Origin of the sequence: Amycolatopsis sp. NBRC 101858 (assembly GCF_030269325.1) — a bacterium.
GTDB classification, from domain to species: Bacteria; Actinomycetota; Actinomycetes; order Mycobacteriales; family Pseudonocardiaceae; genus Amycolatopsis; species Amycolatopsis ponsaeliensis.
This window is the reverse complement of sequence record NZ_BSTD01000004.1, coordinates 149966-205731: the sequence shown is the minus strand read 5'-3', so window position 1 is coordinate 205731 and position 55766 is coordinate 149966. Positions and strand designations below refer to the sequence as shown.

Annotated in this window: 54 protein-coding genes (2 of these 54 running past the window's edge); 21 read left to right on the top strand and 33 right to left on the bottom strand. The window is 72.8% G+C overall.

Features of this window, described 5'->3' with window-relative positions:
• On the bottom strand, positions 1-472 hold the 5' end (the start) of the coding sequence (locus QSK39_RS29655; protein ID WP_285481129.1) for an ABC transporter substrate-binding protein. 773 nt of this gene lie to the left of the window's left edge; only the first 472 of its 1245 coding nucleotides appear in the window; it begins with the start codon at positions 470-472; its stop codon lies beyond the left edge, outside the window.
• A 245-nt stretch (positions 473-717) separates the two neighbouring features.
• Between QSK39_RS29655 and QSK39_RS29650 the strand changes: the two genes are divergently transcribed.
• The 5 genes from QSK39_RS29650 to QSK39_RS29630 all read left to right on the top strand — a co-directional run bounded on the left by QSK39_RS29650 (position 718) and on the right by QSK39_RS29630 (position 6280).
• Positions 718-1905: a CaiB/BaiF CoA transferase family protein gene (locus QSK39_RS29650; RefSeq protein ID WP_285481128.1), complete on the top strand. Its 1188-nt coding sequence runs from the start codon at positions 718-720 to the stop codon at positions 1903-1905.
• Complete coding sequence (locus QSK39_RS29645) at positions 1902-2717, top strand: HpcH/HpaI aldolase/citrate lyase family protein (protein WP_285481127.1); 816 nt, start codon at positions 1902-1904, stop codon at positions 2715-2717. The genes QSK39_RS29650 and QSK39_RS29645 overlap by 4 nt, the downstream gene beginning before the upstream one ends.
• The gene (locus QSK39_RS29640) at positions 2714-3535 is read left to right on the top strand and encodes a cyclase family protein (protein ID WP_285481126.1); all 822 of its coding nucleotides are present in this window, start codon (positions 2714-2716) and stop codon (positions 3533-3535) included. The genes QSK39_RS29645 and QSK39_RS29640 overlap by 4 nt, the downstream gene beginning before the upstream one ends.
• On the top strand, positions 3532-4935 hold the full coding sequence (locus tag QSK39_RS29635) for an MmgE/PrpD family protein (protein ID WP_285481125.1): 1404 nt from the start codon (positions 3532-3534) through the stop codon (positions 4933-4935). The genes QSK39_RS29640 and QSK39_RS29635 overlap by 4 nt, the downstream gene beginning before the upstream one ends.
• A 409-nt stretch (positions 4936-5344) precedes the next feature.
• On the top strand, positions 5345-6280 hold the full coding sequence (locus QSK39_RS29630; protein ID WP_285481124.1) for an acyl-ACP desaturase: 936 nt from the start codon (positions 5345-5347) through the stop codon (positions 6278-6280).
• On the opposite strand, the gene QSK39_RS29625 is transcribed toward QSK39_RS29630, so the two are convergent.
• Positions 6267-6713, bottom strand: a complete 447-nt coding sequence (locus tag QSK39_RS29625; RefSeq protein ID WP_285481123.1) for a MarR family winged helix-turn-helix transcriptional regulator — start codon at positions 6711-6713, stop codon at positions 6267-6269. The two genes, QSK39_RS29630 and QSK39_RS29625, sit on opposite strands and share 14 nt — an antisense overlap.
• A gap of 63 nt (positions 6714-6776) precedes the next feature.
• Here QSK39_RS29625 and QSK39_RS29620 point away from each other — a divergent pair, with 63 nt between their 5' ends.
• A complete protein-coding gene (locus QSK39_RS29620) occupies positions 6777-7511 on the top strand; it encodes an SDR family NAD(P)-dependent oxidoreductase (RefSeq protein ID WP_285481122.1) in 735 nt (244 codons plus the stop codon).
• 177 nt (positions 7512-7688) lie between these two features.
• Positions 7689-8438 carry an ATP-binding protein gene (locus QSK39_RS29615; protein ID WP_285481121.1) on the top strand — a complete coding sequence of 250 codons (750 nt, stop codon included), beginning with the start codon at positions 7689-7691 and terminating at the stop codon, positions 8436-8438.
• Positions 8439-8637: 199 nt separating this feature from the next.
• Here QSK39_RS29615 and QSK39_RS29610 read toward each other — a convergent pair whose 3' ends face one another.
• The 3 genes from QSK39_RS29610 to QSK39_RS29600 form a co-directional block, all read right to left on the bottom strand.
• Entirely contained in the window at positions 8638-9084 is a 447-nt protein-coding gene (locus QSK39_RS29610; RefSeq protein WP_285481120.1) for an ATP-binding protein, read from the bottom strand.
• Positions 9085-9105: 21 nt separating this feature from the next.
• Complete coding sequence (locus tag QSK39_RS29605) at positions 9106-9477, bottom strand: STAS domain-containing protein (RefSeq protein WP_285481119.1); 372 nt, start codon at positions 9475-9477, stop codon at positions 9106-9108.
• A gap of 163 nt (positions 9478-9640) precedes the next feature.
• Positions 9641-10600, bottom strand: coding sequence for a GlxA family transcriptional regulator (locus QSK39_RS29600; RefSeq protein WP_285481118.1), 960 nt, complete (start codon positions 10598-10600; stop codon positions 9641-9643).
• Between the two features lie 71 nt (positions 10601-10671).
• Between QSK39_RS29600 and QSK39_RS29595 the strand changes: the two genes are divergently transcribed.
• Positions 10672-11307 carry an HD domain-containing protein gene (locus QSK39_RS29595; protein ID WP_285481117.1) on the top strand — a complete coding sequence of 212 codons (636 nt, stop codon included), beginning with the start codon at positions 10672-10674 and terminating at the stop codon, positions 11305-11307.
• Here QSK39_RS29595 and QSK39_RS29590 read toward each other — a convergent pair.
• From QSK39_RS29590 to QSK39_RS29555, 8 genes are all read right to left on the bottom strand, one after another.
• Complete coding sequence (locus QSK39_RS29590; RefSeq protein ID WP_285481116.1) at positions 11214-12089, bottom strand: helix-turn-helix domain-containing protein; 876 nt, start codon at positions 12087-12089, stop codon at positions 11214-11216. The two genes, QSK39_RS29595 and QSK39_RS29590, sit on opposite strands and share 94 nt — an antisense overlap.
• Positions 12082-12639, bottom strand: coding sequence for a carboxymuconolactone decarboxylase family protein (locus QSK39_RS29585; protein ID WP_285481115.1), 558 nt, complete (start codon positions 12637-12639; stop codon positions 12082-12084). The genes QSK39_RS29590 and QSK39_RS29585 overlap by 8 nt, the downstream gene beginning before the upstream one ends.
• A gap of 56 nt (positions 12640-12695) precedes the next feature.
• Positions 12696-14414, bottom strand: coding sequence for an ABC transporter ATP-binding protein (locus QSK39_RS29580; protein ID WP_285481114.1), 1719 nt, complete (start codon positions 14412-14414; stop codon positions 12696-12698).
• Entirely contained in the window at positions 14411-16087 is a 1677-nt protein-coding gene (locus tag QSK39_RS29575) for an ABC transporter substrate-binding protein (protein WP_285481113.1), read from the bottom strand. Before QSK39_RS29575 ends, QSK39_RS29580 begins: the two co-directional genes overlap by 4 nt.
• Before the next feature lie 10 nt (positions 16088-16097).
• Positions 16098-17093, bottom strand: coding sequence for an ABC transporter permease (locus QSK39_RS29570; protein ID WP_285481112.1), 996 nt, complete (start codon positions 17091-17093; stop codon positions 16098-16100).
• The gene (locus QSK39_RS29565; protein ID WP_285481111.1) at positions 17093-18016 is read right to left on the bottom strand and encodes an ABC transporter permease; all 924 of its coding nucleotides are present in this window, start codon (positions 18014-18016) and stop codon (positions 17093-17095) included. Before QSK39_RS29565 ends, QSK39_RS29570 begins: the two co-directional genes overlap by 1 nt.
• A 151-nt stretch (positions 18017-18167) precedes the next feature.
• Positions 18168-20447 (bottom strand): heavy metal translocating P-type ATPase, encoded by a 2280-nt coding sequence (locus QSK39_RS29560; protein WP_353051093.1) that lies wholly within the window; start codon positions 20445-20447, stop codon positions 18168-18170.
• Positions 20444-20650 carry a heavy-metal-associated domain-containing protein gene (locus QSK39_RS29555; RefSeq protein ID WP_285481110.1) on the bottom strand — a complete coding sequence of 69 codons (207 nt, stop codon included), beginning with the start codon at positions 20648-20650 and terminating at the stop codon, positions 20444-20446. The genes QSK39_RS29560 and QSK39_RS29555 overlap by 4 nt, the downstream gene beginning before the upstream one ends.
• 143 nt (positions 20651-20793) lie before the next feature.
• Here QSK39_RS29555 and QSK39_RS29550 point away from each other — a divergent pair, with 143 nt between their 5' ends.
• The 3 genes from QSK39_RS29550 to QSK39_RS29540 all read left to right on the top strand — a co-directional run bounded on the left by QSK39_RS29550 (position 20794) and on the right by QSK39_RS29540 (position 22689).
• Complete coding sequence (locus tag QSK39_RS29550; protein ID WP_285481109.1) at positions 20794-21369, top strand: sigma-70 family RNA polymerase sigma factor; 576 nt, start codon at positions 20794-20796, stop codon at positions 21367-21369.
• Positions 21370-21410: 41 nt separating this feature from the next.
• Entirely contained in the window at positions 21411-22127 is a 717-nt protein-coding gene (locus QSK39_RS29545; RefSeq protein ID WP_285481108.1) for a zf-HC2 domain-containing protein, read from the top strand.
• Positions 22128-22476: 349 nt separating this feature from the next.
• Positions 22477-22689, top strand: coding sequence for a hypothetical protein (locus QSK39_RS29540; RefSeq protein WP_285481107.1), 213 nt, complete (start codon positions 22477-22479; stop codon positions 22687-22689).
• Between the two features lie 55 nt (positions 22690-22744).
• Here the strand turns inward: QSK39_RS29540 and QSK39_RS29535 are convergent, their stop codons facing one another.
• Positions 22745-23338, bottom strand: coding sequence for a DUF5134 domain-containing protein (locus tag QSK39_RS29535; RefSeq protein WP_285481106.1), 594 nt, complete (start codon positions 23336-23338; stop codon positions 22745-22747).
• Positions 23335-24657, bottom strand: a complete 1323-nt coding sequence (locus QSK39_RS29530; RefSeq protein ID WP_285481105.1) for a PepSY-associated TM helix domain-containing protein — start codon at positions 24655-24657, stop codon at positions 23335-23337. Before QSK39_RS29530 ends, QSK39_RS29535 begins: the two co-directional genes overlap by 4 nt.
• Before the next feature lie 158 nt (positions 24658-24815).
• Here QSK39_RS29530 and QSK39_RS29525 point away from each other — a divergent pair, with 158 nt between their 5' ends.
• Positions 24816-25280, top strand: coding sequence for a winged helix-turn-helix domain-containing protein (locus QSK39_RS29525; protein ID WP_285481104.1), 465 nt, complete (start codon positions 24816-24818; stop codon positions 25278-25280).
• On the opposite strand, the gene QSK39_RS29520 is transcribed toward QSK39_RS29525, so the two are convergent.
• The 7 genes from QSK39_RS29520 to QSK39_RS29490 are packed head-to-tail and all read right to left on the bottom strand — an operon-like array spanning position 25241 to position 34439.
• Positions 25241-26467, bottom strand: coding sequence for an MFS transporter (locus QSK39_RS29520; protein WP_285481103.1), 1227 nt, complete (start codon positions 26465-26467; stop codon positions 25241-25243). The genes QSK39_RS29525 and QSK39_RS29520 overlap by 40 nt on opposite strands.
• 13 nt (positions 26468-26480) lie before the next feature.
• Positions 26481-27515, bottom strand: a complete 1035-nt coding sequence (locus QSK39_RS29515) for a 3-oxoacyl-ACP synthase III family protein (protein ID WP_285481102.1) — start codon at positions 27513-27515, stop codon at positions 26481-26483.
• A 12-nt stretch (positions 27516-27527) separates the two neighbouring features.
• Positions 27528-28787, bottom strand: coding sequence for an ATP-grasp domain-containing protein (locus QSK39_RS29510; protein ID WP_285481101.1), 1260 nt, complete (start codon positions 28785-28787; stop codon positions 27528-27530).
• Entirely contained in the window at positions 28780-30750 is a 1971-nt protein-coding gene (locus QSK39_RS29505; protein WP_285481100.1) for an acetyl/propionyl/methylcrotonyl-CoA carboxylase subunit alpha, read from the bottom strand. The genes QSK39_RS29510 and QSK39_RS29505 overlap by 8 nt, the downstream gene beginning before the upstream one ends.
• 7 nt (positions 30751-30757) lie before the next feature.
• Positions 30758-32362 (bottom strand): carboxyl transferase domain-containing protein, encoded by a 1605-nt coding sequence (locus QSK39_RS29500; protein ID WP_285481099.1) that lies wholly within the window; start codon positions 32360-32362, stop codon positions 30758-30760.
• Positions 32359-33564 carry an 8-amino-7-oxononanoate synthase family protein gene (locus QSK39_RS29495; RefSeq protein WP_285481098.1) on the bottom strand — a complete coding sequence of 402 codons (1206 nt, stop codon included), beginning with the start codon at positions 33562-33564 and terminating at the stop codon, positions 32359-32361. Before QSK39_RS29495 ends, QSK39_RS29500 begins: the two co-directional genes overlap by 4 nt.
• Before the next feature lie 14 nt (positions 33565-33578).
• On the bottom strand, positions 33579-34439 hold the full coding sequence (locus QSK39_RS29490; RefSeq protein WP_285481097.1) for a 3-hydroxybutyryl-CoA dehydrogenase: 861 nt from the start codon (positions 34437-34439) through the stop codon (positions 33579-33581).
• A 631-nt stretch (positions 34440-35070) separates the two neighbouring features.
• On the opposite strand from QSK39_RS29490, the gene QSK39_RS29485 reads away from it, so the two are divergent.
• Positions 35071-38049, top strand: coding sequence for a helix-turn-helix transcriptional regulator (locus QSK39_RS29485; RefSeq protein WP_285481096.1), 2979 nt, complete (start codon positions 35071-35073; stop codon positions 38047-38049).
• Between the two features lie 13 nt (positions 38050-38062).
• Here QSK39_RS29485 and QSK39_RS29480 read toward each other — a convergent pair whose 3' ends face one another.
• Positions 38063-38230 carry a hypothetical protein gene (locus QSK39_RS29480; RefSeq protein ID WP_285481095.1) on the bottom strand — a complete coding sequence of 56 codons (168 nt, stop codon included), beginning with the start codon at positions 38228-38230 and terminating at the stop codon, positions 38063-38065.
• 122 nt (positions 38231-38352) lie between these two features.
• On the opposite strand from QSK39_RS29480, the gene QSK39_RS29475 reads away from it, so the two are divergent.
• The gene (locus tag QSK39_RS29475) at positions 38353-39324 is read left to right on the top strand and encodes an LLM class flavin-dependent oxidoreductase (protein ID WP_285481094.1); all 972 of its coding nucleotides are present in this window, start codon (positions 38353-38355) and stop codon (positions 39322-39324) included.
• On the top strand, positions 39321-40592 hold the full coding sequence (locus QSK39_RS29470; protein ID WP_285481093.1) for an LLM class flavin-dependent oxidoreductase: 1272 nt from the start codon (positions 39321-39323) through the stop codon (positions 40590-40592). Before QSK39_RS29475 ends, QSK39_RS29470 begins: the two co-directional genes overlap by 4 nt.
• Before the next feature lie 2 nt (positions 40593-40594).
• Here the strand turns inward: QSK39_RS29470 and QSK39_RS29465 are convergent, their stop codons facing one another.
• From QSK39_RS29465 to QSK39_RS29450, 4 genes are all read right to left on the bottom strand, one after another.
• Complete coding sequence (locus QSK39_RS29465) at positions 40595-40936, bottom strand: VOC family protein (protein ID WP_285481092.1); 342 nt, start codon at positions 40934-40936, stop codon at positions 40595-40597.
• 91 nt (positions 40937-41027) lie between these two features.
• Positions 41028-41375, bottom strand: a complete 348-nt coding sequence (locus tag QSK39_RS29460; protein WP_285481091.1) for a DUF3253 domain-containing protein — start codon at positions 41373-41375, stop codon at positions 41028-41030.
• Between the two features lie 23 nt (positions 41376-41398).
• Positions 41399-42193, bottom strand: a complete 795-nt coding sequence (locus QSK39_RS29455; RefSeq protein ID WP_285481090.1) for an SDR family NAD(P)-dependent oxidoreductase — start codon at positions 42191-42193, stop codon at positions 41399-41401.
• Positions 42194-42197: 4 nt separating this feature from the next.
• Positions 42198-42998, bottom strand: coding sequence for an alpha/beta hydrolase (locus QSK39_RS29450; RefSeq protein ID WP_285481089.1), 801 nt, complete (start codon positions 42996-42998; stop codon positions 42198-42200).
• Between the two features lie 274 nt (positions 42999-43272).
• On the opposite strand from QSK39_RS29450, the gene QSK39_RS29445 reads away from it, so the two are divergent.
• Positions 43273-43749 (top strand): hypothetical protein, encoded by a 477-nt coding sequence (locus QSK39_RS29445; RefSeq protein WP_285481088.1) that lies wholly within the window; start codon positions 43273-43275, stop codon positions 43747-43749.
• A 28-nt stretch (positions 43750-43777) separates the two neighbouring features.
• On the opposite strand, the gene QSK39_RS29440 is transcribed toward QSK39_RS29445, so the two are convergent.
• Positions 43778-44185, bottom strand: a complete 408-nt coding sequence (locus QSK39_RS29440) for a hypothetical protein (protein ID WP_285481087.1) — start codon at positions 44183-44185, stop codon at positions 43778-43780.
• Between the two features lie 976 nt (positions 44186-45161).
• Here QSK39_RS29440 and QSK39_RS29435 point away from each other — a divergent pair.
• Complete coding sequence (locus tag QSK39_RS29435) at positions 45162-46088, top strand: LysR family transcriptional regulator (protein ID WP_502873318.1); 927 nt, start codon at positions 45162-45164, stop codon at positions 46086-46088.
• Between the two features lie 91 nt (positions 46089-46179).
• Entirely contained in the window at positions 46180-48447 is a 2268-nt protein-coding gene (locus QSK39_RS29430; RefSeq protein WP_285481085.1) for a HelD family protein, read from the top strand.
• A 657-nt stretch (positions 48448-49104) separates the two neighbouring features.
• On the opposite strand, the gene QSK39_RS29425 is transcribed toward QSK39_RS29430, so the two are convergent.
• From QSK39_RS29425 to QSK39_RS29410, 4 genes are all read right to left on the bottom strand, one after another.
• Positions 49105-49677 (bottom strand): LutC/YkgG family protein, encoded by a 573-nt coding sequence (locus tag QSK39_RS29425; RefSeq protein ID WP_285481084.1) that lies wholly within the window; start codon positions 49675-49677, stop codon positions 49105-49107.
• Positions 49674-51116: a lactate utilization protein B gene (locus QSK39_RS29420; protein ID WP_285481925.1), complete on the bottom strand. Its 1443-nt coding sequence runs from the start codon at positions 51114-51116 to the stop codon at positions 49674-49676. The genes QSK39_RS29425 and QSK39_RS29420 overlap by 4 nt, the downstream gene beginning before the upstream one ends.
• A 17-nt stretch (positions 51117-51133) precedes the next feature.
• Complete coding sequence (locus tag QSK39_RS29415) at positions 51134-51859, bottom strand: (Fe-S)-binding protein (RefSeq protein WP_285481083.1); 726 nt, start codon at positions 51857-51859, stop codon at positions 51134-51136.
• A gap of 83 nt (positions 51860-51942) precedes the next feature.
• A complete protein-coding gene (locus QSK39_RS29410; RefSeq protein ID WP_285481082.1) occupies positions 51943-52458 on the bottom strand; it encodes a DUF6630 family protein in 516 nt (171 codons plus the stop codon).
• Positions 52459-52669: 211 nt separating this feature from the next.
• Between QSK39_RS29410 and QSK39_RS29405 the strand changes: the two genes are divergently transcribed.
• Complete coding sequence (locus QSK39_RS29405) at positions 52670-53710, top strand: glycoside hydrolase family 43 protein (protein ID WP_285481081.1); 1041 nt, start codon at positions 52670-52672, stop codon at positions 53708-53710.
• Here the strand turns inward: QSK39_RS29405 and QSK39_RS29400 are convergent.
• Positions 53694-54251, bottom strand: a complete 558-nt coding sequence (locus tag QSK39_RS29400; protein ID WP_285481080.1) for a TetR/AcrR family transcriptional regulator — start codon at positions 54249-54251, stop codon at positions 53694-53696. The genes QSK39_RS29405 and QSK39_RS29400 overlap by 17 nt on opposite strands.
• 114 nt (positions 54252-54365) lie before the next feature.
• On the opposite strand from QSK39_RS29400, the gene QSK39_RS29395 reads away from it, so the two are divergent.
• The gene (locus tag QSK39_RS29395) at positions 54366-55388 is read left to right on the top strand and encodes an SDR family oxidoreductase (RefSeq protein WP_285481079.1); all 1023 of its coding nucleotides are present in this window, start codon (positions 54366-54368) and stop codon (positions 55386-55388) included.
• A gap of 47 nt (positions 55389-55435) precedes the next feature.
• On the top strand, positions 55436-55766 hold the start of the coding sequence (locus tag QSK39_RS29390; protein WP_285481078.1) for a phosphatase PAP2 family protein. 440 nt of this gene lie beyond the right edge of the window; 331 of the gene's 771 nt are visible here — the first part of the coding sequence; the start codon lies at positions 55436-55438; its stop codon lies off the right edge, out of view.

Genomic DNA, 55766 nt, shown 5'->3' with positions numbered 1-55766 from the left:
GGACGCGGAAGGAGTACTTGTAGCCGTGCGAGAAGATCGCGTCGGACGCGGTCACGTCCATCACGAACGGGACCCGGTTGCGCTCGGCCACCACGGCGACGTTGGTGCTCACCGCGCTCTGGTAGGTGCCGACCAGGCTCACCGCGCCGGCCGAGATCAGCCGTTGGGCCTCGCTCTGCCCGATGTCGGCCTTGCCCTGGGTGTCGCCGGTGACCAGCTCGACCTTGCGGCCGCCGAGCGACTTGATGCCGCCGGCGGCGTTGATCGCGTCGACCGCCAACTGCGCGCCGCGGCGCATCTGCAGGCCGTCGACCGCGTTCGACCCGCTGACCGGGTGCAGTGCCCCGATCTTCACCGGGCCCTCGTCCCGCCCCGCGGCGGCGCCCCCGGCGCCCATCGGCGCCGATCCCCCGCACCCGGTCACGAGCAGGGCCACGGCCCCGAGTCCCGCGACGAGCATTCGTGCGGACATGTCACCTCTTCCCACTGGAAGGGCTGTCGTTCCGCCTAGCGAAACGCCAGATTCGTTGCCGGTTATCGTGACACCCGCCCCGACTTCAGGTCAACATCTGCGCATAACTTGACGGACCCGTGCGATCAGTGCGAACTTGGGAAACACGGAGAGACGTCGCTACGAAACACGGACGTCATCAGCGTTCCCCCCGGCGAAACGGTGCTCCGGCCCGGACCGCCGGACGAGAAAGGCAGGTAAGCCCCATGACGGGCGCTTTGTCCGGGATCCGGGTGCTCGACACCGCCACCCTGTTCGCCGGCCCTCTGGCCGCGACACTGCTGGGCGACTTCGGCGCCGAGGTGATCAAGATCGAGCACCCGAACGGCGACCCGGTCCGCAGCCACGGTGCGCAGCGCGACGGCGTCGGCCTCTGGTGGAAGATGCTCGGCCGCGGCAAGAAGGCGATCACCCTCTACCTCGGCTCCCCCGAAGGCCAGGAGATCTTCAAGAAGCTGGTGGCCGACGCCGACGTCGTCGTCGAGAACTTCCGCCCCGGCACCCTCGAACGCTGGGGGCTCGGCTACGACGAGCTGCGCGAGATCAACCCCGGCCTGGTGCTCACGCGCGTGACCGGCTTCGGGCAGATCGGCCCGTACGCCAAGCGGCCCGGCTTCGGCACGCTCGCCGAGGCGATGAGCGGGTTCGCCGCGATCACCGGCGAACCGGACGGCCCGCCGACGCTGCCGCCGTTCGGCCTCGCCGACGGCATCGCCGCGCTGACCACCGCCTACGCCGTGATGACCGCGCTGCGAGCGCGGGACCAGACCGGCCGCGGCCAGGTCGTCGACCTCGCCATCATCGAGCCGATCCTGACGCTGCTCGGGCCGCAGATCATCGCCTACGACCAGCTCGGCACGCTGCAGCCGCGCACCGGCAACCGCTCCACGAACAACGCGCCGCGCAACACCTACCGCACCCGCGACGGCAGCTGGGTGGCCATCTCCACCAGCGCCCAGTCCATCGCCGAACGCGTGATGCGGCTGGTCGGGCGCCCCGAGCTGATCGACGAGCCGTGGTTCGCCAGCGGCGCCGAGCGCGCGCAGCACGCCGACCTGCTCGACGACGCCGTCGGCTCGTGGATCGCCGACCGCGACCGCGACGACGTCGTGAAGGCGTTCGAGGAGGCCCAGGCCGCGGTCGCGCCGATCTACACCGCCGCCGACGTCATGACCGACCCGCAGTTCGCCGCGCTGAACAGCATCACGACGGTCGACGACGACGAGCTCGGGCTGGTGAAGATGCAAAACGTGCTGTTCCGGCTGTCCGAAACCCCCGGGCGGATCACCTCGGCCGGGGCGCCGGTCGGCGCGCACACCGCCGAAGTGCTCGGCCGCTACGGCCTGGGCGAGCCGGAACTGGTCGCCCTGCGCGAAAAAGGCGTGATCAGGTGAGCGAGGTCCTGCGCAGCTGGCTCTACGTGCCCGGCGACCGGCCGGACCGGATCGCGAAGGCGCTGTCCGGCCCGGCCGACGCCGTGATCATCGACCTCGAGGACGCGGTCGCCGCGGCGGCGAAGGACGAGGCCAGGCAGAACACACTGTCCGCTTTGGACAACGGTGCGCCGGCCTTCGTCCGGATCAACGCGCCGGGCACCGACGCCGGCGATGCCGACATCAAGGCATTGCGCGGGGCCGCGGGCGTCCGGGTCCCGAAGTGCGAGGACCCGGGTGAGCTGCGGCGGGTCGCCGACGCGCTCGGCGTGCCGGTGTACCCGGTGCTGGAATCGGCGCTGGGCGTGGAAAACGCCCTCGCGATCGCCACCGCGCACCCGCTCGTCGCCGGGATCTCCCTCGGCGAGGCCGACCTCGCCGCGGACCTGCGCGTGACCGGCGGGGACGCGCTGACCTGGCCGCGCTCCCGGGTCGTCGTCGCCGCGCGGGCGGCCGGGCTGCCGAGCCCGGTGCAGAGCGTCTGGACCGCCGTGCGCGACCTCGACGGCCTGCGCACGAGCACCGAAGCCGGGCGGGCGGCCGGGTTCTTCGGCCGGTCGGTGATCCACCCCGCCCAGATCCCCGTGGTGCACGAGGCGTGCGCCCCCGATCCGGCCGAGACCGCCTGGGCGAGCGACCTGCTCGACCGCCTCGAAGCGACCGGGTCGGCGGCCTGGATCGACCACCACGGACAGTTCGTCGACGCCGCGATCGTGGCGCGCGCCCGCTGGGTGCTCGCGCTCGCGGGAGAAAGGGAAGGCCAGCACTCATGACACGTCCCCAGGATCCGCTGCTGTCGGCGATCGCCGGCGGGGTCCGGCTGATCGAGCTCGGGCAGCCGTTCTTCACCGGCATGCCCTGCTCGCCGAACCACCCCGGGTTCCGGATGACCCTGATCCGCCGCCACGGCGACATGCGCCGCCCGGACGGCGGGTCGGCCGCCAACGAGATCATCGTGACCGGCGGGCACGTCGGCACCCACATCGACGCGCTCTCGCACGTCAGCCACAACGGCAAGCTGCACGGCGACGTCGATGCCGCCGAGGCCCAGCAGGGCGGTGTGTTCCGCACGCACGGCGCCGAGAACCTGCCCGGACTGCTGCGGCGCGCGGTGCTCCTGGACGTGGCCGCGGTGCACGACGTCCCGACGCTGGAGCCGGGCTACGGCGTCACGGCCGACGACCTGGACGCGGCGGCGAAGCTGGCCGGCACCGAGCCCGGCGAAGGCGACGTCGCACTGATCCGCACCGGCTGGGCGCGCAACTTCGACGACGGCGTGAAGTACATGGGCAAGGAGACCGGCGTCCCCGGGGCGACGACGTCGGCGGCGGAGTGGCTGGCGGCGCGAGAGGTCGTCGCCACCGGTGCCGACACGACGGCCTACGAGCAGATCCCCGCCGGGGCCGGGCACGCCGTGCTGCCGGTGCACCGGATCCTGCTCGTCGAGTCGGGCATCTTCATCCTGGAGCACCTGAACCTCGAAGCCGTCGCGGCCGAAGGTGTGCACGAGTTCGCGTTCGTGCTGGCGCCGCTGCGGATCGTCGGCGGCACCGGCTCCCCCGTGCGTCCCCTCGCGGCGGTGAGCGCATGACCGCCACGATCGTGCAGCAGCTGGCCGCGTTCGCCACCTCGGTGCGCGCGAAGGGACTGCCGCCGGAACTGCGGGACGACGCCGCCCGGCGCGTCCTGGACGTGCTCGGCAACAGCCTGGCCGCGACCGCCGAACGGCCCGCCGCGGCCGTCGGGGCACTGGTCCGGGAGTGGGGCGGCACCGGCCGCGCGACGGCGATCGGCACCGGCGACCGGCTGCCCGAGCCGAGCGCGGCCCTGCTCAACGGCACCCTCGCGCATTCGCTCGACTTCGACGACACGCACCTGCCGTCGGTGCTGCACCCGTCGGCGTCGGTGGTGCCCGCCGCGCTGGCCGTCGCGGAGTCCCGCGGCGCGACCGGGGCCCAGCTCCTGGATGCGATCGGCGTCGGCGTCGAGATCACCGTGCGGCTCGGGATGGCCGGCTACGACGAGGAACTCGGCAACTCGGTGTTCTTCGAACGCGGCCTGCACGCGACGGCGATCTGCGGCGCCCTCGGCGCGGCGGCGGCCGCGGCCATGCTGTCCGATGTGGACTCCGAAGGCGTCGCCGACGCGATCGGCATCGCGGCCAGCATGGGCTCGGGGCTGCTGGAGGCCAACCGCACGGGCGGCACGGTGAAGCGGATCCACTGCGGCTGGGCGGCCCACGCGGCGGTGACGGCGGCGGGCATGGCGCGGCACGGCATCACCGGCCCGCCCACGGTCCTGGAGGGCCGGTTCGGGCTGCTGCAGGCGTTCTGCGGCGACCAGTCCGATGTGGACGCGATCGTCGACGGCCTCGGCGAGCGCTGGGAGCTGCCGGGGATCTTCTTCAAGCCGTACCCCTGCAACCACTTCACCCACGCCGGCATCGACGCGGCCCGGCGGCTGCGTGCCCGAGGGGTCGACCCGGCGGAGATCTCCGAGCTGGAGCTGGGCGCGCCGACGTCGGTGCTGCGCACGATCGCGGAGCCGCGCGAGGACAAGATCCACCCGAAGTCGGGTTACCACGCGGCGTTCTCCGGCCCCTACACGGTCGCGGCCGGCCTGCTGGGCGGCGGCGGGCTCGGCGTCTTCCACGACGACTTCACCGACGAAGCCGCCGCGGACCCTGCCCGCCTGGCGCTGGCGGCGAAGGTGCGCTGTGTCCCGGACGCCCGCTGCGACGAGATCTTCCCCCACCAGTTCCCGGCGGTCCTGCGCGCGCGGCTGAAGGACGGCCGCGAGCTGGAGGAACGCGTCGACGTCAACCGGGGCGGGCCGGAAAACCCGCTCTCGGCGGACGAGCTGGCGACGAAGTTCCGCCTGAACGCGGCCCGCGTCCTCCCGGCCGAGGTCAGCGCGCGGATCACGGAGCTGACCTACGGCCTGGCCGAGCTGGGTGATCTCGCGGAGCTGACCGACCTGCTGCGCGTGTGACGGATAGGGTTTCGCGGTGCGCCGGCCTCCGGACCGGCGCACCGCAGGCCCACCAGGTGGTCGCGCAGCCTCGTCGCCGAATCCTCACCGGCGGTGGACCAGCTCGCGCCTCGCTCGGAGCTGAGCAGCCTGCTGCGCGCGTGACCGTCGGGTTTCGCGAGTACGCCGGTCTCCGGGCCGACCCACGTGGGCAAGCCCGGCCGTGAGCCGCGATCGGCAACAAAACGCGCGCCGACGCGGCCTCATCCTCGCGCCTCTCCGAGCCGACCGGCCTGCCGCGCGTGTGACGAGACCGGGGGCCTCGCGAGGGTGACCGCCGCCACGAACGGGAACCACTGCGCCCCCACGTCCGTTTACGCTACCTACGGCACCGTAAGTTACGGTCGCGTAGGTACGGAAGGACGTCCCCATGCCGGTTCCGGAAAGCACGCGCCTGTTGTACGAGCTGGAAGGGACGGTCGAAGACAACCTCAACCGGCACCTCGCCGCCGCGCAGGAGTGGATGCCGCACGAGTACGTCCCGTGGAGCCAGGGGCGGGACTTCGCCGAGCTCGGCGGGGAGGCGTGGGATCCCGAGCAGTCGCGGGTCACCCCGATCGCGCGGACGGCGCTGGAGGTCAACCTCCTCACCGAGGACAACCTGCCCAGCTACCACCGCGAGATCGAGCGCGCGTTCGGCCGCGACGGGGCGTGGGGCACCTGGGTGCACCGCTGGACGGCCGAGGAGGGCCGGCACGGCATCTGCATCCGCGACTACCTGCTGGTCACCCGCGCCGTCGACCCCGTCGAGCTGGAGCGCATGCGGATGGAGACCATGCAGGCCGGCTACGAAACCGGCGACAAGCCGCTGCTCCACGTCTGCGCGTACGTCTCGTTCCAGGAGCTGGCGACCCGGATCTCGCACCGCAACACCGGCCGCTACACCCAGGACCCGCTGGCCGAGCGGCTGCTGGCCCGCGTCTCCACGGACGAGAACCTGCACATGGTGTTCTACCGGAACCTGGTCAAGGCCTCGCTGGAGATCTCCCCCGACGCCATGATGCGCGCGATCACCGACGAGGTCGTGTCGTTCGCGATGCCGGGCGCGGTGATCCCGAGCTTCGCCCGGAAGGCGGCCCTGATCGCCAAGGCGGGCATCTACGACCTGCGCATCCACCACGACGACGTCGTCCTGCCGCTGCTGCGCTACTGGAAGATCTTCGACCTGACCGGTCTCGGCCCCGAGGGCGAAGCCGCGCGTGACGAGCTGGCGGCGTTCCTCAAGACCCTCGACGCCCAGGCGGCCCGCTTCGAAGAGCGCCGTGACGCCGCGGCCGCGCGCCGGGACAAGCTCAAGAACGGCTGACGGGCGGCTCTCCGAAAGCCTTGAGCAGCAAGCGGTGCAGGGTCTCCTGCTCGCTGGGGCTCAGCTCGGAGAGCAGTTCGCCGGTGACCGCGGCCGAGACTTCCTCGACCTTCGCGACCGCGGCCCGGCCGGCCTCGGTCAGGGTGAGGACGTGGCGGCGCCGGTCCTCGGTGTCGCGTTCCCGGAGCACCCAGCCGGCGGCCTCGTGGCGGTCGAGCACCTTCACCAGGTCGCTGCGGTCCAGGCCGAGCCGGTCGGCGACGCGCTGCTGGGCCAGCGGGCCGAACTCGCCGACGCAGACCAGGACGTAGTAGTCGCGCAGGGCCAGGCCGGTCCCGGCCAGCGCCTTGTCGATCCGGCCGACCCCGCTGCGGTGCAGGTTCCCCATCACGTAGGTGGGCCAGCGCAGCAACGCCCGGGGTCGGTCGGTCATGTCACGACCCTACTCCGAAAAAGCGGGTTGGCACAATTGTAGGAGATCCCTACAGTAGGTCTCATGAACGAACACAAGGTTGCCCTCGTGACCGGCGCGAGCCGTCCACAGGGCCTCGGTTTCGCCGTCGCACGGGAGCTCGCCACCCGCGGTCACCACACCGTCCTCGCCGGCCGGGACCTCGACCGGACGCGCACGCTCGCCGGGCAGCTCGTCGCCGAAGGACTCTCCGCGGAAGCGGTGCGGCTCGACATCACGGACCCGGCCGACGTCACGGCCTGCGCCGAGCACGTCCGGTCGACCGCCGGCCGGCTCGACGTGCTGGTCAACAACGCCGCCTCGATGCCCGACTTCACCGCGACGTCGCTGTTCGACGCCGACCTGTCCGAAGCCCGCACTTCGTACACGGTCGTCGTCCTCGGCGCCTGGGCCCTCGTCCAGGCCTGCCTGCCGCTGCTGCGCGCCGCCCCCGCGGCCCGGATCGTCAACGTCTCCAGCGGCGCCGCCACGCAGATCGCCGCGGGAGCCGGGCTCACCCAGGGCGTCCGGTCGCCCGGCTACGCGCTGGCCAAGTACGCCCTCAACGCGCTCACCGCTTCGCTGGCCGCCGAACTGCGCGACACGGGCATCCTCGTCAACGCCGTCGACCCCGGTTCGGTCGCCACCCACCCCGAGCGCGGCGACGACGCCGACGACCGCTCGCCCGCGGAGGCCGCCCTCGGCGTCGTCTGGGCGGCGACCCTGCCCGCCGACGGACCGACCGGCGGTTTGTTCCTGGACGGCCGGCCCGTGGGGTGACCGTGACGTCCGCATCGTCGGCCGGAGAGGAACCCTCGTGGATCAGACCACGCTTCCGGACGACCCGATCGGCCCGCCGGTGCCGGGCACGCGGGTGGCGGGCCTACCGATTCGGGCGCCGTGGTCCTAGCGTGGAGCGTGCCGGGATGGCACTGCTGCTCGCCTTGAGGAGAGACGATGCTGGGCACGCTCGACCTCGAGGTGGTGCCACAGCCGCTCTACACGTTGGTCACCGTGACCGGCGGCCTGCACCTCGGCAGCTACCGGCGCCTGCGCGACGGGCTCCTGGAGGTCGCGGCGGACGAGCCGGAAGCCGTGATCGCCGGCATCGACGGCCTCGATCTCGACGCCGTCGCGCCGGTCGGGGTGTTCGGGCTGGTCGCCCGGCGGCTCGGGACCTGGCCGGGGATCCCGTTCGCGCTGGCCGGCACCGCGAGCCGGACCCGGGCGCTGCGGGAGCAGGGGATCCACCGCCAGGTCGCGATCGGCGAAGACGTCGGCAGTGCCGAGCGCGCGCTGTGCAAACCTTCGCGGCAGCAGACCGAACTGGTCCTCCCGCGCGGTCTCGAAGCGTCGGCGATGGCGCGGGCCGCGGTGCGGGAAGCGTGCGCGCGGTGGGAGGTCCCGCAGTTCGTCTACGACGGCATCCTCGTCGCCGGCGAGCTCGCGGCCAACGCGGCCCAGCACACCACTTCCGAGGCGACGCTGCGGCTGGACCTGCGGCGCGGGCGGCTGACGATCGCGGTCCTGGACGACGATCCCCACCCGGCAGTCCTGCACCCCCGGCCCCGGCCGGGCGCAGCCGGGCTGGGCCTGCACATCGTGGCGCGCTCGGCGGACGCGTGGGGCTGCAGTTCCCGGTGGTCCGGCGGCAAGGTCGTGTGGGCGGTCCTCACCAGCGAGCGCCCCGCCGGCGACCCGGGTTAGCGCGTTTCCGGCGATCCCCCGAACCTGCCGACAAGCTCGCGAGCCGAGGTAGCGCGTTTCCGGCGAACCCCTGAACCTCCCGGCAAGCTCGCGAGCCGGGCCAGCGCGTTTCCGGCGATCCCCCGAACCTCCCGGCAAGCAGGGCATCGCGGATCCCACGAGCCGGGCCAGCGCGTTTCCGCGGATCCCGCGAGCCGGGCTAGCAGGGCTCCGGGTCCATCTCGATCGGCTCGGCGCGCAGCGCGCAGGCGGCGAGCGTCCCCGTGCCGCAATCCACGCGCGCCCACACCGTCTTGCCGGTGTCCCCGGTGCGCACACCCCACTCCCCGGCGAGGTCGCCGACCAGCACCAAGCCCCGGCCGCGGGCGGTGAGCGGGTGCGGGAAACCCGCCACCGGCGGGGCTTCGCCGTCGTCGTGGACCTCCAGCAGGGCCGAGCACGGCCGGAACGTGGCGGACACCGTGACCGTCACCGGGCCCGCGCCGTGTTCGTACGCGTTCGTGGCCAGCTCGGTGACCACCAGCTGCACCGCCCAGAGGTGATCGGCCTCGAGCCGCGGCAGTGCCTGGGCGATCCATCGCCGGAGTTCGCTGAGCGGCGGGAGCGTGTCCCGCCCCAGCGTGAACACGAGTCCCGGGGGCGTCATGGGACCAGTGTGCTCCGGCCGTCAGCCCGGGTTCGCCCGCAGCGCCTCGGCCAGCGTGGGGTACAGGAAAACGCGGTCGTCGCACCAGAACGTCAGCAGCACGACCGACACCGGGTGAGGCGGGGTGACGAGGCACAGCCGCCGCCGCACGGCGTGGGCGCGCAGCGCCGCCCGGCCCAGCGTCCGCAGGCCCGCCGCGCCGAGGAACGTCACCCGGGACAGGTCCACCACGGTGACCGCGGCCAGGTCGTGCCACGCCGCGCGCTGCAGCAGCCGGACGGAGAGAGCATCGATCTCCCCGGCGACGCTGATGACCAGCAGCCCCGGGCGCAGCTCTTCCCGCGCGACCGAAAGGATCTTCGCCGCCGCCTGCCACGTGCTCTTCGAGGACACGGCGCCGTCCTCCCGTCCCGAGCCGGCCCGCCGCACGGGCGCGCGCGACGGAGCCGGCCCGACTCCCCCAAAGTGAAGCAGGCCGGACGCCGCCCCCGACAGCGCCGGTCACCCATGCCACGGGGTGTGCCGCGTTGCAAACCGGGCGAGCCCCGAGCCGGCTTCATCCCGATGCGGGCGTGACGTCCGCGTCGCTCCGGTGGCGGAACAGCGCCCGGTAGTCCCGGGGTGACGTGCCGAGGTGGCGGTGGAACGCCGCCCGCACGGTCGCGGCGCTGCCCAGTCCCGTATGCCGGCCGAGGTGCTCCACCGGGATGTCGGTGGTCTCCAGCAGCTCCCGTGCCCGGTCCAGGCGCGCGCTGGTGAGCCAGGCGATCGGGGATGTCCCGGTCTCCTCGCGGAACCGCCGCAGGAACGTGCGGCGCGACAGGTGGACGCGCGCGGCGAGCGTGTCGACGTCGAGCTGCCGCGCGAGGTCGCCGAGCATCCACTCGCGCAGCGCGCCGAGCTCCTCGCCCGATGCTTCCGGGCGGAGCCGCTCGATGTACTGCGCCTGGCCGCCCGCGCGCCGGGGCGGGGCGACCAGCTCACGGGCCCGGGTGTTCGCCGCGGCGGCGCCTTCGTCGGTGCGGATCAGGTGCAGGCACAGGTCGATCCCCGCGGTCACGCCGGCCGAGGTCAGGATGTCGCCGTCGTCGACGTAGAGCCGGTTGGGCAGCACGCGCACGCGCGGATGCCGCGCACGCAGGTCGGCGGCGCGCTGCCAGTGCGTGGTCGCTGGCCGCCCGTCGAGCAGGCCGGCGGCGGCGAGCGCGAACGCGCCCGTGCAGATCGAAACCATCCTCGCGCCGCCGGCATGGGCGGCCCGCAAGGCCGCGACGACCTCGGCGGACGGCGGCGCGCCGACGTCGTCGTAGCCCGGGACGATCACGGTGCCGGCGCCGTCGAGGGCCTCGAGCCCGGCGTCCGGGGTGATCGTCAGGCCACCGCCCGCCACCGGCACCGGGCGCCGGTCCGCGCACACCGTCAGCTCGTAGTGCGGGTCCGAGCCGAAGACCTGCACCGGGATCCCGACGTCCAGGGCGAGCACGCCCGGGAGAGCCAGCACCGTGACGCTCTTCATGGCACGATCCTAGCGATGAGCGGCCCTCGGGCCACTGTCGCTCGCGGTGTCCGGCTCCTAACGTCGGCACCGTGACCGACTTCCTCGCCCTGCCGGCCGGACCGCTCGCCGACACGATCCTCGCCACGGTGCGAGGCTCGGAAAGCCCTTCGGTGGCCAACCACAGCATCCGCAGCTTCCTGTTCGCCCGGCTGCTCGCCGAGCACGAAGGCTGCCTGGACGACCCGGCCTACGACGCCGGGCTGCTCTTCGCCGCCACCGTCCTGCACGACCTCGGCGTCGGCACGCTGGCGCCGGGCCGGGCGCGCTTCGAGGTCGAGGGCGCCGACCTCGCCGCCGAACTCCTGACGGGCCAAGGCGTCGCGGCGCCCGACGTCGACCGGGTCTGGGAGGCGATCGCACTGCACACTTCGCCGGGCATCGCCGAACGCCGCGGCCTGCTGACCTACTTGACCCGCGAAGGCGTGGGCATCGACTTCGGCCGCAACGCCCACGTCGTCGCCGGCCGGCACGAGCGGATCCACGAGGAGCATCCCCGCCTGTCCATGGTCGAGTCCCTCGTCGACGCCATCGTCGAGCACGCGACCCGCGCGGAAGGGGCGGCGGCGCCGCGTTATTCGATCGCGGGCGAGCTCGTGCGCGAGCGCCGGGAGGCCGGGGTCACCGAACTGGAACGTGCCACCGCCGGCTCGCCCTGGGCGAGCTGACTCCGGACGTTCTCCCGCGTCTCGTCGTCCATCGGGTGGAAGCACTCGATGCGCAGTTCCTGGAGCGTCACGTCCTGGGGTGTGCCCAGCGTCGTCACCGTCGAGAAGAAGCCGAACCGCAGGCCGTCGCGGGTGTAGCGGATCGGGACGATCGGCAGCGACGGCCGGGTCGCATCCAGGGTTCGCAGGGTCGCCGGCACCCCGGGGTAGTGCAGCACCTCGTCCAGGATCCGCTGGGCGCGCTCGTCGGTCACGCCGCCGAGCGCTTCCCGGCGCACGCGGGCGACCAGGGCCTCGGCCACCTCCGGCCAGTTCGTCACGTGCGGCCGGACGCCGTCCGGGTGGAACATCCGGCGGAGCACGTTCGGCGGCCCGGGCGGTTCCGTGTCGTGTCCACTGTGGAGGAACGCGAAGAAGCGGCGGGCGGCGCCGTTGGCGTGCCGGATGTCCCAGCTCCGGTCCATCACCAGTGCCGGGTACGGTTCCTGCTGCCCGAGGATGGCTTCGAGCGCGTCACGCACGGCCGCCAGCGCCGGAGCGTCCAATGCGGACTCCTCGTACTCGGGTGAGAACCCCGCGCTCAGCAACAGCGTGTTGCGGTCCCGCAGGGGCACGTCGAGCACGCCGGCGAGCTTCAGCACCATCGCCCGGCTGGGTTTCGCGCGCCCGGTCTCGAGAAAGCTGAGGTGCCGCAGGGAGACGGCCGCCTCGGCGGCGAGCGCCACCTGGCTCAGCCGCCGGGCGGCGCGCCAGTGCTTCAGCAGCGGACCGACGTCAGGCAACGGCAGTCCACGCGTGCGGCTCGACCGCCGGCTCGAGCGGCGGCCGGGCGACGTTCGCGGCGTAGTTCGTCATCGCCGAGATGGCCACGCCGGTGATCACCTCGAGGAGCCGGCTCTCGTCGAACCCGGCCGCGGTGAAGGCCTTGACGTCCGGCTCGTCGAGGTGACCGCGCTTCTCGATGAAGGCGGTCGTCAGGCCGGACAGCGCCGCCATCCGCGGATCGCCGGGCAGCTCTCCCCGCCGGATCGCCTCGACGGCCTCGGGCGTGACCCCGTCGGCCAGCGCCTCCAGGGTGTGGAAGGCCACCGCCCACTCGCTCCCGTTCGCGACGGCGTTGGAGAGCAGCAGGACCTGCCGCTCGGCCGGGGTGAACGTGCCGCCGCCGCGGAAGTGGCCGAAGGCGGAGAAGAACGAGTTGAGCAGGGCCGGCGAACCGGCCATGACGGCCGCGGCGCCGGGCACGAACCCGAACGTCTCCCGCAGGACGGTGAGCGGCGCCTTCGCCTCGGCCGGCGCGGTGTCCACGGTGTGCATCGGATAACTGGTCATGGCGAAAGCTTGGCCGAGCCGGGGCACGGAAACAATTCCCTCGGAGGTAAGCGTCCTCAGCGCAGCTGCCGCCACGCTTCGCGGCGCCGCCGCTGGGCCTCCGGGTCCGCCACCGGCGCCGCCGACAGCAGCCGCTGCGTGTACGGGTGCGCCGGCGCGGTCAGCACCTCCTTCGTCGGCCCCTGCTCGACGACGTGCCCGCGGTGCATCACCGCCACCCGGTCGGCCAGCTGCTCGATCACCGCCAGGTCGTGGCTGATGAACAGGCACGCGAACCCGAACTCGCGCCGCAGGTCGCGGAGCAGGTCGAGCACCCTCGCCTGGATGGTGACGTCGAGCGCGCTCGTCGGCTCGTCGGCCACCAGCAGGTCCGGGCGCAGCGACAGGGCCCGCGCGATGCAGGCGCGCTGGCGCTGGCCACCCGACAGCTCGTGGGGGTAGCGGTTCGCCAGCGACGGCGAGAGCTGGACCGCCGACAGCAGCTCCGCCACCCGTCCGTCCACTTCGGACGAGCGGACGGCCTTGTGCAGCCGCAGCGGGGTCGCGACGCTCTCCCCCACCGTCGTCCGCGGGTTGAGCGAGGACAGCGGGTCCTGGAACACCACGCCGATCCGGCGCCGCAACGCCTTCGCCGCCCGGCCGCGCACCCGGGTGATGTCGGCGTCTCCGATGTGGACGGATCCCGCCGTCGGCGCGAGCAGCCCCGTGACGGCGCGGGCGACGGTGCTCTTGCCCGACCCGGACTCCCCGACGAGCCCGAGCACCTCGCCCGCGTCGACGTGCAGGTTCACTCCTTCGGCGGCGCGGACGGCGATCGCGCGGAACCGGCCGCGGTAGGTCACCGCCAGGTCCGTCACGCGCAGCAGTGGCGCGTCGGCAGGGACGTCCGAGACCGACGCCGTGGCGGGGTGCTCGGCGGCCGCCACGTGGCCCGGGCCCACCTCGATGTCCGCGGACAGCGCGCGTTCGAGGCCCGTGTTCGCCGTGCCGGACAGCGAGACGACCGAGCCGAGCAGCTGCCGCGTGTAGTCCTCGGCCGGCGCCGAAAAGATCGAGGCGGCCGGCCCCTGCTCGACGACGAGGCCGTCGTGCATCACCACCACCCGGTCGGCCAGGTCGGCGACCACGCCCATGTCGTGCGTGATGAGCAGGATCGCCGTGCCCAGCCGCGAGCGCAGGTCCCGCAGCAGCTCGAGGATCTCCGCCTGGACCGTGACGTCCAGCGCGGTGGTCGGCTCGTCGGCGATCAGCAGCTTCGGCTCGTTCGCCACCGCCATCGCGATCACGACGCGCTGCAGCTGGCCGCCGGACAGCTCGTGCGGGTACGACCGGAACCGCTCGCGCGGCGACGGCAGCCCGACCAGGCCGAGCAGCTCGACCGCCCGTTCCCGGGCCGCGGCCGCGGTCAGCTCCCGGTGGGTCCGGATCGCCTCGACGAGTTGGTCGCCGACGGTGAACACCGGGTTCAGCGCGCTCATCGGCTCCTGGAACACCATGCCGACGTCGCCGCCGCGGACCGCGCGCAGCTCCGCCGGGGTCATGGCGTAGAGGTCCCGCCCGGCCAGCTCCGCGCGCCCGGACACCTTCGCCGTGGGCGGGAGCAGGCCGAGCAGGGACATCGCCGTGACCGTCTTGCCGGAGCCGGACTCCCCGACCACCGCGACGACTTCGCCCGCGTGGACCTCGTAGCCGACTCCGTTGACGACTCCGACGGCCTCGACGTCCCCGAACGAGACCGCGACGTCGTGCAGCCGCAGGAGCCCGGCTCCGGTCACTGGACGATCCCGAACTTGCGGTAGTCGACGTAGGCCGGGAAGCGGCCGATCTGGACGTCGCCCACGCTCGACCCGTGCAGGAACGAGTTGCGGGTGTAGATCAGCGGCACGACCGGCGAGTCGGCCAGGATCTTCTTGTCCAGCGCCGCCCACTTCTTGCCGGCCTCGGCCGGGTCGATGGTGGCCTGCGCCTCGGCGATCAGCTTGTCGACGTCGGGGTTGTTGTAGCGGGACTCGTTGTACCCGCCGTTGCCGATTTCGGTCGACTGGAACAGCGGCTGGATGTTCGCGTTGGCCGACGGGATGTCCGGCTGCCACGAGGTGAGCGTCAGGTCGTAGTCCGACAGGCCCTTGGTGTCCACTTCGGATGTGTAGGTGTCCTCGTCGAGCGGCTTGATGGTGACCTTGATGTTCGCCCGCGCCAGCGAAGCCTGGATCGCCGCGGCCTTCTCCGGGTAGCCGTTCTCGTTGTGGGTGGCCAGGACGAGCCCGTCGAGGCCGTTCGGGAAGCCCGCCTCGGCCAGCAGCTGCTTGGCCTTGGCCGGGTCACCGGACGGCGGCGCCGGGTAGAGGTCGTACTGCTCGCGGCCCTGGAGGCCCGGCGTGATCAGCGTCGTGGCGACGTCGCCGGCGAGCTGGGCGCTGCCCGCGCTCGCGACCTGGTAGGCGGCCTTGTCCACGGCGTACTGGAACGCCTGGCGCACCTTGGGGTTCGTCAGGTTGCCGCGCTGGGTGTTGAGCGAAAGGTAGGCCAGCGCGCCGGATTCCGACGTGACGAGCCGCGCCTTCGCCGACGCGTTGCCCTGGATCTGGGCCAGCTGGGCGGGCGAGGCGAACGACATGCCGAAGGCGTCGCGGTCCTTGCCGGTGTCGTCGATCAGCCGCTTGGAGATGACGCTGGTGTCCTGGCCGAGCTCGAAGTCGATGGTGTCCGCGTACGCCTTGCGCGTGGTGTCCTCGTCGCGGCTCCAGTTCGGGTTGCGGACCAGCTTGGCCGACTTGCCGCGCTCGTAGCTCTGCAGCTGGTAGGGCCCCGACGCGACCGGGTGGTCGTTGTAGTTCGCTTCGGCACCCTTGCCCTTGGGCACCGGCGAGAACGCCGGCGTGCTGGCGACCCAGTTCCAGTCACCGTAGGGACGCGCGAGGTGGAAGACGATCGTCTTCGCGTCCGGCGTCTGGATGGTGTCGAGCTCCTTGCCGCCGTCGAACGGGCCCTTGTACGCGAGCCCCGGCGAGAGCAGGTCCTTGTGGTAGGCCAGGCCGCCGGAGAACGCGGGCGCGAACGAGCGCTCCAGGCCCCACTTGACGTCCTCGCTCTTGATCGGCGTGCCGTCGGCGTACTTGAGGTTGTCCTTGAGGGTGAAGGTCCAGGTCTTGCCGCCGTCGCTCGGCCGGCCGGTGTCGGTGGCCAGGTCGGGCACGATCGTGGTGTCCTTGCCCGGCGCGACGTCCCACGACGTCAGGCGCCGGTGGATCAGCCCCAGCGTCGTGACGACGAGGTTGGAGCTCTTCGCCGGGTCCCAGGTGATCGACGGCGCGTCGTTGAGCAGGACGAGGTTCCCGCCCGGCTTGACGGTGCCGCCCTGGGAGGCCGGTGTGTCGTTGGCCCCGCACGCCGTCAGCAGCACGACGGCGGCGGTCACCCCCGCGACGAGCCAGTGTCCCCGTTTCATCTTTTCCCCTTCAGACAAGGCGTGCTCGCGGATCGAGCGCGCCGTAGCAGAGATCGACCAGGAAGTTCAGGAGCGTGACGAGCAGCGCCGAGAACAGCGTCACGCCCAGCAGCACGGGCAGGTTGAGCGACGAGATCGCGTCGACGAGCAGCCGGCCCACCCCGGCCATGCCGAAGATCCGTTCGGTGATCACCGTCCCGGCCAGCAGCGCGCCGAGGTCGACCCCGAACACCGTGATCACCGGCAGCAGGACGTTGCGCAAGGCGTGGCGCCCCACCACCTTCCGCTCGGTGAGGCCTTTCGCCCGTGCGGTGCGGATGTAGTCCTCGCCGAGGGTTTCCAGCATCTGGCCGCGGGTCAGCCGCGCGTAGATCGCCGCGTGCAGGAACGCCAGCACGAACCACGGCAGCACGAGGTGCCACGCCCACTGCACGGGGTCCTCGGTGAGCGGCACGTACCCGTTCTTCGGGACGACGTCGAGGGCGAACGCGAAGATCGTGATGCCGATCATCCCGGCGAGGTAGGCGGGCATGGACACCCCGGCCATCGCGGCGGCCATCGTGACCCGGTCGGCGGCGGATCCCCGGCGCAGCGCCGAAAGCACGCCGAGCCCGACCCCGAGCACGATCCAGATCGCGGCCGCGCCGAGGGCGACCGAGAAGCTGACCCCGACCCGGCTGCCGATCTCGCTGAGGACGTCGACGTTGTTCTGGAAGTCGTAGCCGAAGCACGGTGCCGTGCAGTGGATCGCGGCGGCGCCGGTGCCGAACGTGCGGCCGCCGAAGATGCCGCCGAGGAAGTCGACGAACTGCTGGTACCACGGAGAGTTGTAGCCCATGAACTCCCGAGCCAGCGCGAGGCTCTCCGGCGAGCACGGGCGGCCGCAGGCCATCCGGGCCGGGTCCGCGGGCAGGACGTAGAACACCACGAACGTCACGAAGGCGACGACGAGCAGGACCAGCAGCATCCCGGCGAAGCGGGTGGCGACGAAGCGGGCGGTGCGCATCAGGCGGCACTCCCCGACCGCGGGTCGAGCGCGTCGCGGATCGCGTCGCCGACGACGTTGAACGCCAGGGTGACCAGGAACAGCATCAGCCCGGGGAAGACCAGGTACATCGGGTCCGTCTCGAAGAAGTCGATGGCCCCGCTGATCGTGCGGCCCCAGCTGGGGGTCGGCGGCAGCACGCCGACGCCGAGGAAGGACAGCGCGGCTTCGTTGCCGATCATCGACGGGATGGAGAGGCTGGCGACGACGATGATCGGCGCCCACAGGTTCGGCAGCAGCTCCTTCGTGAACACGTGCCACGGGCCGCCGCCGATGGCCCGGGCCGCGGCGACGAAGTCACGCTTGGCCAGCGTCAGGGCTTGAGCGCGCACGATGCGGGCGATGCGCGGCCAGCCGAAGAGCCCGAGGACGACGATCAGCGTGATCTGCCGCGGGAAGTCCACCGGCAGGACCGCGCCGAGCGCGATCATGAAGATCAGGTAGGGGAAGCCGAGGATGACGTCGGCGGTCCAGGTGACCACCCGGTCCCACCAGCCGCCGAGGTAGCCGGCGCTCACCCCGATCACGACGCCGAGCGCGGTGGCCAGCACGGTGGCGCCGAGCCCGACCAGCAGTGACGTCCGGGCGCCGTGCGCGACGAGCGCGAAGAGGTCGACCCCGGTCAGGGGCTCGACGCCGAACCAGTGCGCGCCGCTCACCCCGCCGAGGCTGCCCGCGGGCAGCCCGGTCGGGCCGAGCGTGGCGATGTCCGGGGCGAGGCTCTGCCCCTCGGCCAGGACGAACAGGTCGGCCCCGGCGGCGAGGAGCACGATCAGGACGGCCAGCAGCGCGCAGGCGGACGTCCACCGCCCGGACCGGACGGCGCGCCACACGGCGGCGGGCAGCGAGCGCGCCGCGAGTGGCGGGAGGGAGGGGGCGGACACAGCACCTCAAGGTTCAGCCGATCGAGTGACGACCGGACCTTAAGGAGTTTTTCGGTGATCGCTCCACTGTCTCATCATGTGGACGGCAAGTAACCCGCTTTGTGGTTGTTCTGTCCGTTTCGCTCCGGTTCGGGGCCAGGATGCGGACGCATCAGGCGGGCACCTCCGGCATTCCGGCCGCGCTCCCCCGGAACCGCGTCAACCGCAGGCTGTTCGACACCACCAGACAGCTCGACATCGCCATCGCCGCACCCGCGATCATCGGGTTCAGCAGACCCGCCGCGGCCAACGGCAACGCCGCCACGTTGTAGGCCAGTGCCCAGAACAGGTTGGCCTTGATCGTCGCCAGGGTGCGGCGGCTGAGCCGGATCGCGTCCACCGCCGCCAGGAGATCGCCGCGGACGAGCGTCAGGTCGCTGGCCTCGATCGCCGCGTCCGTGCCCGTGCCGATCGCCAGGCCCAGGTCGGCCGTCGCCAGGGCCGCCGCGTCGTTGACGCCGTCGCCGATCATCGCGACCACCCGGCCCTGCGCCTGCATCCCCTGGATCACTTCGACCTTCTGCTCCGGGGACACGCCCGCGATCACGTCGGTGATCCCGGCTTCGCGGCCGATCGCGCGGGCGACCGTCTCGTTGTCGCCGGTCAGCAGCACCGGGTTCAGGCCGAGGCGGCGCAGCTGGAACACCGCGGGCGCCGACGTCGGCTTGACGCTGTCCGCGACCACCAGCACCGCGTGCGCCAGCCCATCCCAGGCGAGGACCACCGCGGTGTTCCCCTCCTGTTCGGCCCGCTCCTTGGCGCGCAGCAACGACTGCGGCAGCCGGACGTTCAGCCGCCGCAGCAGCTCGGGACGGCCGATGACGACCCGGTGGCCCTCGACCCGGCCGAGCACGCCGAACCCCGCCACCGTCCGGAACTCCCGCACCTGGCCCACCCAGCCGAACCGCTTGACGGCCGCGGCGGTGACGGCGACCGCGATCGGGTGCTCGGACGCGTTTTCCAGCGCCCCGGCCAGCTGCAGCGCGAGGTCGCGCGGTGTGTCGTCGTCGGTCCGGATCGCGGCCAGGCTCATCTTGCCCGTGGTCACCGTGCCGGTCTTGTCGAGCACGACGGTGTCGACCCGCCGCGTCGACTCGAGCATCTCCGGGCCCTTCACCAGCACGCCGAGCTGGGCGCCGCGGCCGGTGCCCACGAGCAGCGCGGTCGGCGTCGCCAGGCCCAGTGCACACGGGCACGCGATGATCAGCACGGCCACCGCGGCGGTGAACGCGGCCGCCGTCTCCGCGCCGGACACGAGCCAGAACACCAGCGTGGCCAAGGAAAGCGCCATCACCACCGGCACGAACACCGCCGAGACGCGGTCGGCGAGCCGCTGCACGTCCGCCTTGCCGCTCTGGGCCCGCTCCACCATCGCGGCGATCCGCGCCAGCCGCGTGTCGGCGCCGACCCGGGTGGCGCACACGACCAGGCGTCCGCTCATGTTCACCGTCGCGCCGACGACCTCGGCACCCGCCGCGACTTCGACCGGCACCGCTTCCCCGGTGACCAGGCTCAGGTCGACGGCCGACGTGCCGTCCTCGATCACGCCGTCGGTGGCGATCTTCTCGCCGGGCCGCACGACGAACCGGTCGCCGGTGCGCAGTTCGTCGATCGGGATGCGTTCTTCGCGGCCGTCGCGCAGCACGGAGACGGACTTCGCGCCGAGGTCGAGCAGTGCGCGCAGGGCGGCTCCGGCGCGGCGCCGCGACCGGGCTTCGAAGAACCGGCCGGCCAGGATGAACAGCGTGACGCCGGTGGCGACCTCGAAGTAGATCCCGTCGACGTCGTGGTCGGCGGCGAGGGAGAAGTCGAACTCGTGCCGCATCCCGATTTCGCCCGCCCCGCCGAGCAGCAGCGCGTACAGCGACCAGAGGTAGGCCGCGGCGACCCCGATCGAGACGAGGGTGTCCATCGTGGCCGTCCGGTGCTTCAGGTTCGCCCACGCCGCGCGGTGCAGCGGCCCCGCGCCCCACGCGACGACCGGCGTCGCGAGCACCAGCGACACCCACTGCCAGGCCGGGAACTGCAGCACGGGCACCATCGCGAGCACGATGACCGGCACTGCGAGGACGGCGGACACGAGCAGCCGCTGCCGCACCGGATCGGCGGCGGGTTCCGGCGGCTCCGGCGCGGGTGGCCGGGCGGTGTAGCCGGCGGCTTCGATCGCCGCGACGACGTCCTCGACCGTGAGCGACGCCGGCACCGAGACGGCGGCCTTCCCGGTGGCGTAGTTGACGGTCGCGCGGACGCCGTCGACGCGGTTGAGCTTGCGTTCGATCCGCGCGGCGCACGAGCCGCACGTCATGCCACCGACCTCGAGCTCCACGTCGCGCGGGGGCCGCAGCGCGGCGATCGGCGCGGTGACCGGGTCGCGCAGGTACCCGCCGGTCATCGGACGAGCTGGTAGCCCGCGACCCGGACGGCGCTCTCGACGTGCTCGAGGGCCAGCGCCGACTCGCTGGTGACGACGACGCGGCCGGCCGGCACGTCGACGTCGACGTCCCGGACGCCGGGCAGCTCGCCGAGCTCCTCGCGAACCGAAGCCGCGCAGTGCCCGCAGGTCATCCCCGTCACCACGTACGTACTCTGAGTCATTGTTGCGCCTTCCGGCCGTGGCCTTCCCGAGACCGGGCAGTGGCCTTGCCGTAACAAGGTCGGCCGGCGGGCCCGGCTGGTTCCCGGGAATTTCGGTCAAGATCATCTTCAACCGTTCCGGCCCGTGAGCCGTATCAGCGGGTGTGAGGCCACTTCGCGCGGACGACGACGAGATCACCCGCTGGGCCCGGCTGGCCGGCCGCGGCGACCGGGTCGCCCTGGACCACTTCGTGCGCGCCACGCAGCCGCACGTCTGGCGGTTCGTGGCGAGCCTGGGCGACGTGCAGACCGCCGACGACCTGGTCCAGGAGACCTACCTGCGGGCGCTGGGGTCGTTGAGCCGCTTCAAGGGCGACTCGTCGGCCCGCACGTGGCTGCTCTCGATCGCCCGCCGCGCGGTCGCCGACCAGATCCGCGCCGCGCGCTGCCGTCCGCGGTCGGCGTCCGCCGCCGACTGGCAGACACTCTCCGAGCGCGACGAGCCGGCGACGCGGTCGCTGCTGGAGGAGCAGGTGGTCCTGGACCAGCTGGTCGGCGCGCTGGATCCGGAGCGGCGGGACGCGTTCGTGCTCACCCAGGCGCTCGGGCTGTCGTACGCGGACGCCGCCGAGGTGTGCGGGTGCCCGGTCGGCACGATCCGGTCGCGGGTGGCCCGGGCGCGCGACGACCTCCTCGCCGCGATGGCCGACGCGCCGCCCCGGCGCAGCGCCGTCGGGTGATCCGCTGGAACCGGGCCGGGACCGTGGACGACTATCTACCCGTGGACTGCGCACCTTTCCGGGAATCGCTCTCGGCCGCGATGGACGGCGAGACCGGCCCGTTGCCCGAGGCCGAAGTGGAACGCCACCTGCAGGGCTGTGGCGCGTGCCAGGCCTGGCGGGACCAGGCCCAGCGGCTGCGCCGCGCGATGGTGCGCCAGGCGCCCGCGGTGCCCGACCTGACGGCGGCGATCCTCGAGCGGGCCCCGCTGCCATCGCGCGAGAAGTGGGCGGCGCGGGTCGCGCTGGGGCTCGTCGGGCTGGTCCAGTCCGGCCTCGGGTTCGCCGAGTTCCTGGTGCCGGGGGACGCACACGCGGCGCACGCGGGCGCGATCCACCTGAGCAACGAGAGTGCGGCGTGGAACCTGGCGCTGGGCATCGGCCTGCTGTGGGCGGCATTGCGCCCCCGCACCGCCGGCGCGCAGCTGCCGCTGGTCGCCGGTTTCGCGCTGGTGCTCGGGGTGGCATCGGTGATCGACGTGTCCGGCGGCCAGGTCGGGGCCGGCCGCCTGCTGACCCACAGCTTGCTGGTAGTGGGACTGGTGTTGATGGTCGTGGTCCACCGCGAACACCGCCGGAGCCCGGCCCCGGCACCGTTGAACGCGGACGCACTGGGAACGGACGACGAAGTGCATCTTCCGGAGCACGACGCACCGGCACGGCTGGCGCCGGTCCGCCGGTTCCCGCGGAGGCCGGCCAGCCGCCACCGCGCGGCTTGAGCCGGCGGGCGAGCTTTCCCGCGCCGGGCCGGCCAACCGGGACTGCGGCCTGAGCCGGCGGGCTTTCCAGCGCCGGGCCGGCAAGCCCGCACCGCGCGGCTTGAGCCGGCGGGCGAGCTTTCCCGCGCCGGGCCGGCCAACCCGCACCACGCGGCCTGAGCCGGCGGTTCGCCGAACCGATCCGCAGTGCGGCACTGCCCCGCCGGCGAACCGGTAGCCCGCGCCGCCGCACAGCTCCCCGCGGCCGCCGCGAACTCGCCGGCCACATCGCGCGCCGCGTCCGGGAACCATCCCGGACCCCGGGCCGACTACTGCACCAGTGGCGGTGACCGGACCCGAGGAGACGACCATGAACGCACCCCTGCGGCACATCGCGACGTTCTGCGGCCAGTGCAACTGCGGCTGCCCGGAGCTCTACGTCGCCGACGACGCGCCGGCCGAGCGCCGGATCGTCATCACCGATGACTTCGGCCAGAAGATCGAGATGAGTGTCGGCCAGCTCGAAGTCCTGGTCGCCGACATCAAGACCGGCGTGCTCGACGGGCTCCTCGCGCCGGCCTGATTCCCCGCGTCGCGGGGGTGCCGAGGCCCACCCGGGCGTCGGCACCCCCGCCGCGTCACAGCATCGCGACCAGCATCACGGTCGTGCCGAGGCCCATCAGGGCGTCGGCGCCCCACCCGGCCGTCCGGACCGGCGGCAACGCGACCCGCACGCCATCGATCGCTCGGGCCAGAAACGCCAGCCCCGCCGCGCAGAACGCGATCGCCAGCACCACCGCGACGACCACCACGTCGGCCGGCACCCCTCCCCCGGCCGACGGCACCGCCATCGCCATGCCCTCCATCCCCGGCATGTCCATGGTCGTCGCCGCGCCGCTGCCCACCATCGCGCGGGGCATCGCGAACACCATCCACGCCATCGCCGCCATCATCACCGCGTGGTAGCCCGGGTGCCACCGGTCGGTACCCCGGGCCGCCGCCACGGCGAACCAGGCCGCGGCGAACCCGAACAGCACCAACTGCGGCAGCCGGGCGAAGCTCATCGTGGCGGGCCACACCATCGCGACCATGCCCGCGCACATCGCCGTGTGCAGCACGTCGCCGAACCGGCTCGTCACCGGTCCTTGCCGCAGGCACCGGTACAGGCAGAAGAACCCGGTGCCCGCGAACACGATCGTCAGGATCCACCGCAACCCGGTCGCCTCGATCACGACACCACCTCCGGACGGCGAGCCCCGACGATCAGGTCCACGACCAGGAAACCCAGCAGGGACAAGCCGAACACCGGCAGGTAGTACCCCACGACGGCGGTCACCACCAGCACCGGCGCGAGCACCCGGCCCGGGATCCGCCGCCAGGTTCCGCGCGACGGCGGACGCCCGGCCCGCGCGTCACCACGGGTCGGCCGGCGCAGCCACCACATCCGGTAGCCCCAGACGATCACCGCGATCAGCCCGAGCGCCAGCGCCGTCAGCACGATCTGGTTGGCCACGCCGAACAGCAGGCCCATGTGCGCGTCGATCCCCCATCGCGCCAGCTTCGCCGCGAGCGAGTAGTCCGCGAACGGCAGCGTGTCGGTGATCCGCCCGGTCGCCGGGTCGACGGCCATCGAGTCCGCCTTGGTCGGCCAGTCGCGGCCGACCTGCTGCACGACATACGCTTTGCCCGGCGTGGCCGGCGGGCGGATCTCCACCGGGTCCGCCAAGCCGGCGGACAGCGTCGCCGCGCGCACGGCGTCGATCCCGACGTCCGTTCGCGCCGCCGAAGCCGGAAGCGCGGTCGACACCGACGGCGTCGTCCAGTCCAGTTCGGACCGCAGTTCGCTGATGCTCGCGCCCGCGTGCTCGGACCACGTCAGCCCGGTGGCCGACAGGACCAGCAGCCCGGCCGCGATCACCAGGCCGGTCGTGCGGTGCCACGACAGGAGCCGTCCTCGCTTGCTCCGCGACGACTTGCGCTTCCCCAGCCACAGCGCGATCCCGGCCAGCACGACCACCCACAGCCAGCTGGCCGCGAGTTCGCTGTACCAGCGGCCGACGTCGCCCAGGTGCAGGCTGCGGTGCAGGGTGTCGACCCAGCCGCGCACCGGCATCGCCTGGCCCGAGCCGTAGGTCTCCAGCTGCCCGCGCACCTCCGCGGTGTGCGGGTCGACGAACACCGTCCAGTGGTAGCTGGGCTCGAGCCCGGGGCGGTCGAAGATCACCTGCGTCGAGTCGGCCGGCGTGGGCCCGGGCCGGATCCCGGTGACGGTCCCGTCCGGCACGGCGGCCCGGGCGACGGCGGCCTGCTGCTCCAGCGGGACGACCCCGGGCGCCGCCGGGACGTGCAGCTCGTGGTCGTAGACGGCCTGCTCCAGCTGCGGCGTCCAGACGTAGGCCAGCCCGGTCACCGCCGCGACCAGCAGGAACGGCCCGATGAACACCCCGGCGTAGAAGTGCAGGCGCAGCACCAGCGGCCGGATCGCCGCCCAGGTGAGCTTCGGCTGCGCCGCCGGTCCGGCCGTGCGCTCGTCGCTCCGGTCGATCGACATCGAGCTCCCTTCCCGTCCGCGGCGGCCGCCGCCTCAGGAGAGAGGTCGGCTGGAATCCGCGTACGGTTCCCGGGAATCCCGGAGTTCCCGGCGCGTCAAGCCGTTCCACCCGCCGGGCGCGCTTCGCATCTTCGCGCGGGGCAACGACAATCGCGGCCATGACGATCCAGCCGGAACGCCCCGGGGTGCTCGACGTGACCATCCGGATCGACCTCAGCGGTCCGGCCCGTGACGCCGCGCTCGTCGCCGCCCGGCTGGCGTCCGCGCTCGACGGCCTGGCCAGCGTCGACGTCTTCCCGGCGCGATCCCACCTGAAGCTGGTGCCGGACGCGCTGCTGCACATCGAAACCGGCTCCCGGCGGGCGATCCTGCTCGGCAGGCACCTCGAGCTGACCCGGCTGGAGTTCGACCTGCTGCGCTACCTCGGCGCGCACCCGGACCAGGTCTTCACCCGCGCCGCGCTGAAGACCGCGCTGTGGCCGCGGCAGGACGGCGGCGACCGGACCGTCGACGTCCACGTGCGCAAGCTCCGGGCCAAGCTGGCCCCGCACCTGGACCCGATCACCACCGTCCGCGGGATCGGCTACCGCTTCGAGAGCTCCGCACCGGTCGCGCTGACCTGAACGCGGTCGCGCTCGGCCCACCGCACCACCGCCGGAACCGCCAAGCCGGTGGCCGCGAAGATCCCGCCGACCACCCACCACCCCGGCGTGCCCCAGGTGATGCACAGCGCGATCAGCACCGCCGGCCCCAGCGTCACACCCAGGCCCAGGCCCATGCCGAACAGTCCCTGGTACTGCCCGACCGCGTGCGGCGGCGCGAGCGTGAACGACAGCTCGAAGCCGCCCGCGGCCTGCCAGATCTCGCCCACCGTGTGCACGATCACCGCCGCCAGCAACAGGACCAGGGCCAGCCACGTCGGCGCCCCGGCCATCGCCGCGATCGCCACGCACGCGGCGAAGAACGCGAACCCGGCACGCCGGAACGCCACCGCGCCCGCCTTCGTCGTGTCGATCCGGCGGCTCGCGCGGACCTGGAAGAACACCACGATCACCGTGTTCACCACCATCACGCCGGAGACCGTCCAGTTCGGTGCCGCCGTGCGGGCGACCAGCCACAGCGGGACCGCCGCGGTCAGCACCCGGTACTGGATCGCCATGACGCCGTCGAGCAGGGTCAGCACGAGGTACGGCCGGTCGCGCAGGGCGACCCACCGCGGTCCGGTGCCCGCCGGTTTCGGCGGGACCGACGGCAGGAACAGCACCACGGCCGCGCTCGCCGCGTAGGAGACCGCGCTGCCCGCGATGAGCAGCAGGTACGCGTTGCGGGTGTCCGCCGCGACGCCCCAGCCGGCCAGCAGCGCGCCGAGCGCGATGCCCAGGTTCGTCACCGACCGGAGGTAGCCGCGGAACTCCGCCGGCCGGTCGCCGCCGTACTCCTGCACGAGCGGGCTGCGTGCGGCGGGCCCGGCCGTCTGGGCCGCGGCGCCGAGGCTCGCGAACACCACGAACGTCCAGAACCCTTGCGCCAGGCACAATCCCGCCATCGAGACCGCGCCGAGCACGAGGGTGAGCGCGTAGACCGTGCGGGCGCCGTGGCGGTCGGCGAGGTGCCCGAACGGGATCCCGGCCGAGAGCGACACCGCGCCGGCGACCGTCAGCCCGAGGCCGACCTGGCCGGCGGGCAGCTGGACTACGCGCGTGAAGTACAGAACGCCGGCGGTCAGGTAGACGCCGTAGCCGGTCATCGTGATCAGCGTCGCCACCGCGAGCAGCCGGGGTGGACCGCCGCGGGGCAGGAGCGCGGGCATGGGCAGGCCTTTCTCAGCCGTGGGACAGGGCGCTGGTCTGCGTGGGCAAGCCGGTGCGGCGGGGCGGTGCCGCGGTCCACCGGCACAGGCTGACGCCGAGGTTCATGCCACCGCCGAACCCGGCCAGCAGCACGACGTCGCCGACGTCGAGGGCGCCGGCGCGGTGGGCGGCGTCGAGCGTGATGGGCACGGAAGCCGCGCCGGTGTTGGCGAACTCCCCGACCGTCAGGTGCAGGGCCGCGTTCGGCAGGGCGAGCGCCTCCCCCAGCTCGCGCAGCAGCACGCCGTTGGCCTGGTGCGGCACGAGGTGGTCGACGGCGGTGGCGGGCAGCCCGCTTTCCCGCAGTGCCTGGGTGATCGCCGACGGGACGTGCCCGGTGACGAACTCACGCACACCGCGGCCGTCCATCCGGAAGAAGTGCTCGCCGTCCAGCACCGACCGGACCGACGCGGGCACCCGGCTGCCGCCGGCGCGCACGCCGATGAGCCGGTGGTCGTCACCGTGTCCGCGCAGCCGCGTGCCGATGACGCCCCCTCCCGCCGGTACGGGGCCGAGCACGACCGCCCCCGCACCGTCACCGAACAGGATCGCGGTCTTGCGGTCACGCACGTCCAGGATGCGGGAGTAGATGTCGGCGCCGATCACCAGCGCGTGGCCGCCGTCGCGCACGAGACCCTGGGCCATCGCGAGTGCGTAGACGAACCCGCTGCACACCGCGTTGACGTCGACGGCCGAAGCCGAGCGGGCGCCGATGAGGTGCTGGACCAGGCTGGCCGTGGCCGGCTGCGGGTGGTCCGGGGTGGAGGTCGCGACGACGACGTGGTCGACGTCGTCCGGGCTGAGGCCCGCGGCGAGCAGCGCCCGGTCGGCCGCGATCGCCGCGAGGTTGGAGGTGGCCTGCCCGGGTGCGGCGTGCCGGCGTTCGCGGATGCCGGTCTTGCGTTCGATCCACGCCGCGTCGACGCCGGCCGCCGGGGCGATCTCGGCGTTGGTGACGACGCGGTCGGGCAGGTAGGAGCCGGTGCTCAGAATGCCGATGTCGGTCATCTCGTCCTCAGGTCAGCGCAGGGCCCACAGGCCCGGCAGGCGATCGGGTTCGGACTCGGGCACGAACTTCACCGAGTCCACGAGGTCGGCGGCCAGCGCACTCGCCGCTTCCGGCGTCTCGGCGCCGACGACGATCAGGCCGACGCGGTCGCCGGAGCGGTGCAGGGGCTTGACTTCGTCGCCGGGCCCGACGCCGAGTTCGGCGTACAGGACGGCGGGGTGGGCGAGGACGTCGTCCCAGCCCTCGACCGCGGCGAGCCGGCCCGGCGGCGGCGTGAGGTACCGGACGGCCGCGCCCCGGCTCGGTTCCAGCGGGATATCGGTGACCGGCCGGCCGAGCAGGTCGTCGAAGACCAGCCCGTACAGCTCGAGGCCCGGGATGGCGTGGGCGAGCATGCGGTGGATCCAGTCGCCGCCGAAGCGGCCGTGCACCTCGCCCAGCACGACCCCGGCCGGGGTCAGCCACAGCTCGACGTGGAAGCCGCCGACGCGCAGCCCGAGCGTCTTCAACGCGCCGGTCACCTGCGTTTCGATCTCCTGCCGCCGGGCGTCCGGCAGCGGCGCGGGCAGCACGTGCCCGGTCTCGACGAAGAACGGCGGCGGCACCTTCTCCTTGGCGGTGACGGCGAGGACCTTCGGGACACCTCCGAGGAAGACGCCTTCGACGCTGAACTCGGGCCCCTCGACGAACTGCTCCACCAGGAACGGCTTCGCGTCCGGTAGCAGCGCGAGCGCCGCGGGCAGCTGCCCGGGCTCGGTCACCAGGCTCACGCCGGTGCTGCCCATGGCATCGCGGGGTTTCACGATCCACGGCCCGGCGTACTCGCCGAGGAAGGCTTCGGCCTCGGCTTCGGTCGCGCAGAGCCGGACGACCGGCTGCGGGAACCCGGCGGCGGCCAGCGCTTCGCGACAGGCGTCCTTGGTCCGGACGCGGTGCACGGCCTCGGGCGGGTTGCCCGCGACGCCGATCGCTTCGGCCGTCTCGGCGACGGCGACCTGGGCCAGCTCCTGCAGCGCGTAGACGGCGTCGAAGCGCTCGTCCCGCGCCTTCGCCCAGGCCGCGGACTCGCCGGGCTTGAGAACGTCCACAGTGGACGTCGCCGCCGCCTTGCCGACGACGTCTTCGGTCGCGGCGAGCACTTCGGCGGTGTTGGTGACGTGCACGCGGATGCCGCGGGCCGCCGCCTGGGCCAGCGCCTCCGCCGCCATGTCGAGGCTGAAGCTGAGCGGCCGGGCGCCGCCGACGAACAACAGGGCAGGTGCGTCAGACATCGGATTCTCCCAGTGGGTTCAGGGTGACGAGGACCTGGTCGGCGGTGACGCCGTCGTTCAGCGCGCAGGAAAGCCGGCCGACGGTCCCGGCGAAGGGCGCGACGATGCGGTTCTCCATCTTCATCGCCTCGACGACCACCAGCAGCTCCCCCGCTTCGACCCGTGCGCCGGGCGCGCACGCCACGCCGACGACGACCCCCGGCATCGGCGTGCGCACCGCGCCGTCGGAGGCGTCGCCGCCGCCTTCGTCGAACGTCCGGCGGGCCAGCGCGACGCGGTGGCCGTCGAGGACGATCTCGTAGCCGTCCGCGGTGGGCAAACCCGTCCACCGGGTGGTCCCCACCGTGCCGCGGACCACCCTGTCGTCCGCCGGGCCGGCGGTGACGGTGAAGCGGTGGCCGTCGGTCTCGACGTGCAGTCCGGCCCGGTCGCGGGCCAGCAGCCGGGCCTCGCGGTCGCGGCCGTCGCGGCGCAGGACGAGGCGGCCGAGCGGCGCGTCGGGGTCGAGCGCGGCGCGGTCGAAGGCTCCGATGGTCCCGGTCCACGGCGAGGCCGCGGCGGCCCGGTCCGGCACCGCCAGGGCCGCCGCGCACGCCAGGGCCTGCGCGTCGCGGCAGTGCGGAGCCGGACGGGCGGTGAAGCCGTCGACCAGGTGGGTGTCCACCCGGCCCTCGGCCACCCGGGGTTCGGCCAGCAGCTCGCCGAGGAAGCCGAGGTTGGTGGTCAGGCCGACGAGCGTGGTCTCCTCGATCGCCGTGCGCAGGCGGGCGAGGGCCGCCGGCCGGTCGGCCCCGGTGGCCACGAGCTTCGCGACCATCGGGTCGTAGAACCCCGGCACCGCACCGGAGTCGTCGAACGCGGCCTCGACGCGGACGCCCTGGGGCCACCGGACGACCTCGGCGTGGCCCGGCGCCGGGCGGAAGCCGTGCTCGGGGTCCTCGGCGTACACCCGGCACTCGATCGCGTGCCCGGTGGCGCGGATCTGCCACTGCTCCAGCGGGAGCGGCTCGCCGTCGGCGACGCGCAGCTGCCACTCGACGAGGTCCAGCCCGGTGATCTCCTCGGTGACCGGGTGCTCGACCTGCAGCCGGGTGTTGACCTCCAGGAAGAAGAACCGCCCGTCGCCGTCGAGGATGAACTCGAACGTGCCCGCGCCGAGGTACCCCAGCGCGGTCGCACCCCGCACGGCCGCGTCGAGCAGCGCGTGCCGGGTCGGGGCCGGCAGGTGCGGCGCCGGTGCCTCCTCGACGATCTTCTGGTGCCGCCGCTGCAGCGAGCACTCGCGCTCGAAGAGGTGGACGACGTTCCCGTGCCGGTCGCCGAAGACCTGCACCTCGAGGTGCCGCGGCGCGGCGACGTACCGCTCGGCCAGCAGCCGGCCGTCGCCGAACCCGGCGCGGCCCAGCCGGACGGCCTCCTCGACCGCGTCGGGCAGCTCCGCTTCGGTGTGGACCACGCGCATGCCCTTGCCGCCGCCCCCGGCGACCGGCTTGAGGATCACCGGGTAGCCGATCCGGCGCGCGTCGGCGAGCAGGACGTCCGCCGACTCGGTCGCGTGCTCGGAGCCGGGCAGGACCGGGACGCCGGCCGCGGCCATCAGCTCCCGGGCGCGGGCCTTGTCCCCCATCGCCTCGATCGTGGCCGCGTCCGGTCCGATGAAGACGAGCCCGGCTTCGGTGACGCGGGCGGCGAACTCCGGGTTCTCGGACAGGAACCCGTAGCCGGGGTGCACGGCGTCGCAGTTCGTGCGCAGGGCCGCGTCGACGACCGCGTCGATGTCGAGGTAGCTCTCCCGGGCCGGCGACGGTCCGATGTGGACGGTTTCGGCCGCGTCCGCGAGGTGGGCCGCGCCGGCGTCGGCGGCGGAGTGCACCGCGACGTGGTCGACGCCGAGCCGGCGGCAGGTGCGCGCGATCCGGCGGGCGATCTCCCCGCGGTTGGCGATGAGCACACGTTTCGGCATCGTCCCCTCACATCCTGAAGACCCCGAAGCGGGTCTCCCGCTTCGGCGCGTCGGCGGCCATGGCCAGGCACAGCGCCAGCCAGTCGCGCGTCTCGACCGGGTCCACGACGGCGTCGACCCACAGCCGGGCCGCGTAGTACAGCGGCTGCGCCTGCCGTTCGTAGGAGGCGAGGATCGGCTCGCGGATCTCCGCCTCCTCCTCGGGCGTGAGCTCGCGGCCCTCCTTGGCGAGCTGGTCGCCGCGGATCAGGGTCATCACCTTGGCCGTCTGCTCGGCACCGACCACAGTGGACCGCGCGCTCGGCCACATGGCCATCAGCTGCGACCCCATGGACCGCCCGCACATGGCGAAGTTGCCCGCGCCGTAGCTGCCGCCGATCACCAGGCTGAACTTCGGCACCTTCGCGCACGACACGGCGTTGACGAGCTTGGCGCCGTGCTTGGTGATCCCGCCGGCCTCGTACTCGGCGCCGACCATGAACCCGTTGATGTTGTGCAGGAACAGCAGCGGGATGTCCCGCTGCGCGCACACCTCGATGAAGTTCGCGGCCTTCTGCGCGCTCTCGGAGAACAGGACGCCGTCGTTGATCAGCACGCCCACCGGGTAGCCGCCGACGTGCCCGGTCCCGCAGACGATCGTCGGGCCGAAGCGGGCGCGGTACTCGGTGAACTCGCTGTCGTCGAGCAGCCGCGCGAGGATCTCGCGCGCCGGGATGTGCTCCTTCAGCCCGGCGCTCACGACCCCGGGCAGCTCGGCGGGGTCGTACTTCGGCGGACGGGGCTCCCGGGCCGGCGGCGACAGCGGCGGCCGGGAGCTGCGCGCCGCGAGGTCGCGCAGGATCTCGAGGGCGTGGTCGTCGGTCTCGGCGAGGTGGTCGGCGACCCCGGTGACGCGGGTGTGCAGGTCGGCGCCGCCGAGCGTCTCCGCGTCGACGACCTCGCCGGTCGCCGCGCGCACCAGCTGCGGGCCGCCGAGGAACACCGTGCCGGTGCCGCGGACCATGACCGTCTCGTCGCACATCGCCGGGATGTACGCGCCGCCCGCGGTGCACGAGCCCATCACCGCGGCCAGCTGCGGCAGCCCTTCGGCGGACATCTCGGCGATGTTGCGGAAGATGCGGCCGAGGTGGTCCTCGTCGGGGAACAGGTCTTCCTGCAGCGGCAGGAACACGCCACCCGAGTCGACGAGGTAGAGGCAGCCGAGGCCGTTCTCCCGGGCGATCTTCTGCCCGCGCAGGTGCTTGCGGACGCCGAGCGGGAAGTACGTGCCGCCCTTCACCGTGGCGTCGTTGGCGAAGACCATGAACGGCCGTCCGGCGACGATCCCGACGCCCACGACGAGCGCGGCCGAGGGCACCGGCTCGTCGTAGACGTCGTGCGCGGCGAGCTGGCCGACCTCCAGCAAGGGCGTCCCGGGGTCGAGCAGCCGCGCGATGCGCTGCCGGGCGGTCAGCTTGCCGCGCGCCGCGTGCTTGCGGTGGGCCTTCTCGCTGCCGCCGGCCAGTGCCGCTTCCCGGGCGCGGGCGATGACCTCGCGGTTGACCTCGAAGTCCTCGGCGTTGCGGCGGAAGGCGGCCGAAGCGACGTCGACGTGCGAGCGCAGCGCCGTCACGCCTCCCCCAGGGTGCCCAGCAGCGCCGCGAACTTCTCGATCTCGGCCGTGGTCATGCTGGCGCGCAGCATGATCCGCAGGCCGGCCTTGCCACGGCCGATGATCGGGAAGAAGATCGGCGAGACGTAGAAGCCGGCCCGGAACAGGTCCTGGGCGAGCCGGACGGTCGCGTCCTCCGACCCCACCCGCACGAACCGGATCGGCAGCCCGTCGCCGCGTTCGCCGGTCTCCACCAGGCGGTCGAAGAGCGCGATGTTGTCCTGCAGGCGCTGCTGCAACGCGGTCAGCTCGTCGGTGCGGTGCAGCTCCGCGGACGCGAGCAGGCCGCCGAGGCCCGCGGTGTTGATGCGCTGCGACCACATGAGCGGGCCGCCGTTGCGCTGCGCGGTGTCCAGCCGCCACTGGGATCCCCGCTTGCCGAGGAAGATCGCGCCGCCGGACGCGCCGAAGCCCTTGTTGAGCGAGGTGATGATGATCGTGCGGTCGTTGATCCGGCCCAGTTCCTCCAGCACGACGCCGCGGCCGCGGTGCCCGACCGTCGAGATGCCGTGGGCCTCGTCGAAGACCAGGAAGAGGCCGTACTTGTCCTGCAGGGCCAGGAGTTCCTTCACCGGTGCCTGCCCGCCGGTGCTGTACACGCCGTCGGCGACGTAGGCGACGCGCTTGTGCTGCTTGCACAACGCTTCGAGCGCTTCGACGTCGTTGTGCGGGACCACCGTGACTTCGGTTTCGTCGGCGACGCTCGGCTTCATCGCGTTGAGGCAGAAGTGGGCGTTCTTGTCGAACACCATCAGCGGCGGCTCGCCTTCGGTGAAGATCCCGGAGGCGACCAGCGGCAGCGCCGACCACGCGGCAGCGGCGCACGAGTTGAGCGTCACGGCCTCGACGTCGAACAGTTCCGACAGCGCCGCTTCGGCGTCCCGGAGCGCGCCGAACCGCACGCGCATCCGGGACGTCGACGTGTTCAGCGCGCCTTCGGCGAGCACGGCGTCGGCCGCGGCCCGCACCAGCTTCGGGTGGGTGTCGAGGCCGAGGTAGGAGTAGGACGACATGTTGACGAACTCGTGGCCGTCGTCGAGCCCGCGGTGGCGTCCGTCGCCGAGCCCGGCGACGACGACGTCGAACAGCCCGGCCTTGTCGGTGACGTCCCAGAAGTCGTCGCTGATCCGGGCGGACTTCTTGATGTTCAGGAACGAGTGCACGGTTTCTCCTCGGTTCAGTACGTGTGGAAGCCGCGGCCGGTCTTGCGGCCGAGGTGGCCGGCTTCGACCAGCCGGGAAAGAGACGGCGGGGCGGCGTAGAGGGGCTGCTTGAACTCGTCGTGCAGCGCGGCCGCGATGGCGGCGACGACGTCGAGGCCGATCAGGTCGGCCAGCCGCAGCGGGCCCATCGGGTGCGCGCAGCCGAGTTCCATGGCGCGGTCGACGTCTTCGGCGGGGCAGTACCCGGTGTCGACCATGCGGATCGCCGCGAGCAGGTACGGGATCAGCAGGGCGTTGACGACGAAGCCGCTCTGGTCGGCGACGGTGATCGGCTGCCGGTCCAGGGTGTGCTCGGCGAAGGCGGTCACCCGCTCGGTCACGTCGCCCGTGGTGGACAGCGCGGGGACGACCTCGACGAGCCGCAACGCCGTGACGGGGTTGAAGAAGTGCAGGCCCAGCACGCGTTCCGGCCGGCTGGTCGCGGCGGCGAGCCGGGTGATCGCGATGGCCGAGGTGGTGCTGGCGAGCACGGTGCCGTCGCCGGCGATCTTGTCCAGGGTGGCGAAGAGGCCGAGCTTGAGCTGCTCGTCCTCGGGGATCGCCTCGATGACGAGGTGCCGGTCGCCGAGTTCGGCCAGGTCGGTGCCGACGGTGATCCGGGCCAGCGCGGCGTCGCGCTCGGCGGCCGTCAGCTTGCCCTTCTCGACGCGGCGGCCGAGCGACGCGGCGATCCGCGCCGGGGCGGCGGTCAGGGACGACTCCCGGGACACCGCCAGCCGGACGTCGAGCCCCCGGGTCGCGCAGAGCTCCGCGATCCCGGCACCCATCGTGCCCGAGCCGACCACGCCGACCCGGGTGATTCCGTTCGCACCCACTTGTTTCCCCGCATTCTGCCGTGCCGCCGCATTCGCGGCAGCGCGTGAAGGAGCTGTCCAGTTCGAGAACGAAATGTCCGTTCGTTCTCCCGAAAGGGCTGTTCCGGGCTCGGCCGGAACCCGTTCACGCCGATGTCCGGGCGCGGTTCGCACCGCACCGAATTCCGTCGTGGTACCCCCGTGCCCCGGTTACTTCACCCCAGCCGTGGCGTTCGCCAGTCTGCCCATGGCGGGTGCCGCGGCGCCATGGGGGCGGCTCCCCCAACTTCTTCCCGGGCCTCGCGGATTTCCCGCGAACAGGGCGAATCCCGCCTGTTCAGCAGGCCAGGGCTCCTGGCCTGGACCACTCCTGCGGCCTGCGTCACGGTGTCCGGCGGGCCGCGGGAGCGCCCGGTGGGTGTCAACCTCCGAACGGACGATTCCCGGAGTCCACCCTTCCCTCCCGTCCGCCGGGGAAACCTGGGGGAACCCGCCCCATCGCGCGACGAAAGGCGGGCAAGTGAATTCCAGCATTCGGTCCCGGTTGGCGTTGTCACCGCTGTCGTGTATCCCCTATGAGGGGGCCGAAGACCTGGGGGAACCATTCGATGCGTGAATACGATTATTCCGATGATCATGCCTTTTTCGCGGCATGCTGATCCGCTCGCCGGAGCTGGTCAGCCGGGAGGCGGAGCTGCGGGAGCTGACCACGGCCTTCGACGGCGCGCTGGCCGGGCGCGGTGGTGCGGTGTTCCTCGCCGGGGAAAGCGGGATCGGCAAGTCCCGGCTGGCCCGTGAGGTGGCCGCGGCGGCGGCCGGCCGCGGTGCGCGGGTGCTGCGCGGGCAGGGCAGCTCGGTCGGGCCGGTGGTGCCGTTCCGGCCGCTGGCCGAAGCCCTGTTCTCGCTGACGCGGGACACCGAACCCGTCGACGTCGGCGAGCTGGGCCCGTACCTGCCGGCGCTGGGCGTGCTCGTCCCCGACTGGCGCACGGTCGCGGAGGGTGCCCCGGCGCCGCCGCTGCTCGTCATCGCCGAGGCGGTGGTGCGGCTGCTGACCGTGGTCGGCCGGGCCGGCGGCTGCGTGCTGCTCCTCGACGACCTGCACGACACCGACGCGGAGACGCTGTTCGTGCTGGAGTACCTGGTCAACAACCTGCAGTCCGCCCGCGTGCTGCTGATCGGCACGCTGCGCGACGACCCTTCGGACGCCTGGGACATCGCGCGGTCGGCGGCCCGCCGCGGCGGCTGCGTCCTGCGCCGGCTGCACCGGCTCGGCCCCGGTGCCGTGCACGACGTCGTCGCGGCGTGCCTCGGGACGGACCGGGCGCGCGTCCCGGCCGAGACGGCCACCCACCTGTGGCAGCTCAGCACCGGGATCCCGTTCCTGGTCGAGGAGCTGTTGCACGAGCTGGTCCACGACCGGCTGCTGACCGAGCGCCCCGGCGGCTGGCACCTCGCGGACACCGGCACCGTGCCCGCGGCGCTGGCGGGCAGCGTCGCCACCCGGATGGCCCGGCTCGGGCCCGAGGGGGCCGGCCTGCTGGCCATCGCCGCGGTGCTCGGTTCCCGCTTCGCCGCCCCGGTGGTGCAGCGGGCCGCCGGGGCCGACGACCGTGCGGTCGCGGCGTTCCTCGACGCGGCCGTCGACGCCCAGCTCGTCGAACCGGACCGGGCGGCCCTCGGCTGGTACGCGTTCGGGCACCCGCTGACGGTCGAGGCGGTGCTCGCGCAGCTCGGGCCGGTCCGGCGGGCGGAACTCGCGCGGCTGGCCGCCGACGCCACCGAGGTGCTGTACCCCGGTCTGCCCGGCGAGTGGTGCGCCCGGGCCGCGGAGCTGCGGCAGCTCGCGGGCGACCGCGCCGCGGCCGGGCGGCTGTTCGCCGACGCCGGGCGCCGGGCCCTGGAGACCGCGGCGGCGGGGGCCGCGGTCACCCTGCTCGGCCGCGCCGACGCGCTGCTGACCGACAGTCCCGACCTGCCGCTGCGCGGGTTCGTGCTGGAGTCGCTGGTCTTCGCGCTCGGCGAAACCGGGCGAACGGACCGCGCTTTCGCTCTGGCGGCCCGGTTTTCGGAGGTCGGGCTGTTCGACCGGGCGGCGGTGCTGCACGCCCGGCTGGCCTGGGCCGCCCGCCTGGCCGGCCGGACCGAAGACGCCCTGGCCCAGCTGACGGCGGCCCGCACCCGCCCCGGCTCCGACCGCCGGCGCGCGGCGATCGACGCGGTGCACGCACTCCTGCTGCTCGAAGCACCGGACCGAGAGGCCGAAGCCCGCCGGCTGGCCACGGCGGCGCTCGAACAGGCCGAGCGGCACGACGACCCGGTGGTGACGTGCCAGGCGTTGCTGGCGCTGGGCGTCCTCGAGCGAGACCCGGAGGAGGCCCGCCGCCACCTCGACCGAGCCCGGCAGCTGACGGAGTCCCGCCGGATGCCGTTGTGGCGCACGCATGTGTTGCTGCGGCTGGGAGAGCACTTGGCAGTGACGGAGGGGGACACGGGCGGTCTGGTGCTGGCCCGGCAGCAGGCGGAGCAGTCGGGGTCGGTGGCGGTGGCGCGGGCGGCCGACCTGGGGATCACGCTGCACGGGCTGGTGCTCGGGGGCGACTACCGCGGGGTCGAGCGGTGGCTGGCCGCGGGCTCTCGCTCCGGCTCGGGCGGAAACCAGGAGTCGGCTGACCTGCTCGCGGACCGGCCCTGCGGTCCCGACCACCACCCGGCTGCGGCGGGGCGCGGTCTCATCGCCGCCGAGCGCAACCTCGCCGGCAGCGGCGAGGGCGACCCCGCCGATTCGCGCCGCACCGCCGTCATCCGGGCCGTGTGTGCCGCCCACCAAGGCGACCGGCCGGGCATGGCCGAAGCGATCGCCGAAGTCCGGGCCGCCCACGGCGACCACCACCCCGACCTCGCCCTCTGCCTCGGCCTCGCCCAGGCGTTCTGCGCCTTGCTCGAGGAGGACCGCGACCGAGCCCGCCGCGATCTCAAACTCGCCCGGCAATCCGCCGGCTCCCCGCTCGCCGGGCACCACGGCCTCGCCCTCCTCCTGGACGTCCTCGCCGGGGACCTCACGCCGGACGACCTGGCCGTGGCGACCGCGAACCCCGCGAGCCGGCTCCGGTGGAACCGGCAGTTCGCCGCCCTCGCGCAGGCCGTCTCGCACGGCCGGCGGGGCGATGCCGCCGGGGCGGAAGCCGCCGCGAAGGAAGCGCGGGAAGCCGCCTATCCCTACCGGATGGCCGCGCACCTCGGGGCCCGGCTCGCCGCCGAAGCCGCGCTCGCCGATGGCTGGGGTGAGCCCGTCCCGTGGCTGCGGGCGGCCGAGGAGTACTTCCACGACGCGGCCGTCCCGGGCGTCGCCGGGGCGTGCCGGGCCCTGCTGCGGCGGGCCGGGGAATCCGTCCGGCAGCGCCGGCCCGGCCTCCACCACCTCCCGCGCGAGCTGCGCGACGCCGGCGTCACCGTCCGCGAATACGACGTCTTCCGGCTCCTGGCCCACCGCCTCGGCAACACCGACATCGCCCGGCGCCTGCTGATCTCCCCCAAGACGGTGGAAAAGCACGTGTCCAGCCTGATGACCAAGACGAAACTGCCCGACCGCGTGACGCTGTTCGACTACGCGGCAACCCTCGACACCTGAGTCCTTTGTGGACTCAGCCGACGATCCGCCGGAACTCCGCCCGCTCCCGGCGGGACAACGGCACCCTCAGCGGGTCCGCCGGACGCGGCACCGGCACGGCCACGCCGGGTTCGAACGGCGGGACCGGCGGCACCAGCACCCACCCGAACCCGGTGAACGCCCGGATAAGCGCGTCGACCATCCGCTTCATCGTGCACCCCTTCCGCCGTCGGGACATTCTCGGCGCCGGGAGCCCGCGGTCCCAGTGCGTCCACATCCTGAAAGCAGGTGCGCGCCGGGCCGGGCACCGGATAGCTGTGGACCATGACTTCTCGCAGCCTGCACGTCGCGGTGGAGGTCGACGGCGACGGCGCGGTCGCCGACGTCGTCACGACCGCCGAACGCGGCGGCTTCACGTTCGTCACCTTCGACGACTCCCCCGTCGGCGGCCCGCGGATCGAGGCGACCACCCGCGCCGCCTACGTCTCGACCCTGACCGACCGGATCGGGCTCGCGCCGACCGTGAACGTCACCACGGCCGAGCCGTTCCACCTGGCCGCGCAGCTGGCGAGCCTCGACCACGCTTCGCACGGGCGCGCCGCCTGGGTCGTCGGCGCCGACAGCTCGGCCGAGGCCCTCGCCACCGTCGGCGGGTCGCGGCTCGACCCGGACGCGCTGCACCACGAAGTCGCCGACGTCGTCGAGGTCGTGCGGCGGCTGTGGGACTCCTGGGACGACGACGCCGTCATCAAGGACGTCGCCACCGGCCGGTACCTCGACCCGGACAAGGTGCACCACGTCGACTTCACCGGCACGCGGTTCTCGGTCAAGGGCCCGCTGATCACGCCGCGGCCGCCGCAGGGCCGGCCCGTCGTGCTGGCTCCCGACACGCTGGCCGAAGCCGCCCGCCCGGACGTCGTGCTCGTCGGCGGCGCCGGCCTCGACGACGTCCGCACCCGCGCCCGGCGCGCCCGGGAGACCGGCGCTCCGCTGGTCTTCGCCGAGATCGAGGTCGCACTCGGGGGCGGCACGCGCAGGCCGCACGGGGATCGCCTGCGCTACACCGGATCCGCGCCCGGCCTCACCGAACTGCTGGGCTGGCTGGCCACCAGCGTCGACGGCGTCCGGCTGCACCCCGCCGTCCTCGCGACCGACCTGCCGGTGCTGGCCGGTGAAGTGCTGCCCGCGCTGCGCACCGAAGGCCTGCTCACCCCGCCGGAGCCGGGCGCCACCTTGCGCACCTCGCTCGGTCTCGCCCGGCCGGCGAGCCTGTTCGCGGCCGGCGGTGCCGCATGAGCGCGCGGCTGCACCTGGGCGTGTTCTACACCGGCGTCGGCCCGCACTACCTGTGGGACGACCCGTCGAACGCGCCGCACACCGAGATCGAGACGTACGTCTCCGTCGCGCGGACGCTGGAACGCGGCCTGTTCGACGCCTTCTTCCTCGGCGAAGGCCTGCGGGTGCGGGAGAACCGCGGCCGCGTCCACGCCCTCGACGTCGCCGGCCGCCCGGACGCGATCACCCAGCTGAGCGCGCTGGCCGGGGCCACGACCCGGATCGGGCTGGTCGCCACGCAGAACACCACGTACAACTTCCCCGCCGACCTCGCCCGCCGGCTGTCCTCTTTGGACTACCTGTCCGGCGGCCGGGCCGGCTGGAACATCGTCACCACCGACAACGCCTGGACCGGCGCCAACTTCCGCCGGGGCGGCTGGCTGGCACACGAGCGCCGCTACGAGCGGGCCGAGCAGTTCGTCGAGGCCGCGCTGGCGCTGTGGTCCGGGACCGGCCTCGTGGCCCGCCACACCGACCTGGTGAGCCTGCGCGCGACGCCGACGGTGCCGCCGAGCCCCCAGGGCCGGCCGGTGCTGTTCCAGGCCGGGGACTCCCCCGGCGGCCGCGAACTGGCGGCGAAGTACGCGGACGTCGTCTTCTCGGCGAACACCGCCTACGACAAGGCCGTCGCCTACGCCGAGGACCTCCGTGCGCGGCTTGCCCGCCACGGCCGGCCCGCCGACGCGGTGCGGATCCTGCCGGGCGCGACCGTCGTCCTGGGCGACACGCCGGCCGACGCGGCCGAACGCGCCGAGGACATCCGGCGCCGGCAGATCACGCCCCAGCGCGCGCTGGCGTTCCTCGAGCAGTACTGGGGGCAGGACCTGTCGGCGTACGACCCGCACGGCCCGCTGCCGGACGTCGAGCCCGCCGAGGGCGAGCTGGACCCGTCACGCGGGACGATCTCGATCGCGGACCGGACGGGCAAGCTCGACCGGATCCGCCGGTGGCGCGAGCTGGCCGAGGCGAAGAACCTGTCGATCCACCAGCTCGTCCTCGAGGTCCAGCCGCGGCAGCACGGCTTCGTCGGCACGCCGGGCCAGGTCGCCGACGAATGGGCGCGGTACGTGCGGACGCGGGCGGTGGACGGGTTCAACCTCAGCCCGCACCTGGTCCCGGCCGCGCTGGACGACGTCGTCGACCGGCTGGTCCCGGAGCTGCAGGAGCGCGGCGTGTACCGGACGGAGTACGAAGGCACGACCCTGCGGGAGCACCTCGAACTGCCGTGACGCTACTTCTCGTGCAGCTCGATGGCGTTGCCCGAGGGATCGGCGAGGAAGGACTGGCGCGCCGCGCCGACCGGCGCGGGATCGCTGACCTCGAACCCGCTGTCGCGCAACCGCCGGACCTCGGCGTCGAGATCGTCGACGAGCACGGCGAAGTGCTGGCCCCGCGAAGGTCCCGGCGCCCCGGCGACGAGGTGCAGCTGCTGGTCGCCGACGTCCAGCCAGGCCCCGGGCCCGAGGTTCCCGGGACGGGCTTCGGAGAGCCGGAAGCCGAGCACCCGGGTGTAGAAGCCGACCGCCGCTTCGAGGTCGTCGACGACGACCGCCACGTGGTGGATCGCTGTCATGACGGGGTTTCCGTTCTGCGGACGGCATTACCGGACCGTTCCGGCACGGTAGCGAGGCCGTCGTCCTCGGGTCAAGGCAAGGGCAGTGCCGTCACTCGCCGCGGGGCAGGCGAATCCTGATCGGCCCTCGCCACGCGCCGTCCGGGTCGAGCGGCCGGCCCCGCTGGGTGAGCTCCACCCGGCCGGCCCGGGCGAGCTCCCGGGCCGACTCTCGCGCGTCCGGCAGCAGCGGACGCCAGTCGGTGGCCACCGCTCGCGCCGCGTCCGACGGGCAGGTGCTGCGGTCCGCACCGCGCGCCGTGGCCAGCGCGAGGATCGCCGCCCGCAGCCGGTCGGCCGAGGTCTCGGCGGTCAACGCGACGCGGGCCTGCTCCGCGCCCGGGCCGCCGCCGTCGCGGGTCCGCTCCAGTTCCCGCCGCGGTCCGGCCCGATCGGTCATGCCGCCAGCCTCGCACGACGCCCTCAGTGCGTCTCGGTGGAATACCCGCCGTCGATCGCGAAGTTCGCCCCGGTGATGTTGCCGGCCACCCGGTCGCTGGCCAGGAAGACCGCGAGGTTCGCGACCTCGGCGGGCTGGGTGAAGCGGCCGGTGACCGCGTGGGCCGCGGCTTCTTCGGCGACCGACTCCGGGTTCGCGCCGGTGGTGGCCGCGATCGTTTCGGCGACGCCGCCGGTGCCGAGCCACAGCTTCGTCGCGACCGGGCCCGGGTTGATCGCGTTGGCGCGGATGCCGTGCGGGCCGAACTCCTTCGACACCGACTTCGTGAAGTTGACCAGCGCCGCTTTCGCCGCGCTGTAGTCGATGACGCCGGGGTCGGGCAGGCTCGCGTTGATCGAGGCGATCGTGACGATGCTGCCGCGGCCGGCCGTCACCATCGCCGGCAGCACGGCGCGCGTGGCCCGGACCGCGCTGACGAGGTTCAGCGTCAGCGACCGGGCCCACTCGTCGTCGGTGACCAGCAGGAACCCGTTCGTCCGCGGCGTGACCGCGCCGACGTTGTTGACCAGGATGTCGATCCGCCCGAACTCGGTCAGGGCCAGCTCCGCGAGCCGCCCCGGCCCGTCGGCGGTGCCGAGGTCCACCGCCAGGGTGTGCGCCTTCCCGGCCCGGACGAGGACGTCGAGGTCCGGCCCGGGGTCGCGGGCGCCGGCCACGACGTGCACCCCCTCGGCGGCGAGGGTCTGCGCGACGGCCAGCCCGATGCCCCGGCCGGCCCCGGTGACGACGGCGACCGCGCCGTCCAGCCCGAGGTCCACCCGCCTAGATCCCCTGCTCGCGCAGCCAGCCGAGCACGGCGTCGGCGACGTCGCGCCAGCCGCTGTCGACCGTGAGCGAATGGCCCCGGCCCTCGAACTGCTTCAGCTCGGTGACGGCGGTGGAGTCCCGGTACTGCTTGAGCGTCGAGCGGGTGACCACGTCCGGGACGGTGTGGTCGGCGGTGCCGGAGATCAGCAGCAGCGGGCCGCGGTCCTCGCGGTCGGTGTCGACCTTCGCCTGGGAGTGCATCACGAAGTTGGCCGCCGCGGCCTGGAAGAGCGGCCGGGCCGGCGACGGGATCGTCCAGCGCCGGTAGAGCTCCGACGACTCCTCGTCGGGCAGCGCGTTGCCGAAGCCGAACCGGAACTCCTTCTCGGTCAGCGAAACGGCCCGGTGCAGGTTGGCGGGATTGCCCAGCGCCGGCAGCCCGGCGCGCAGCTGTGCCAGCGGCAGCGGCAGGACGCCCTTGATCTGGGCGGGGTCGATGGCGACGCCGGCGAGGCCGATGCCCTGGCCCAGCAGCTTCTCGGTGATCAGGCCACCGAAGGAGTGGCCGATGAGCACCGGCGGCCGGGGCAGGTCCGCGATGATCGAGGCGAAGTGGCCGGTGGCGTCGTCGATGCTGATGTCCGCGACGGCGTCGGGGTTTTCGCGGGCCTGTTCGACGGTTTCGGGCTCGTGCGGCCAGCCCGGGGCGACCGGCTCGTAGCCGGCCGCCCGGAAGTGGTCGATCCAGGGGTTCCACGAGGTGGCGTGCAGCCACAGGCCGTGGATGAACACGACAGGGGTGCCCGGGTCGGCCATCGGATCCTCCAGTTCACGGGGACTTTCCCGAAGCCAACACGAACCGCGGCCCCGGCGTCCAAGACCCGTTGGGTGTGCATCGATAGCCGTGGTGGCATCGTTGGCGCACTGCCTCACTCCCTTCGCGGCCGCGGCTGGTCGGCAGGATCTCTGGTCTCGTGGCCGTGCTGATCTTTGCTCGCCGATTTCCGCCGGTACGGCGGCTGACAATGCCGCTGCTGGTGGTCGGGGTGAGGCTGCTGACGTACGTGGGCCCGTGGTGGCGGGTGTCGCGGTGACCGGTGACGGGGTGGCCGCGCTGGGGATGTTGCGGCTACGCGTCCGGCTCCGACGGGCGCCGGCGCTCGGCATGGTGATGGTGACGGCAGGGTGGGTAATGCTGGCGGTGGATTCCGCCAGGCATGCACGCCAGAGGCAGCAGGAACTGGATGAAGCGGTGGCCCGGATCTTGCCCCGGACTCCGACGCGTATGGTCAACTTCCTGGTCGAACGCATCGCCCGACCGTCACCGGCCGCCATCGCCGACGCGTGTTTCGTCTTCGCCCCACCGCAACTCGCCGACGCTCGACACGTGCCGGACTGTCCGGCCGCGATTCGTGCGATGGCCGCAGAGGTGACGGCAGCGGGCGACTACACGCAAACCCGGGCCACAGATCGGGTGGTTGACGCTTGCGCAGCAACGGGCAAGGGCACCCGATCGTCGGCCATCGCCCATGCTGAGTCAAACGGCCGTGCAGTGGCCATGACGTGACGATCGGTCCTTTCTTTCCTTGAACACATCATTCAACTCGAGTCCAAATGTCAGTGCTCTTGTTATGCGGCCAATAGATCGTAACCGTATTGCGCCCCATCCCTGTTACAACGCCCGTGTAACTTGAGCCAACGATCGACATCATCTGAGTGTACACCTTATCGAGAACATTCGAAACGCCGTTCTCCGCGCGCCCGAATTGGAGCTTGAATAGTATCTTATCGCCTTCATTCTCTATGAACCACAAGCCTGCCGTACGAGGCAGCAGTGCGCGAAATAGGGCATACCTCTTCGGCGCGCTCAACCATGCCCCCGAGAAGGAGCAGTCCTCGTTTAGGTCGAAAAAGAACTCGCCTTCTTTGTCGTTTACAAGCCTCCACTGCCCAACCAAACTTGCCCTATTGGCAAACTTACCCAAGTCCTTGTTCTCGAACACTTTATCTAGCCTTCCATTCTGTCGCCACCTCGTGCCGACACCCCGAACGGCAACACCTGGCAATAGGAGTGCCCACCTGAAGCAGACCTTTTGATGATTCCAATCTCGACTCTCGCTATAGGCACAGGCGCGCACCCCGAGTTGAAACCGTGCACGCCAGCTGAGCGCGGCGCGCCACATGTTTCTCACTGAAGCCCAGGTCGATCACTGCAACAAAAGGCAAGAGTGTCGAAACGACCAAATGGCAGCAACCCAACGTCCAACTTCCTTTACTCAAAAGGATCGCAGGTAGATACAAGTCCCTAACCTTTGGCCGAAACTCCTTTTCTTGCGGAATTTGTCAGCCTTGACACCTGAAGGAGAGTGTACGCCAGAAGTACTGATCTTGAATCACCAGTGAACCGGTTAGCCTAATCGGCGGTTTACATCTTGCGTCGGCTCGCTGAATCCATTCAAGATCAACGTTCACTGCTGCGCATTAGAGCAGGCCGGGGCCACCGATGTTGATCGGTAGCCCCGGCATGGTGCGTGTTGCTCTCCGGTACTCAGGTTGCGCGGAAGTGATGAGAGTCGGCGGGCAACCGTTCTGCGCCCGCCGATGATTCGAGTTCCCAAGTGCCCGCCAGGCATGGTCGACATGTACGAATCCGAGCCGCCGCCACCGCTACCTCACTCTGGCGTGACGCTGCGTCCTCCCGGTCGGCAAGCGGCAGATCCCCAGCAACCAGGGCTGTCGACGAGCGCTCCTCATGCGGTGCTGAAAGTCGCCGCCCTGCGTAACGGGCGCCCGGCATCGGCGGAATCACAAGGAGCAGATGCCCTGACCCGTGGCGGCGCACGGCAGGATGGAGTGGCACAGCAAGCCTGTCCGCTCTGGTGATCGTTTCGCCAGCGTCGGCTGGCCACGACGGGGCTGGGAGTGGCTATGACGGATCACGGCAGGTCAGCGCTTGATCTTGAGCGCATCAGAAGATTCGTGGTTGTCGCCGACGAGCTGCACTTCGGGCGCGCCGCCACCAAGCTCTTCATCAGCCAGCCGGCGCTGTCCAAGCAGATCCGCCGGCTCGAAGCCGACGTCGGCGCGCCCCTGCTGGTGCGTGACAGCCGGCACGTCGCGCTGACCCCGCGGGGCGAGCGGTTCCTGCACCACGCCCGGCAGCTGCTGGCCACCGCCGACCAGATGCTGCGCGAACCCGCGCCGGATCACCTGCGGATCGCGCACATCTTCGAACTGGACACCAGCCGGGTCGTCGCCGATGCGTTCGTCGCCGCCCATCCCGGCGTCCGGCTCGTCCAGAGCCAGATGGACAGCGCCCGCCAGCTCGGCGCGCTGCTCGAGGACCACCTCGACGTCGCGGTCCTCCGCGTCACCACCGCCCTGAAGGCCGACTTCCCGGCCGGCTGGCGCCACGCCCTGCTCCGGCTCGAGCCGTTCTGGCTGGTCGGGCGCCCGGGTGACCCGAGCCGGCCGGCGGCGTCGGTGCACGAGCGGCCCCTCGAGGTCTTCGCGGACGGGCCCGGCACGGCGCTGTACAACGTGCACGGCCGGTACCTGAGCTCGTGGGAGCAGCACACCGGCGTCGCCCTGCGCTGGCTGGGCAACCCCGGCACGTTCGACACCTGCCACGCCGCCGTCAGCCGCGCGCGCGACAGCGCCTTCCTGCTCGAATTCGACAGCTACGCCCGCCGCTACGCCGACCGCGGCCTGCCGATCCACCGGCCCCGGGAGCTGCAGCCGGTCTACCCGTGGTCACTCGCGTGGCGTGACGGCGAGCCGCCGGAAACCGTCCAGGCCTACCTGCGGATCGCGCGGGAAACCGCCGAGCAGCGCGGCTGGCTGCACCCCGAACGCGCGGATACCGCGCCCTTGTGGGTCCCGCCCGAAGACCTGACCACCGCTTAAGCACCGCGTCCTCGCGCCGGGAAAGAACAAGACTGTTCTTCGGCGATTTCGCCGGGCACCCTCGACGGCACCGACCTGGGGGAGAACGCCTGTGACCGGCGAAGACCGTGAGCTCGAACGCGAACGTGACCACGTGGCGGGCCTCTACGCCCGGGTGGACGCCCTGCGCGAGACGGCGGTCGCGCGCTCGGCGACCGATGATCAGGAGGCGGCCGCCGTCTGGCGGGCGGAGGTGGCCCGGCTCGGCTCGGTCGAGCAGGGGCTGTGCTTCGGGCGGCTCGATCTGGACGACGGCCGGCGCGCCTACATCGGCAGGCTCGGCCTGTTCCGCGACGACGACGGCGAGCCGCTGCTGGTCGACTGGCGTGTCCCGGCCGCCCGGGCGTTCTACACCGCGACGGCCGCCGCTCCCCAGGGCGTGCGGCGACGGCGGCGCATCACCACCCGGGGCCGCACGGTCGTCGCGCTCGACGACGAACTGCTGGCCGGCGACGCCGGCGACGACGCCCTGGTCGGCGACGCGGCGCTGCTGGCGGCAGTCACCGCGGAGCGCACCGGGCGGATGCACGACGTCGTCACCACCCTGCAGGCCGAACAGGACCGGGTCATCCGGCACGAGACCGGCGGCGTGCTCGTCGTCGAGGGCGGTCCCGGCACCGGCAAGACCGCCGTCGCCCTGCACCGGGTCGCCTACCTGCTCTACACCCGGCCGCACCTGCGCACCCGCGGTGTCCTGGTCGTCGGGCCCAGCCGGCTGTTCCTCGGCTACATCGGCCAGGTCCTCCCCGGCCTCGGCGAGCACAGCGTCGTCACGGCCACCCTCGCCGAGCTGCGGCCGGGCACCGAAGTCAGCCGATCGGACCCGCCGGAGATCGCCGCGGGCAAGGGGCGGGCGGTCATGGCCGGACGGCTGGCCGACGCGGTGCGAGCGCGGGTCCGGACCCCGGACAACCCCATCGACGTCGAGTTCGAGCAGCAGACGCTACGGCTCGACCCGGCCACGTGCGCCCGCGCCGCGGCCGAGGCCGGGCGGACCCGGCTCCCGCACAACCCGGCCCGGCTGGTCTTCCAGCGCCACGTCGTCGAGGTGCTCGCCCGGCGGCTCGTCGAGGACCTGGAGGCGATCGTGCTCACCGACACCGGCGAAGCGATCGACGGCGGCAGCCCGGACGGCCGGCTCGGCGAAGCCGACCTGCGCGCGCTGGCCGCCGCGGGTGTCATCGTCGACGACCACGACGGACCGCGAACCGTGCTCGACGAGACCGCCCGCACCGGCCTGCGGCAGTCCCTGCTCGCCGACCCCGCCGTCCAGGCGACCCTCGACGCGCTGTGGCCGCCGCTGACCCCGGAGCAGGTGGTGGCCGACGTCCTCGGCGAGCAGCCCGGCTGGAGCGCCGCGGACGTCCCGTTGCTGGACGAAGCCGCCGCCCTGCTCGGCGACGGCACCGCGGTGTACGGGCACGTCGTCGTCGACGAGGCCCAGGAACTGTCCGAAATGGACTGGCGGATGGTGGTGCGCCGGTGTCCCACCCGGTCGATGACCCTCGTCGGGGACCTCGCCCAGACCGGGAGCCCGGCCGGCGCCGGCTCGTGGGACGACGTGCTGCGGCCGCACGTGCGGGACCGCTGGCACCTCGCCCGGCTCAGCGTCAACTACCGCACGCCCGCCGAGATCATGGCCGCCACCACCGACCTGGTCACGGGCGTGACGCCGCCCCGGTCGGTCCGCTCGACCGGCGAGCCGCCCTGGCGCCTCGGCACCACCCGCGCCGAGCTGCCCGCCGTCGTCGCCGAACTCGCCGCGGCGCACACCACCGGCCGGCTCGCGATCATCACCCCGGAGAGCCTCGGCGCGGAGATGCGGATCACTCCGCACCCGGACCTGACCGGCCGGGTCGTGGTCCTCACCCCCGGTCAGGCCAAGGGTCTGGAGTTCGACTCGGTCCTCATCGCCGACCCGGCCGCGATCCTCGAAGCCCCCCTCGGCCGCCACGACCTGTACGTCGCCATGACCCGGGCCACCCGCCACCTCGGGATCGTGCACCCCGGCGAACCCCCCGGCCGAGCTGCTCAGAGTTCCCCCGCGCGCTCGTACAGCGCCCGCACGGGATCGGTGAACGCGGCCCCGCTGAGGTCCGTGGTCACGCCGTCCTCGGTCATCGTCCCCCGGCTCGTGACGCTGAAGATCGTGCCCCGGCCGGTGGCGGGGTCGAAGCCGCGCAGCCACGGGCCGCCGCTGGAGCCGCCGGCGAGGTCGCAGTCGGTGTTCCAGGTCGTGGTGACCGAGTTCGCCTCGAGCGTGGCCGGCCGGGCGCACGAGAACAGCGCCTCGCCACCGGCCGCCCGGGAAACCGGGTAGCCGAGCATCGTGGTGTCCACAGGGGACGGTGGCCGCTCGAACGAGACGTCCTGGGTGCCCGCGACGTCGGCGACGTGCCGGCCATCGACCGGGTCCAAGGCGAGCACCGCGTCGTCGTCCGTGCCGCTCGTGGGGCCGGAATACGTGTTCGACCAGGCGAAGGCCCGGACCGGGAACACGCCGTGCGGCGCCTTCCCGTGGTCGTAGCCCGGGACGAACACGACGTTGACGATCTTGATCGGGTTGTCGAACCGGTCCAGGCCGCCGTTGACGCAGTGCCCGGCGGTGAGCGCGACGTCCTTGGTGGCGCTGGGAACCACGGTCGCGGTGCAGGACTCGTCGACGCCGGGTACGGCGGTGAAGAACAGCCGCCCGACGCCCGCCGGGACCGGCCCCGGCCATTCCCGGCCGATCTTCTCGGCCGGGGGAAGGGAGTCGTCGCCCACCCACTGCCGCATCCGCTCCGGCGTCCAGTGGGCGAGCGCGGCGGCCCGGTCCGCGGCGCTCACCCGGGTCACCACCAGGTCGTCGGCCGCGCTCGCCGGGGCGGCCACCACCACCAGCGCGGTGGCGACGGCGACGGCGACGAGTGAAGCGGCGACCCGGGAACGCGGTTTGGTGATCATGAACAGGAGACGCGCGGACCGCCGGTGAGGTTCAGTCGGCGACGACGATGACGTGCAGGGTCCGCGGCCCGTGCACGCCTTCCACCCGGGTCAGCTCGATGTCGCTGGTGGCGCTCGGCCCGCTGATCCACGTCTGCGGGCGCGCCGGGTCGAGGGCGGCCACGGCCTGCGGCACGCCCGGCACGATCTGGTCCTCGCGCACGACGCACACGTGCACGTCCGGCACCAGGCTCAGCGCGCGCCGCCCCTGGCCGGGGCCGTGGTCGAGCACGATCGTGCCGGTGGTCGCGATGCCGAGCGCGGCCGTGGTGACGACGGCGTCGAACTCGGCGAGCTCCCCTTCGCCGCCGCCGACGTCGACCGGAAACCCTTCGGGCACCAGGACTTTCCGCGCCGTCCCCAGCGCGGCGCGGACGGCGCCGGGCAGCTCGGCGGTGGTGCAGCGGGTGAGGGCCGCGCGGTAGTCGACCACGCGCTCGGCGAACAGCTCGACGACGTCCGCGGCCGCGACGGACCGGTAGCCGCGCGGGACCGCCGCTTCGGCCCGGTCCGCGTCGCGCAGTGCGCCACGGACCGCGGCCAGGATCTCCTCGCGTGCGGTCACCGCTTCCGCCACCAGGCGCGGAACGACTCGCGCGGCGGGGCCGGGAGGTCACGGGCGTTCGTCCACACCGAACCGGGCCACGGCAGCCGGGAGACGCCACGACGGCCGCCCGGCAGCACCCGCCGGCCGAAGCGGGTCAGCACGCGGTTCGCGATGCCGAGCCCGCGTTCGGCCAGGCCCAGCCGCCGCGCGTCGGACAGCACCCAGGCCGCCGATTTCATCGCCACCGCCTCGGGTTTCGGCGGTCCGCCGCGATGCGCGTCCACCACCTGGGAGCGCAGGTGCACCAGGACCTCGGGGATGTCGATGCGCACCGGGCACGCCTCGAAGCAGGCGCCGCACAAGCTGGACGCGTACGGCAACGAGTCGGTCTGCTCGTCGACGCCGACGCCCTTGAGCAGCGGGTTGAGGATCGCGCCGATCGGGCCGGGGTAGACCGAGCCGTAGGCGTGCCCGCCGGTCCGCTCGTACACCGGGCAGACGTTCAGGCACGCCGAGCAGCGGATGCAGCGCAGCGCCTGCCGGCCGACCTCGTCGGCGAGCGCCCGGGTACGGCCGTTGTCGAGCAGCACCACGTGCATCTCCTGCGGCCCGTCGCCGGGCGTGACACCCGACCACGTCGAGGTGTAGGGGTTCATCCGCTCCCCCGTGCTGGAGCGCGGCAGGAGCTGGAGGAAGACGTCCAGATCGGCCCACGTGGGCACGACCTTTTCGATGCCCACCACCGAAACGAGCACCTCGGGCAGCGTCAGGCACATGCGGCCGTTGCCCTCGGATTCGACGACGACGAGGGTGCCGCTCTCGGCGACGGCGAAGTTCGCGCCCGAGACGGCCATCTCGGCCCGCAGGAACTTCTCCCGCAGGTGCAGCCGGGCCGCGCCGGCGAGCTCGGCCGGGTCGTCGGTGAGCCCGTCAGGCGCGGGCCGGCCCGCCGCGGCCATCTCGCGGCGGAAGATCTCCCGGATCTCCGCGCGGTTGCGGTGGATCGCCGGCACCAGGATGTGGCTGGGCAGGTCGTCGCCGAGCTGCACGATGAGCTCGGCGAGGTCGGTTTCCCAGGCGGTGACGCCGTGTTCGGCGAGGGCCTCGTTGAGGCCGATCTCCTGCGTCGCCATCGACTTGACCTTGACGACCTCGTCGACGTCGTGGTCCTTCGCGATGCGCGCCACGATGTCGCAGGCTTCCCGCGCGTCGCGGGCCCAGTGGACAGTCGCTCCCCTGGCCTGCAGGGCCGCTTCGAGCGTGAGCAGGTGCTCGTCGAGGCGGCGCAGGGTGTTGTCCTTGATCGCCGCGCCCGCGAGGCGCAGCTCCTCCCACTCGGCCACCTCGCCGACGACCGCCGCACGCTTGGCGCGGATCGTGCCGGTGGCGTGGGCGAGGTTGCGGCGCAGCTGCGTGTCGGCGAGCGCCTCCCGGGCCGCGGCCGGGAACGCGGGCATGCCGACGAACGTGGCGCTCACGCGTCCTCCTCGGTCGAAGCCAGCACGTCGGCCATGTGCAGCACGCGGACGCCGGACCGCTGCCGCGACAGCAGGCCGCCGATGTGCAGCAGGCACGAGTTGTCACCCGCGACCAGCACCTCGGCGCCGGTGTCCCGGACGTGCCGGGCCTTGTCCGCGCCCATCGCGGTGGACGTCTCGGCGTTCTTCACCGCGAACGTGCCGCCGAAGCCGCAGCACTCCTCGGCCGCGGGCAGCTCGACGAGGTCGAGCCCGCGCACTTCGCGCAGCAGCCGCAGGGGCTTGTCGGCGGCGCCGAGCATGCGCAGCGAGTGGCAGGTCGGGTGGTAGGTGACGCGGTGCGGGAAGTAGGCGGCCACGTCGGTGACGCCGAGGACGTCGACGAGGAACTCGCTCAGCTCGTAGACCTTCGGCCCGCTCTCGGCCAGTCGCGGATCACCGGCCCGGCGCGCGACCAGGCCGTGCTGGTGACGCGCCGAGCCCGCGCAGGAACCGGATGGCGTGACGATGTAGTCATAGCCCGCGAACGCTTGCGCGAAGGCGCGCACCACCGGCACCGCCTCGTCGAGGTAGCCGGTGTTGACCATCGGCTGGCCACAGCAGGTCTGCGCCTCGGGGAAGTCCGCGTCGACGCCGAGGCGGCGCAGCAGCCGGAACACCGCCTTGCCCGTGTCCGGGAACAGCGAGTCGTTGATGCAGGTGACGAGCACGGCGACCTTCATGCGTGCCCTCCGGATCGAAACGTTTCAATTCCCGTCCGGCGAAGCTACTACGCGAGCGTTGCTCAAGTCAACGCGGTCGATTTCTACGTTTCAACGGTGCCGAGCGGTGCGGCGGTGAACCCGGCGGCCTCGGCGAGCGCCACGAGGTCGCCGGCACGGGCGGCGGGCAGGAGCACGAGCGGGTAGCAGTCGGACTCGATGTCGAGCACCGCGAGGGCGGTGCCGGTCTCGCGCAGCCGGTCGCCCGCCGTCTCGAGGAATTCGTACGTCGGCAGCTCGCTCTCCCCCAGCGACGTCCACAGCTCGTCCGCCCGCGGCGCGGACCGCAAGGCCCGCAACTGCCCGGCGATCTCGTCGGGCGCTTCCTTCCAGTCGACCTCGGCCAGCAGGCCGTGCTCGGTGAGCGCGTCCACCAGCGCGATCCACGGCAGCAGCGGGAAGGGTTCGTCGATGCCGCGGTCGTCGAGCCGGTCGGCGTGCTCGCGCAGGTAGGCGTCCTGGTCGTCGAGGGCGGCCGCCGCGCGGGCGGCCACCTCCGGGGCGTCCGGCGCCAGCAGGGTGGCGACGGCCACGAGCGCGTCACGAGCCGGGGCAGTCATCGATGTCCTCCGCGGGGCAGGATGGGCGACCGGAGGATGATCGCACCTCGCCGCGGCGGGACGTCGCCGAGCCTCCGCTCCGCTGAGCGGAACCTCACCGGTTCAGACCAATTTCGCCCGGTCTGGATCGAGCAAGCACCCGCGGCCCTACCGCGCGAACCCGATCACGGGTGATCCTGCGCTCGGTCCCGCTCGAGCGAGGGATGTGGTCATGAAGCTCTTCCGGCTCCTGAGCTGCGCAGTCGTGTTCCTGCTCGTCGCCGCCGGTACCGCGGCGGCCGGGCAGACGTCCTTGCGGGCCGCCGATCCCAGCGTGCTCCGCGTCGGCTCCACCTACGTCGCCGTGCAGTCGTCCGGGGGTGGGATCGTCGCGCGGCAAGCCACCTCACCCGATGGCCTGGCGAGCGCGCCCGCCCGCCGGATCTGGTCGGACAGCCGGGGCCTCGGCGAGGTGTGGGCCCCCGAAATCGTCCTCGACGGCGGCCGGTACTACGTCTACTTCTCGGCCGGAACCGGTGCGGCGCACCGGATGTACGTGATCAGCTCCGCCGTCGCCGACAGCGGCTACACGGCGGAGACCCAGCTGGCGCTGCCCGACGGCAAGTGGGCCATCGACGGCACGATGTTCACCTTCGGCGGGCAGCGGTGGTTCGTCTGGTCGGGCTGGGCCGGGGACACCAACGTCGAGCAGAACCTCTACCTCGCGCGGATGAGCACCCCGACGACGCCGACCGGCGGCCGGTACATCATCTCCCAGCCGCGGGAAAGCTGGGAACGCGTGGTCGGCAGCCCGTTCATCAACGAGGCACCCGCGCCGATCAAGGACCCGAACGGGCAGCTGCACATCACCTACTCGGCCAACGGCAGCTGGAGCGACCAGTACTGCATCGCCGAGGTCCGCCTGCGCGCCGGCGGCGACCCGACGTACGTCTGGGACTGGTACAAGTCGAACGGCTGCCTCTTCGGCTCCCACCGCGAAACGATGATGGCCGGCTGGGACCCGACGCTCTACGTCGACGGGCCGGGCAGCCACAGCTTCGTCCTGCTCAACGGCGACATCGCGACCAGCCCGCCCGCCGGGCCGAGGTTCCCGCTGGCGTTCCACGCCGTCCCCAAGGGCACGCCGTACTCGTGGGCCAACCGCTACTGGTACACGGGCACGTTCTGCTGGTGGGGCTCGACGACGTACCACCGCGCCAACGTCCCGGGTGCGACCACCGACACCGGCTGGGGCCTCAAGTTCTTCGAGTGAGCGGGCTCACCGGCGCGCGCAGGCCGTCGAGGATGAGCGCGAGCATCGACGCCGACCGGTCTTCCGGCCCCATGGCGGCCCGCCAGAGTGCGCCGGTGAGCTGCAGGAAGTCACGGGGGTCGGCGTCGGCGCGGATGGTGCCGTCGGCCTTGCCCGCGTCGAGCAGCCGCGTGATGGCGGCGATGACCGGGCCGTAGGTCTGCTCGGTGATCGCCTGGTGCCCGCCGGGGCTGAGCGCGTCGCCGAGGCCGTGCTTCTTCCGCATGGCGGCCACCAGGTCGACGGTCCACCGCCGCAGCGCCTCCAGCGGCGCCAGCTCGCCGAGCAGCTCCGGGACGGACTCGGTGAGCCGGTCGACTTCGTGCTGGTAGACGGCCAGCACGAGCGCCTCGCGGGTCGGGAAGTTGCGGTACAGCGTGCCGGGCCCGACGCCGGCGCGTTGCGCGATCCGGTTCATCGAGACGTCGCTTCCTTCCGCGAAGGCCTCGCGAGCGACCTCCAGGATGCGCGCCCGGTTTTCCCGCGCGTCCGAGCGAACCATGCACCGTCCTTGCTATCCGGAGAACTCTCCACTACCGTATGTGGAGAGCTCTCCGGAAGTCTATCCGAGCGCTGTTGGCCACGCCAAGTCACTCCTACCTTGTGAGGTTCTTCCATGTCCGAAGTACTGGTCACCGGCGGCTCCGGCTACCTCGGCAGCTGGTGCGTGCTCGCGTTGCTGGCGGACGGGCACTCCGTCCGCACGACGGTGCGCGACCTGAAGAAGGAGCCCGCGGTGCGGGAGATGCTCCGCGCCGGCGGAGCGCCCGAAGACGCCAAGCTGACCGTGCTGCAGGCGGATCTCCAGCAGGACGCCGGCTGGCGCGACGCGGTCGAGGGCTGCGACTACGTGCTGCACGTCGCCTCCCCCACGCTCACCAGCGTGCCCAAGAACGACGACGAGATGGTCGTGCCCGCCCGGGACGGGGTGCTGCGCGTGCTGCGGGCGGCGCGCGAGGCCGGGGTGAAGCGGGTCGTGCTGACCTCGGCGTTCGGGGCCGTCGGGATGGGGCACCCGGAGAAGTCGCGGGTGTTCACCGAAGCGGACTGGTCCGATGTGGACGCCGGGATCCCGCCGTACCAGAAGTCCAAGACGCTCGCCGAGAAGGCGGCCTGGCAGTTCGTGGCCGAGCACGGCGGGATCGAGCTGGCCGTCGTGAATCCCGTGGGTGTGTTCGGGCCGGTGCTCGGCACCGACTACTCGCCGTCCCTGGGACTGATCCAGCGGATGCTGGACGGCGAGCTGCCCGTGCTGCCGAAGTTCGCGATGGGGTACGTGGACGTCCGCGACGTCGCGGACCTGCACCTGCGGGCGATGACCGACCCGGCCGCGGCGGGCGAGCGGTTCCTCGCGATCTCCGGGCACAGCCTGTGGGTGCGCGAGATCGCGGCGGTCCTGCGCGACCGCCTCGGCGACCGGGCGTCGAAGGTGCCCACGCGCGAACTGCCGGTGTGGACGGCGCGGGCCCTCGCGCGGGTCAACCCCCGGCTGCGCATCCTCGGCCCCCGGCTGGGCCACAACTACGACGCCACTTCGGAGAAGGCCCAGCGGGTGCTCGGCTGGTCGCCGCGGCCGATCGAAACCACGATCGCCGAGACGGCGGAAAGCCTGCTCGCCTTGAAGCGCACGACCGTCTGATACCCGAACACGGCCCGGCGGAGAACGCCCTCGGCTAGGGTGACCGCGTGCAGCGCAACCGCCGAGTGCTCGCGCTCTTCCGGAGCGTCGGCGAGCGGCCGGCCGTGCTCGCCGAGCTGATCTTCCTGGTGGCCTGGTTCCTGCTCTTCGCGCGCCTCGACGCCGCTGTGGGCAAGGACTTCGCGGCGGCCAACGCCCATGCGCTGGCTCTCCAGTCCGCGGAACACGCGGTGCACCTCGACATCGAGCGGAGCATGAACGGCCGGCTGGCCGGGAATCCGTTCCTCGGCCGGCTGGCCGTGTACCTGTACCGGCTGTACTACGTGGTGGTGGCCGGAACGCTGCTGTGGGTGTTCGTCCGGCACGCCGAGGTGTACC

What these genes read in the sequence shown, in the direction of transcription:
- QSK39_RS29650 (WP_285481128.1), top strand. Translation starts at nt 718, where the DNA reads ATGACGGGCGCTTTGTCCGGGATCCGGGTGCTCGACACCGCCACCCTG.
- QSK39_RS29640 (WP_285481126.1), top strand. Translation starts at nt 2,714, where the DNA reads ATGACACGTCCCCAGGATCCGCTGCTGTCGGCGATCGCCGGCGGGGTC.
- QSK39_RS29635 (WP_285481125.1), top strand. Translation starts at nt 3,532, where the DNA reads ATGACCGCCACGATCGTGCAGCAGCTGGCCGCGTTCGCCACCTCGGTG.
- QSK39_RS29630 (WP_285481124.1), top strand. Translation starts at nt 5,345, where the DNA reads ATGCCGGTTCCGGAAAGCACGCGCCTGTTGTACGAGCTGGAAGGGACG.
- QSK39_RS29625 (WP_285481123.1), bottom strand. Translation starts at nt 6,713, where the DNA reads ATGACCGACCGACCCCGGGCGTTGCTGCGCTGGCCCACCTACGTGATG.
- QSK39_RS29620 (WP_285481122.1), top strand. Translation starts at nt 6,777, where the DNA reads ATGAACGAACACAAGGTTGCCCTCGTGACCGGCGCGAGCCGTCCACAG.
- QSK39_RS29615 (WP_285481121.1), top strand. Translation starts at nt 7,689, where the DNA reads ATGCTGGGCACGCTCGACCTCGAGGTGGTGCCACAGCCGCTCTACACG.
- QSK39_RS29610 (WP_285481120.1), bottom strand. Translation starts at nt 9,084, where the DNA reads ATGACGCCCCCGGGACTCGTGTTCACGCTGGGGCGGGACACGCTCCCG.
- QSK39_RS29600 (WP_285481118.1), bottom strand. Translation starts at nt 10,600, where the DNA reads ATGAAGAGCGTCACGGTGCTGGCTCTCCCGGGCGTGCTCGCCCTGGAC.
- QSK39_RS29585 (WP_285481115.1), bottom strand. Translation starts at nt 12,639, where the DNA reads ATGACCAGTTATCCGATGCACACCGTGGACACCGCGCCGGCCGAGGCG.
- QSK39_RS29575 (WP_285481113.1), bottom strand. Translation starts at nt 16,087, where the DNA reads ATGAAACGGGGACACTGGCTCGTCGCGGGGGTGACCGCCGCCGTCGTG.
- QSK39_RS29570 (WP_285481112.1), bottom strand. Translation starts at nt 17,093, where the DNA reads ATGCGCACCGCCCGCTTCGTCGCCACCCGCTTCGCCGGGATGCTGCTG.
- QSK39_RS29560 (WP_353051093.1), bottom strand. Translation starts at nt 20,447, where the DNA reads ATGACCGGCGGGTACCTGCGCGACCCGGTCACCGCGCCGATCGCCGCG.
- QSK39_RS29555 (WP_285481110.1), bottom strand. Translation starts at nt 20,650, where the DNA reads ATGACTCAGAGTACGTACGTGGTGACGGGGATGACCTGCGGGCACTGC.
- QSK39_RS29540 (WP_285481107.1), top strand. Translation starts at nt 22,477, where the DNA reads ATGAACGCACCCCTGCGGCACATCGCGACGTTCTGCGGCCAGTGCAAC.
- QSK39_RS29530 (WP_285481105.1), bottom strand. Translation starts at nt 24,657, where the DNA reads ATGTCGATCGACCGGAGCGACGAGCGCACGGCCGGACCGGCGGCGCAG.
- QSK39_RS29525 (WP_285481104.1), top strand. Translation starts at nt 24,816, where the DNA reads ATGACGATCCAGCCGGAACGCCCCGGGGTGCTCGACGTGACCATCCGG.
- QSK39_RS29520 (WP_285481103.1), bottom strand. Translation starts at nt 26,467, where the DNA reads ATGCCCGCGCTCCTGCCCCGCGGCGGTCCACCCCGGCTGCTCGCGGTG.
- QSK39_RS29515 (WP_285481102.1), bottom strand. Translation starts at nt 27,515, where the DNA reads ATGACCGACATCGGCATTCTGAGCACCGGCTCCTACCTGCCCGACCGC.
- QSK39_RS29510 (WP_285481101.1), bottom strand. Translation starts at nt 28,787, where the DNA reads ATGTCTGACGCACCTGCCCTGTTGTTCGTCGGCGGCGCCCGGCCGCTC.
- QSK39_RS29505 (WP_285481100.1), bottom strand. Translation starts at nt 30,750, where the DNA reads ATGCCGAAACGTGTGCTCATCGCCAACCGCGGGGAGATCGCCCGCCGG.
- QSK39_RS29485 (WP_285481096.1), top strand. Translation starts at nt 35,071, where the DNA reads ATGCTGATCCGCTCGCCGGAGCTGGTCAGCCGGGAGGCGGAGCTGCGG.
- QSK39_RS29480 (WP_285481095.1), bottom strand. Translation starts at nt 38,230, where the DNA reads ATGGTCGACGCGCTTATCCGGGCGTTCACCGGGTTCGGGTGGGTGCTG.
- QSK39_RS29475 (WP_285481094.1), top strand. Translation starts at nt 38,353, where the DNA reads ATGACTTCTCGCAGCCTGCACGTCGCGGTGGAGGTCGACGGCGACGGC.
- QSK39_RS29470 (WP_285481093.1), top strand. Translation starts at nt 39,321, where the DNA reads ATGAGCGCGCGGCTGCACCTGGGCGTGTTCTACACCGGCGTCGGCCCG.
- QSK39_RS29465 (WP_285481092.1), bottom strand. Translation starts at nt 40,936, where the DNA reads ATGACAGCGATCCACCACGTGGCGGTCGTCGTCGACGACCTCGAAGCG.
- QSK39_RS29460 (WP_285481091.1), bottom strand. Translation starts at nt 41,375, where the DNA reads ATGACCGATCGGGCCGGACCGCGGCGGGAACTGGAGCGGACCCGCGAC.
- QSK39_RS29450 (WP_285481089.1), bottom strand. Translation starts at nt 42,998, where the DNA reads ATGGCCGACCCGGGCACCCCTGTCGTGTTCATCCACGGCCTGTGGCTG.
- QSK39_RS29420 (WP_285481925.1), bottom strand. Translation starts at nt 51,116, where the DNA reads ATGCCCGCGTTCCCGGCCGCGGCCCGGGAGGCGCTCGCCGACACGCAG.
- QSK39_RS29415 (WP_285481083.1), bottom strand. Translation starts at nt 51,859, where the DNA reads ATGAAGGTCGCCGTGCTCGTCACCTGCATCAACGACTCGCTGTTCCCG.
- QSK39_RS29410 (WP_285481082.1), bottom strand. Translation starts at nt 52,458, where the DNA reads ATGACTGCCCCGGCTCGTGACGCGCTCGTGGCCGTCGCCACCCTGCTG.
- QSK39_RS29405 (WP_285481081.1), top strand. Translation starts at nt 52,670, where the DNA reads ATGAAGCTCTTCCGGCTCCTGAGCTGCGCAGTCGTGTTCCTGCTCGTC.
- QSK39_RS29400 (WP_285481080.1), bottom strand. Translation starts at nt 54,251, where the DNA reads ATGGTTCGCTCGGACGCGCGGGAAAACCGGGCGCGCATCCTGGAGGTC.
- QSK39_RS29395 (WP_285481079.1), top strand. Translation starts at nt 54,366, where the DNA reads ATGTCCGAAGTACTGGTCACCGGCGGCTCCGGCTACCTCGGCAGCTGG.